Raw genomic sequence first — 57,058 nt, 5'->3', positions numbered from 1 at the left:
AAAGCGTCGCATCAGCCTGGCTTCGGCCACCGACGGCGCATTGTCGGCCTGCATCCAGTTGACGATCTCCGCGAACCGGCGCGCATCGCCAAGGTGCTCGCGCGGCTGCATGGAGACATCGAACGGGAACGCGGCAGGCGAACCGTCGATCCGGTTCAGCGCGATGGCGTCCTGCAAGGCGTGGACCGCCGGCAGGTCGGCTTCGCCATCGACGAGCAGCCGTCCGATCATCCACACGGCATTGGTCGCACATGCCACGGCATGCATGCCTTCCGGCACTACGCCATGCCAGTCCGGTCCATGCAGCAGGAACTTGCCTGCTTGCGTGCCTGTGGTGCGGCTGCCGATATAGCCGAACGGATTGGTGTAGGCGTCGAGCAGGCCGAGCACGTAGTAGCGGCCATTGAAGTCGGGGACGTCGATCACCACGGGCTCGCGCGAGAGGTCGAGCCACGCGTTGGTGTATAGCGTGTCGTTGTTTGGTGTGACCACTTGGCGATGCTGCGGGCCGAGCAGTTCACGCGTATGGATCAGGTGGTTCACCCAGCGCAGCGTGGAATCCGGACCATCGCCGGCAAAGTGCCCGGCGCGGTCACGGCGCGGGCAGGTGGCCGCGCGCATGCGCGCCATTTCGTACAGGGGCAGCGTGTGGATCACGGCATCGCGCGCCAGTTGCTGCAATTCGGTGTAGCTCTGCGGCATGAAGGTTGTCTCCGATCTGTTCTTGTATGGATAGGATGCCGCCGCTCAGGCGACCCGCTGCACGGCGGGAATCGCGTACTGCCCCGTCATGAATCCCGTAGTCGGGTGATACAGGCGCAGGATCAGGTAGAAACTGCCTGCCGGCGCCGGCAGCCAGTTCGCATCGTCGGCGGGACGCTTGTGCGAGATGTCGATGACCAGCGCGCCATCGGCTTCCCAGCGCAGGCCCGGCGTGCGGTCGCCCACGGCATAGCGGCCGGCTTCATTGGCGGTGAAGTAGCGATCCTCGCCATAGAGCGAGACTGACCAGAACGCCTCGGCGGGCGGCAGCCGGCCGGCATCGAAGCGCAGCGCGTAGCTGTGCGATCCATGCAGGCGCTCGCCGTTGGTATCGAAATCCGACATCGCGTAGACGGCCTCGTCGGCGCGCAACGCTCCCAGTCCCTTCATCGCCGTACAGGCGCGCAGCAGCCAGTCATCGCCATATATGCCGAGCTTCAGGCTGTAGCCCCACGCCTTCTGGCCCTGGCTGCGCGTATGGGCCTCGATCAACGCCATACCCTGCGCGTAAGCACTGCGCAGGCCCGCGACAACCGATGCGCGCATCGACGCAATCTCTGGCTCGTCCTCGATCCGGATGCCTACCTTGCGCAGCAGCGTGAAGACGCCCTGCTCTTCGGCAGTGGGCGGAAAATCTCGCTGCGCGCGGAACAGGTTCTGGAAAAAGTCCATGGCGGCATCGCCGGTGTCCTGCCACTGCGTGACGCTGAGCGGACGCGCCGGGCCGGCGCTTTGCACAACCTTAAAGCCTTGTTCGAAGGCGTAGGCGCGCGGCAGATCCTCGGCGCCCGTGACCAGCACGCGCCCCAGCACCCAGACCAACGAAGTAGGCGAAGCCACGGCATTGGCCGAACTGGCCTGCCAACCGGGACCGACGATCTCCACATCTGCGCCTTCGGCGGGCACGTTGCGCGCGCCGAGATTGGCGAAGTTGTTGGTATGCGCGTCGAGCAGTTCCACCACGTAGAAGCGGTCGGCATCGGGCAGAGCGGGCACGCGCAGCGTCACCGGGCCATCGGCCAGGTTGAGCCAGCCGCAGAAGTACAGCAGGTCGTTGGCCGGCGTGACGATATCGCGGTCTTCGTGCGTCCACTGCCGCGTGCTGGCCGAGAGCATGTTCATCGGCGCGCGGCCATAACCCGTGGGAGCATCCACCGACGTCTGCAACTGGCAGGTACGCAGCGTCTCGATCAGCGGATAGCCGTAGATCACCAGCGGCAATGCGGCGGCGGCCACGAACGCCTCTTGCGGGCTGGCGTAGACCGGTGCGGAAATCGCGCGGGAGGCAAGCGCCTCGGGCGATGCGGGATGGTTCATGTCTGTGTCTCCTGTTTTCTGTTCGATGCGTTATTCGAGTGCGGCGCCGCTGGATTTCACGAGCGTGGCCCAGGTGCGGGTGTCCTCGCGGATCTGCGTCGTGAACTGCGTGCGGCTGATCGGCGCGTAGCGCATGCCGAAGCTGGCGATCTGCGCCTGCAGCGCGGGGTCCTGCATGGAGTGCTGCATCGCCTGATCCAGCCTGTCGACGATGGGTGTCGGCGTGCGCGCCGGGGCGAACAGCGCGAACCAGCTATCGAGCTTGAACGGAATGCCCGATTCGGCGAACGTGGGCACATCGGGCAGCGCCTCCGACCGCTCGGCGCCCGAGACGGCCAGCGCGCGGATCTTGCCGGCGCGAATCTGCGGCAGCGCGGCGGTCAGGTCTGCCATGGCGATCTGCAGCGTGCCGCCCATCAGGTCGTTCAACATCGGCGCCACACCCTTGTACGGCACATGGCGAAGGTGGATGCCGGCCGCCACGTTCAGGCTCTCGCCAGCCAGATGGCCGCCCGAACCCGGTCCCCACGAGCCGTAGGTCACGTCAGCACCGGACTGCTTCGCCAGCGCGACCAGCGCCTTGATATCGCGCGCCGGGTAGGCTGGATTCGCGACGAGCACGTTGCCGCCGTACGCGATGCGGCCAATCGCCACGAAGTCGCGCAGCGGTTCGTACGGCAGCTTTGGATAGATCGACGGGGCGATGGCGTGCGTGCCCGAGATGCCGAGCAGCAGCGTATAGCCGTCCGGCGCCGCGCGTGCCACCTGTGCGCTGCCGATGGTGCCCGTAGCGCCGGCCACGTTTTCGACGATAACCGTGGCCTTGAGGTACGTCGACAGTCGTGCGGCCAGCAGTCGCCCCACCACATCCGTACCCCCGCCTGCCGGGAATGGCACCACGAGCCGGATCGGTTTGTCCGGATAGTTGTCGGCCGCCGTGGCGGGTCCTGACATGAAGCCCGTCGCCAGTGCCGCAATCGTCATGAAGGCCAGCCCGCGCAGCGTCCTGCGAATGGTGTGTCGCATGGGTGATGTCTCCTCTTGTAATGACGCTCAGCGCAGCGTGATGACTGCATCGGCAGCGACAAGGCCGTCGCGGCTGACGATGAACGGATTGATTTCGAGTGTGTCGAGCCGCTCGCCAATCGCATCCGCCACGCGCGATACGTTGACGAGCACATCGGCCACCGCATCCAGATCGAGCGATGGATGACCGCGATGCCCGGTACACAACGCTGCCGCGCGGCTCTGTTCGAGCATGGCCCGTGCACGTTGCCGCGACAGCGGTGCGAGGCCGAACGCCATCTGCCGAAAAATCTCCACGGCCGTGCCGCCAATACCCGCGAGCGCCACGAGTCCGAAGACCGGATCGCGCCGCACGCCCACCATGATCTCGCCCCAGCCGCGCACCATGCGCGCCACGATGGCACCTTCGAACGGCACCGGCTTGCCATCGGCGCCCTGTACGGTCCCTGCCGCATCCCGCACGCGCGCAAACGCCGCGCGTACCGCATCGGCATCCTGCAAGCCCAGTACCACGCCGCCGATATCGCTCTTGTGCAGCACATGGCGCGAGCAGAGCTTGACCGCCACCGGGAAGCCGATCGATTGCGCGACGCGCACCGCTTCGTCGGGATCGTGTGCCAGACCGTGCGGCGCCACGGGCACGCCAGCCTCGGCCAGCCATGTCATGGCCTCGGCTTCGGAGAGTGCGGCCACGCCATCGGGAACCGGCATGGACAGCTTCGATGTGGTGGACTGCGCCGTCCTGCCAGCGTCCGATGCCGTCGCTTCCATGGCAGCCGCGCGGGCCAGCGCCGCCACGGCTTCCATCGTGTGTGCGGGTTCGCGGAAGACCAGGCAACCGCGTGCCTCCAGCCATTCGCGTTTCTCGTCGTCCATCACGCCAGAGATCAGCAGCGGCGCGGCGCTGGGGTCGGCGGCCAGTCCGGTGATGGTGTCCTGCAGCGCCGTCCACAGGCGCGGCGCGTTGGCACCGCCGGCCAGGAATGCGGCCACGCTGCCGTATTCGCCGCAGCGCGCCACGTTGGCGAGCGCGTCGACGAACACTTGCGGCTGCGCCACCACCTGACCCGTGACGTCGATGGGGTTGGTGGTGCTTGCGAATGGAATTGCCTTGCGCAATGCCTGCGCAGCGGCGGCGGGCATGGCCGGCAGCGGCAGGCCCTGTGTTTCGGCACTGTCGGCCATCATGATGCCCACGCCGCCCGACACCGTGACAATGGCGACCGGCGCCACGGCATCGGCGGGCAGGCCCGAGCGGGAGGCCCACTGGCGAGGCCGGCTGCCGCGCGCGAGCGTGTACCCGAGCCGGAAAAACGCTTCGAGCGTATGCGCCCGATGCACGCCGTACTCGTCGAACACCGCCTGGTAGACGGCATCCTCGCCGGCCAGGCTAGCGGTATGCGATTGCGCGGCGCTGGCACCGGCCGCCGTGGTGCCGACCTTGGCGATGACCACAGGCTTGCCCGCGTCGCGTGCGGCAGCCAGTGCGCGACGCAGCCGCACGCCATCGCGCGCCCCTTCCATATAGGCCAAAATCACGCGTGTCTGCGGATCGTGCGCGAGCCATTCGATGACATCGGCCACTTGCAGGCCGGCCTCGTTGCCCGTGGTCACCCAGTGGCTCAAGCCAAGCTTGGCCTCGCGCGCCAGCGCAAACGCATACGCACCGAAGGCGCCGCTCTGGCTGACCAGTCCCACCTCACCCACGGGCGGCACGCCAGTCAGCGGAATGGGCGAGAACGTGCCGAACATGCGCTCGCGCAGATTCATCGCGCCGAGGCAGTTGGGGCCGAGCAGTTGCACGCCGTGGGCCTGTGCCTGCGAGGCCAGCGCGTGCTGGAGCGCATCGCCGCCCTCCACTTCGGCAAACCCGGAAGTGAAGACGATGGCGGCACGCGTACCGGCGCCACCCAGTTGCGCCATCACCTCGGGCGCTCCGGAGGCCGGCACGGCGACGATGGCCAAGTCCACGGGCTCGCCGATGGAGGCAATATCCGGATAGGCCCGCAGGCCCTGCACGGAGTCGGCACCGGGATTCACGGGGAAGACACGGCCCGCGTAGCCGAGTTCGGCGAGCAGTCGCACGGGGACACCGCCAACTTTATCGGGAGAGGTCGAAGCACCGACGATCGCGATCGACCGTGGGCACAGCAACGGCTGCAAATCCTGCATGTTGTCTCCATCCTCGATGCCTGCGGTACATGCCGCCAGCATTCGTTCGTGCGGGAATTCCGGTCCCGCGCCCGGCGGCTAGCGTCCCACGCCAGCCATGATCTCGATCGACCGCACCATCTCGCGCAGCAGTGGCGCCACGCGCTTCTCCATCGAACCTCGACGGACGCGCAGCCCCGGCATGGCGCAGTTGAACAGCAGCGGCCGGTTCAGATAGACGATGCGCGAATACACGCCCACGCCGTGGATACCCTCGCCGGCATCGCCCTCGTTCAGCGCGAAGCCGCGTTTTGGGTAGTGCGCCACGTTGTGGCACACGGTGTCGTAGCAGGCCGCGTATTCATCCGGCCGCTCCACGCGGGCGGCTTCCATCAGCGTTTCGAATTCACGTTTCGATTGCGTGCAGAGGAACGCGCGCCCCATCGCCGTGGTCATCACGCTGCGCACCGCGCCCACGGCCGGCCGGGCCGAGGTGCCTTCGTGATGCGTGCAGGATTCCAGATACGTCACGTCGAGCCGGTGTGCCACGCCCATCGACACGGCGCCCTCCACCTCGTTGGCCAGCGCCTGCATCAGGGGCCGGGCCAGATGCCGTACCTGCAGCCCGGCCAGGTAGGGATAGCCCAGCGCCAGCACTTGCGCGCCGACAAAATACTTGTCGAGCTTGGGGTCCCAGTCGAGATAGCCCAACTCGAACAATGTGCGGCAGATACGCGATACCGTGGCGCGGGGCAGTTGCAGCCGTTGCGACAGTTCGCCGTTGCCGAGCGGTCGTGGGTCGTCGATAAAGCAGCGCAGCAGCGCGAAGCCCTTGGCCAGCAGTCCGCCAAACGAGGGGTCCTCGAGGCGGCGCTCGGCAATGAATTGTTCGACGGGCTTGTTCATCGGCATGTCGTCTCCTGTTTCCCAGTGTGGTCGGCCCGATCATTGTGTGTCAAAAAGCGGAACGAATTTCCATATATTGGAAATACAGATCGTAAACCCCGACTTGACGGCCCTTGCGGCCATCCGTAACGTTCAAAACCGAATCCGAATTCGAATACGGAAAATTCTTATGCCTGCCCTGTCACCCAACATGGAATCGAGCCACGCCGCCTTCCCGCGCGTCGATACCACCTCCGTCCTCCAGCCGCCGCGCCAACGCCGTGCGCGCGAAACCGAGCAGGCGCTGCTGGCCGCCGGCCGTGAGTTGCTGGCCGAGCGCGATTTCACTGCGGTCTCGGTGGCCCAGATCGCGTCGGCCTGCCAGGTGTCGGTGGGCGCCTTCTACGGCCGCTTCCGGGACAAGATGGCATTCTTCGAGGCGCTGCGTGCGTCGGTGATGGAGGAGTCGGACAGTTCGGTGGCCCGCTACATGGCCGAGCATCGCTGGCAGGACGTGCCGCCGCGCCAGGTCATCGAGAAGACGCTGCACTTCATGGTCAATGGCTGCCGCAACAATCGCGGCGTGATTCGTGCGTCCCTCAAACACGCCACGGCGCGTCCCGAGGAATGGCTGCCGCATCAGCGCAATGGCCAGGAAATCATCGAACGGCTGGTGACAGTCGTGGTGCCGCGCCTGCCCGGCCCCCCCGAGGAAGCGGAACTGCGGCTGCGCTTTGCCATGCAGATGGCATTCGGCACGCTGGTCAACGCCATCCTGAACAATCCCGGCCCGTTCCCGCTCGACGACGACCGGCTGCCGCAGGAAATGTCGCGGATGGTCGCCAGCTACCTGCAGCTCGACGACGCCTGAACGACCGAAGCCCCCTGTTTTCCCTCGCTTCACCCACCAACCGCCCGCATCAGCCGCAACCATAGCGGCACGTCCCCGCTCGGACCGGGCCTATAACGAGGAGACACACCATGAAGCTTTCGAGCCTGGCCTGCGCGGCGCTTGCCGCCTTGCTGCCCCTGGCGGCATCCGCACAGGGCGACTATCCCAACAAGCCGGTGCGCCTGGTAGTGCCCTACCCGGCCGGCGGCCTGACCGACTCGCTGGCCCGCCAGGTGGCGGACGGGCTGTCGAAGCGGCTGGGGCAGCCCGTGGTCGTCGAAAACAAGAGCGGTGCCGGCGGCATCATCGGCACCGATTTCGTCGCCAAGTCGGCGGCGGACGGCTACACGTTGCTGATGACCATCCCCGGCCCGCTGACGGCCAACATCGCGCTCTACAAGAAGCTGCCCTACGATCCGCGCACCGAACTGCGGCCGATTTCCGACATCGCCAACGCGCGCACGGTGCTGACCGTCAACAGCACGGTGCCGGTGAAAACCGTCAACGAGCTGATTGCCTACGCCAAGAAGGAGCCGGGCAAGCTGCGCATGGGATCGTGGGGGCCGGGCACCCAGCCGCATACGTTCCAGGCGTACATGGACAAGACCTACAGCATCGACATCCTGCACGTACCGTATCGTGGCGAAGGCCCGATGGTGTCGGACCTGCTGGCCGGACAGGTGAACATGACGGTGGGTTCGGTGACCACGCTGCGCCAGCACATGGCCGCAGGCAAGTTGCGGCCGATTGCCGTGGCAGGCACCACGCGCGCCAAGGCGCTGCCCGACGTGCCGACCTTCACCGAGGCCGGTTACAGCGATGCCGCGTACAAGATCATCGGCCCCATCACGCTGGTGGCGCCGGCCAAGACGCCGGAAGCCATCATCGAACGGCTGGGGCGCGAAACCTCCGCGCTGGTGAAGACGCCGGAGATGCAGGCCAAGATCGACGAGATGGGCGCCGAGCCTATCGGCAACACGCCCGCCGAGGCCGAGCGCGCCTACAAGGCGTATCTGCCCGTGATCCTCAAGCTGACGGCCGATACCGGCGTCACGCTGGACTGAGGCTGGATGGATGTTGCTGCGGCCATGCGTTCATCCTCCGAATGCATGGCACCGATGGCCGGCATGAATTCCGGCGGGCCTCGCTAGGTCCGCCGGCGTCGCGCATCTAGAATCGCGACATCGCAATTTCCCGATTTCCTCCCCATGGCCACGCTATTTCTGGTCCGTCACGGACAAGCCTCTTTCGGTGCCGCCAACTATGACTGCCTGTCCGACGTGGGACGGCAGCAGGCGCGATGGCTAGGCGAATACTTCAAGGATCGCGGGGTGCAGTTTCGGCGTGTGGTGGCCGGCACACTGGTGCGTCAGCAGGACACGGCATACGAGATCCTGAGCGGCATGGGCGTGGAAGGGCTGGCCGTGGAGTCTCATGCAGGACTCAATGAATACGATGGGGAATCGCTCTATCGCAGCTTTACCGATGGTGCCGACCATCGGGCTCATCAGAATAGCGATTACCAGGACTACTGGCGCACGTTCCGGGCGGCCTTCGCAGCCTGGACGCAGGGCGAACTGAACGGCATGCCGGAAACCTGGATCGATTTTGGCGCGCGCATGCAGACTGCCCTGTCGAATGCCGTGGAAGGGGCCGCGCGCGAGGATTCACTACTCGTGGTCAGTTCGGGCGGTGCAATTGGCCGCGCCGTGGCCGACCTGCTCGGCGCACCTACGCAAACCGCCATCGAACTGAACCTGCAATTCCGCAATACCGGCTTCTGCGAACTGATCGTCGGCCGGGGCACGCAGCGTCTGCTGAGCTTCAACAACGTGCCGCACCTCGAACGCGCCGAACGGCGCAGCGCGATTACCTTCGCCTAGCGGGCATTTCCGGCATTCCCGGCCTTACATGAGGCGGGCGATGGCCTCGGCACGGATTGCCTCTGACTTGGCCTTCAGGCGCAGGGCGGCATCTGCGCCGCGCTCGTTGGCCACGCGTTCGATAAAGGCCGTGCGCGCCGGATCGGCCAGTGTCGCCACGTGCGAAGCCTCGCAGAAAATCTTCCAGGCCATGGGCTGGCCGTTGTACTCATCACGACGGCGCAGCATGGCAGTGTCGATGGCGCGGGCGATCACGGCGTCGTGTGCAAAGGTGGAATGGGTGCGGGTGGCGAAGGTCTGGAACATGGTGGTCTCCCGGTCGGCAAGTCTTATGGCTGGCGATCTTGTTCACCGGATACAGTCTGCAAGCGACATGCCAATATCGGCACCGATCAGGCCAACCCATACCGCTGTTTGAAGCGATGCGGCGCCAGGCCGCGCCAGGCGGTCGTTTCAGACTGTCCCACCCCACTTCAGTCGGGCGGAAGAATGCCGCTGCGGCACTCGCCAAACACGCTGCCGGAAACAAAAAAGGCGTTACGGGTTACGTAACGCCTTGCTTGTGCCGCGTGACATCGCTCTCATGCGCGGGCGCCATCCAGGTACGGGTCGAACGAGCGGCCCGGGGCAGCCGAGACGCCGATCCGGTCGAGGCCGGCGATGAAGCGGGCACCGTCGTTATAGGGGTCGGCGTTGCGGGCGCCGTCCAGATACGGATCAGCCGTACGGGCCGGGGCAGCCGAGACGCCCACCTTGTCGAGGCCGGCAACCGTGCGGGCGCCGTCCGTGAACGTATCCACCTTGCCGGCACGGGCGCCGTCGGTGAAGGCGTCGTGCGTGCGGAATTCATAACCATACTTGTCTGCGGAAACCGTCGTGCGGAACTGGTAACCATACTGGTCGGCCGGGACGGTGCCGGCTTGGGCGGTGCCCAGCGCAGCCAGCGACAGGACGAGGGCAGAAGCGATATTCAGGGCGTTGGTCTTGGTCATGATGCTCTCCGGTAAAAAAACGATCAAAAATTTATAGGTTGGTTTGTATGGTCCGGCGCGGTTCGGCCTGGCTACTTTCTTCGCTGCCCGCTTTGTTGCGCGCCGTCCATGAACAGAACTATAGGCTTCCGCCCTCATCGTAAAATCACCATGTTAAGGACGAGTTATTCAATTTTTTTGAATCGAAGTTGGACGACGCATGCGCCCGCCAGGCGACTTGCCTGCGCGATGCCGCGCCGCAATGCGCTACAGTGACGCGCATGCTGGCTCACCGACGGTGATCGACCACCGCTTGCGCCCTTCCATGCATCGTTTGCGCCCCCGCTCCCTGTTCTGCCTGCTGTCTCTCTGGACGGCTGCCCTGCTGCTCGTGCTGGCGGGTGGTAATCCGGCTATGGCCGCCGGATCGCCCATCCTCGCCGCCGTTCAGAAGGCCGAAGCCCCGCCAGCCTCGGCGCCTGCCGCCAGTGCCCCGCTGGCCCAATCGCTCGACGAGGTCATCCACACGTTGCAGAACGACAAGGACCGCCAGGCACTTGTCACGCAACTACAGACGCTGCGACGCGGGTTGGATGCGTCAGCGGCCGGTGCCTCTTCGGCTGCCGCATCCGCCAGCGACGCATCACCGGGCCTGATTGGCGCGGTGGCCCAGGCGCTGCAGGACATCGACCGCGCGCCGCACAAGGACCGCGGTCCGTGGCAGTACTGGCGCTGGCGTATCGACTTCGCGGGCGAGGAGTGGCATGAGGCGCTGACCGTTGGACGCACACGCAGCAGCCTGGAATCGTGGCGCGAGTTCGGCGTCGTGCTGTTGGGCTGGGCGGCCACGGGCTGGGTCTTCTTCGAACTGTCGCGACGCCTGCACCGCAGCCGGGTGCGCGGCCCGCGTCCCACACCGCTGCCCACGGTGCCCTCGTGGATCGACGTGGGCATCTATTTCCTGCGGCGCATCGGACCATGGATCATAGCGTTCGGGCTGACGCTGCTGCTGGCCTACCAGGTCTTCGGACGCACGCCAGCCAGCATGGGCGCGGTGCTCGTGGCCTATGCCATCGTGGCGGGCGCCATCATGTCGGCGGTCTGCCAGGTCATCTTTGCGCTGTTCCAGTCGGGCCACCGGCGGGCCGCGGTGCGCGACCTGCTCGGGCATTCACCGCTGCTGTTGTTCGTGACCGGGGCACTGGCCGCGCTGGGCGAAGCCAACACCGACCCGCGTGTGATTGCTTCGTTGGGCGTCAATCTGTCGGCGCTGATCAGCACGCTGGCCAATATCCTGGCGGCCATCCTGATTGGCGTCTTCGCGGTACGTTTCCGCCGCGCCATTGGCCAGCTCATCGCCTGCCGCCCGTTTGCGTTCCGCCAGGAACATCCCGCGCTGATGGACTTGCTGCGCATGACGGGCGAGGCGTGGTACCTGCCGATGCTCGCCGTGGTGGTGGCGTCGGTCATCGGCACGATCATGGCCACGGGTCATGCCGATGAATTCCTGCGACGCGCGGTGTTGACCGTGGCGCTGTTCGTCAGCGCCACGTTGCTGACGCTTGTCGTAGGCCGCTCGCCCAAGGCCACCAAGCGCGCACCCCGGCTGCGCGACCGCCGGCGTTCGGCGTATATCCAGCGGTTCGGGCGTTTTGGCGTGGCCATCGTGCGCGTGGCCATCTGGGTGGCCTTCCTCGAACTCAATGCGCGCATCTGGAACACCTCGTTGATGCGACTGGCCGAGGCCACCGTCCTGGGCCGTCATATCACCCAATCGATCCTGAGCGTGATCGGCGTGGTGCTGCTGGCCTGGCTGGTCTGGCTGCTGATCGACACCGCCATCACGCAGTCGCTCACCCCCGGTAACACCCGCGCGCCGCAGCCAAGCCTGCGCGCCCGGACGATCCTGCCGCTGGTGCGCAATGCCTCATTCGTGGCCCTGCTGGTGGTGGCGATGATTGCAGTGCTGGCCAACCTGGGCGTCAACGTCACGCCGCTGCTCGCGGGCGCGGGCGTGGTCGGGCTGGCCATCGGCTTCGGTGCGCAAAGCCTGGTGCAGGACCTGATCACTGGCCTGTTCATCGTGATCGAGGATTCCATTGCGATCGGAGATTCGATCGAACTGCCGGACCACTCGGGCGTGGTGGAAGGCATGACGATCCGCACGGTGCGGCTGCGCGACGGCAAGGGCGCGCTGCACACGCTGCCCTACAGCCAGATCAAGGCTGTCAAAAATCTGTCACGCGGCTACGCGTTCGCGGTCTTCAATATCTCGATTTCCTACCAGAGCGATTTCGACCGCGCGCTGGAAATCATTCGCGAGACCGGCGCCGAGGTGTCTTCGGACTATCGCTATAGCCGCAACCTGCTATCGGGACTCGACATCCTTGGCCTCGACCGGTTCGATCCGAACGGACAGGTGGTGCTGGCCCAGTTCAAGACCCGCCCCCTGATGCAGTCCGACATCTCGCGCGCCTTCAATATCCGGCTCAAACGCAACTTCGATGCGGAGGGCATCCGGATGGCAGCACCCTACGTGACCGTTCAGGTGGATGGCGGAAGTGCCGAAAATGCCATCGCTGCCGCGGCTGGCGCAGGCGCCGAAATCGTCACGTCCAAAGCGCCGTCTACGACATGATTTCGGCCGGGATGTGGAGGGCGGGTCTCGCCCGCTGCCGGCTGTCTCATTTACGCCAAGAAAAATCCGGACATTCTTGTCTATTAGTTTGAAATAGGTCCGTCGCCGCATTACTATCTCGCCAACTTCGACAGCGCCCGACGTAGACCGGTGCACTGTCCCCAATCAACCGGAAAGGCAGGCGCGGCGCAGGTCTTGAGCAAGCGCCCCCTCCCACGGCGGGATGTTCCCGCATCCGGTTTTTGCACGATGATCCGATACACGGCAAGACGCACCCATCGCTCGATGAGTGCCGGTTGCCCGCAGTGGAATCAACACAAAAGAAGGTCGCGCCAAGCTGCAGCGGCCTGAGGAAAGAAGGCGTTTGCCACCGGGGAAAAATGAAATGGGCGAACACTTGCCTGGCGACGACGTATTCCATCGCCTCGTCGACCGCATCTATGAATCGGCCATGGACGTGGCGGCCATGCCGGCCGCACTGGACCTGTTCTCCCGCTATACCTGCTCGGAAAGCCCGAGCTACCTGATATGGGACAAGCTCGCGGGACAGGCGCGCCTTGGGGTGACACCGCACGGTTGCTTCACCAATGCCAGCAGCATGCCCGAGAGCATGCGCGCCCTGCCCTCGCGCGCGAGCGTGGCACTGGCCACCGCCGGTGACATCGGCGATGTCGGACACGTTGACGCGCATATCGACTACAGCGGACTGTCTGGCGGCATCCGCCTGTTCGACACGCACGACGTGTGCGTCTGGATGAGTGCCACGCCGGGTTGCGATCGCTGCACCGAGCACGACTGCAATCGCCGTGTGGCCCATGTCATGCCTCACTGGGCACGCGCTGCGCGCATGCAGCACCGCAATTTCGAGTTGAGCGGCCTGGCCTCGCTGGGGCTGGCCAGCCTCGACACCCTCGACTTCGGCGTGATGATCCTGCAGGCCGACATGCGCGTGCGCTACGCCAATAGCTGGGCCGAAGCGCTTGTGCAGGCCGACACGCACCTGGCGCTGGATAACGGCGTGCTCTGCGCCCAGCCCGATTCGCTGCAATCGGTGCTGGCCAGGATGCTCGACAACGCCGCGCACGGTGGCCGCCATGGCGGCGCGGCGGCGGGCTCGTGGATGCACATCACCTCGGGCGGACAACCCGTGCCGATCATCGTGATGCCGCTGGTCTCGCGCCAGCCGGTGGAAGGGCCCTGGCAACTGCCGATGGCCATGATGCTGCTCGGCAATTCGGAATCGCGTTCGGTGCTGGACGCCGCGGTGCTGACGTCGCTGTTCGGCCTGTCGAAGAAGGAAAGCATCATCGCGATCCGACTGGCCGCCGGCGAGACATTGAACGAGATCGCGGAGCGCGAATTCCTGTCGCCCCACACGGTGCGGGTCCATATTCGCGACACGCTGCGCAAGACCGGCACGCACCGCCAGTCGGAACTGGTGCGGCTGCTGCACTTGCTGCCGGGCGTGGACCTGGAACGTGCCGGGGCGTGTTCGGCGGCCCGTCCGCGCACGGGGCACGCGCGCAAGGATTAACCGGGCATTGATCAAGAGGAAAGGCTCCCACAGCGGGAGCCTTTCTTTTTTTGAAGCGGACCGGCGGGCTACGCTAGGCCGCCTTCCTCTGCTGCTGGTGCCTGCGCTCCGGCTTGCATTCGTATTTCATTTCACGGCGGCCGTCCTCGTAGGCCACTTCCAGTCGCACGGTGAATCCCCACAGCCGCGTCACGTGGCGGATCACTTCGTCGAAATTCGTCGCCAGCGGCCGACGCTCGTTCTGCAGGTGCCGCAGCGTCAGCGAGCGATCACCGCCCACATCCACGTTGGTCACCTGGATGTTGGGCTCCATGTTCGAGAGGTCGTACTGGTTGGCCAGCAACTGGCGGATCTGGCGATAGCCTTCATCGTCGTGGATAGCCGTCACACGCAGCTTGCCCTCGCGGTCATCGTCCAGCACCGAGAACAGTTTCAGTTCGCGGATCACGCGCGGTGACAGGAACTGCAGCAAGAAGCTTTCGTCCTTGAAGTTGCGCATGGCGAAGTCCAGCGTCTGGCGCCAGTCGCTGCCCGCGATCTCGGGCGCCCAGCGCCGATCCTCGTCGTCCGGGTTCTCGCACATGCGGCGCAAGTCCTGGAAGATCAGGAAGCCCAGCGTGTACGGATTCAGGCCGCTGTAATACGGGCTGTGGTACGGCGGCTGGTAGATCACGTTGGTATGTGCCTGCAGCAATTCAAGCATGAAGGCGTCGTTGACGAGTTTTTCCTCGTAGAGCTGGTGCAGGATCGTGTAGTGCCAGAACGTGGCCCAGCCTTCGTTCATGACCTTGGTCTGCCGCTGCGGATAGAAGTACTGCGCGATCTTGCGCACGATCCGCACGATCTCGCGTTGCCACGGCTGCAGCTTGGGCGCGTTCTTCTCGATGAAATAGAGCAGGTTCTCCTGCGGCTCGGGCGGGAACGTGGCTTCGTACTCCGCTGCTTCCTCCTCCTCGCGCAGTGCATGCGGACGATGGCGCGGCAAGGTGCGCCAGAGATCGTTGACCTGCATCTGCAGGTAGTTCTCGCGCTCCTGCTGACGCGCCTGTTCTTCGACGATGGACAGTTTCTTGGGCCGCTTGTAGCGGTCCACGCCGTAGTTCTGCAGCGCGTGGCAGGAGTCGAGCAGCAGCTCCACCTCCTGCTCGCCGTAGCGTTGCTCGCACTCGGCCACGTAGTTCTTGGCGAACAACAGGTAGTCGATGATGGCGTCCGCGTTGGTCCAGGTGCGGAACAGGTAGTTGCCCTTGAAGAACGAGTTATGGCCGTAGCAGGCATGCGCAATGGTCAGCGCCTGCATCGGCATCGTGTTCTCCTCCATCAGGTATGCGATGCAGGGATTCGAGTTGATCACGATCTCGTAGGCCAGCCCCATGTAGCCGCGCTGGTAGCTGCGCTCCGAGGACAGGAAGTGCTTGCCGTAGGACCAGTGGTTGTATCCCACCGGCAGGCCGGCCGACGCGTAGGCGTCGAGCATCTGCTCGGCGGTGATGATCTCGATCTGGTTGGAATAGGTGTCCAGACCAAAATCGCCGGCGATGCGGGCGATTTCGCGGTCATAGCGCTGGATCAGCTCGAAGGTCCACTCCGAGCCCGTCGATAGATAGGCCATAGACATCCCCAGTGACGTGCCGGTACACGCCGGGTGCAGCGTACCGGCCTGCTGCCCTTGCTACCTGCCGGGCCACGCGGCCCGCTTCTGGAAGAGATCGTGCAACACGGGGTAGATCTCGTCGGCACCGATGATGCGCTGCATCGCAAAGTGCTCGAACTGGCTCTTCACCGTGAGGTATTCCTCCCAGAGATTCTGCGGCTCTTCCGAAGCCACTTCCACATACGCGTAGTACTGCACCAGTGGCAGGATCGATTCACGCAGCAGCCTGCCGCACAACTCCGAATCCCCCGCCCAGTTGTCGCCGTCCGATGCCTGGGCGCAGTAGATATTCCACTGGCTCGGCGGATAGCGGTCGTGAATCACTTCCACCATCAGCTTGAGCGCGCTCGACACCACCGTACCACCGGACTCCCGCGAATGGAAGAAGTCTTCCTCCTCCACCTCTTTCGCCACCGTGTGATGGCGGATGAACACCACGTCGATGCGCTCGTAATTCCGCTTCAGGAACAGGTACAGCAGCATGAAGAACCGCTTGGCCAGGTCCTTCCGGCTTTCGTCCATCGAGCCGGAAACGTCCATCAGGCAGAACATCACCGCCTGCGCCTGGGGCCGCTTCTTCATGACGCGGTTGTTGTACCGCAGGTCGAGCTTCTCGATGAATGGAACACGGTCCACCTGCGCGCGCAGGTGGCGCATCTTTTCCATCAGCGCTTCTGCCTGCTCGGAATAGGGGCCTTCCCCTTCCTTCTCCAGCACCTCGTTGTACTCCGCCTCGAGGGCGTGCAGGCGTTTCAAATAGGGGCTCGACAACGCGATGCGTCGCCCAAGCGAGCTGCGCATGGTGCGCAGGATCGAGAGGTTCGATGGCGTGCCGTCGATGGAGAAGCCGGCGCGCACCTTGCGCACTTCGGCAATCTTGGCGAGGTGGCGCTTGGCAAGATCCGGCAGCGCCATGTCTTCGAAGAAGAAATTCAGGAAGTCTTCTCTCGATAGCGTGAAGACGAAATCATCCTCGCCCTCGCCGCTGTCACTGGCGCGCGACCCCGTGCCGCCGCTGCCCTGCTGCTGACGGTCAAAGCTGTCACCTCTGACAAACTTCTTGTTGCCGGGATGAATCCACTCCCGCTTGCCCCCCTGCCCGTGATGAAAAATCGGTTCCGAGATGTCCTTGACCGGAATGGACACCTGACCGCTTTGCTCGATGTCCATGATCTTCCGGCCGGACACCGCTTTCGCCACCGCCTGCCGGATCTGCTGCCGGTAGCGTTTGATGAAGCGCTGTTGATTGACGGCGCTCTTGTTGCCGCCGTTCTCGCGCCGATCGATGACCGTGCCCATAAGCCGTTCGCCCGCCTTGTTGGGGCGCTCCCATGAAAACAGCCATGAGAGCGCCGTGGATGAAGGACACCGCGTCCGTATGACTTACGACGACTTCCTGACGCGCAGATACCACTCCACCAAAAGCCGAACCTGCTTGGGCGTGTACCCCTTCTCGACCATGCGGTTGACAAAGTTTTCGTGCTTGTCCTGATCCTCGCGCGACGATTTGGCGTTGAACGAGATGACCGGGAGCAAGTCCTCCGTGGTGGAGAACATGCGCTTCTCGATCACCATCCGCAGCTTCTCGTAGCTGGTCCAGACCGGGTTCTTGCCACCATTGTTGGCCCGTGCCCGCAGCACGAAGTTGACGATCTCGTTGCGGAAGTCCTTCGGGTTCGAGATACCCGCCGGCTTCTCCACCTTCTCCAGTTCATCGTTCAGCGCGTTGCGGTCCAGGATTTCGCCAGTGTTCGGATCGCGATACTCCTGGTCCTGGATCCACAGGTCGGCAAACACCACGTAGCGGTCGAAGATGTTTTGCCCGTACTCGGAATACGACTCCAGGTAAGCCGTCTGGATTTCCTTGCCGATGAACTCCACATACGGCGTGGTCAGGTACTCCTTGATATACGACATCAGCTTGGCTTCCTGCTCCGGCGGGAACTGCTCGCGCTCGATCTGCTGTTCGAGCACATAGAGCAGGTGCACCGGATTGGCGGCCACCTCGGTATTGTCGAAGTTGAAGACCTTCGACAATACCTTGAACGCGAAGCGCGTGGACAAGCCATTCATGCCTTCGTCGATACCGGCGTAGTCGCGATACTCCTGATACGACTTCGCTTTCGGGTCCACGTCCTTGAGGCTTTCGCCGTCGTAGACGCGCATCTTCGAAAAGACATTCGAGTTCTCGGGTTCCTTGATCCGCGTGAGCACCGCGAACTGCGCCATCATCTTCAGCGTGTTCGGGGAGTTCGGCGCCGCCGACAGCGAACTGCTGCGCAGCAGCTTGTCGTAGATCTTGACCTCGTCAGATACGCGCAGGCAGTACGGCACCTTCACGATATAGATCCGGTCGAGGAATGCCTCGTTGTTCTTGTCGGACTTGAAGGTCTGCCATTCGGCCTCGTTCGAGTGCGCGAGGATCACGCCATCGAACGGAATTGCGCCGAAGCCTTCCGTGCCCTTGTAGTTGCCTTCCTGCGTGGCGGTCAGCAGCGGGTGCAGGACCTTGATCGGCGCCTTGAACATTTCCACGAACTCCAGCAGGCCGCGGTTGGCCAGGCAGAGTCCACCGGAGTACGAGTAGGCATCCGGATCGTCCTGCGGGAAATCTTCAAGCTTGCGGATATCCACCTTGCCTACCAGCGAGGAAATATCCTGGTTGTTCTCGTCGCCCGGCTCCGTCTTGGAGATGGCGATCTGCGCGAGCACCGAGGGGCGCAGCTTCACCACGCGGAACTTGGTGATGTCGCCGTTGAACTCGTGCAGCCGCTTGACGGCCCATGGTGAAGGAATGGTATTCAGGTAGCGCACCGGAATGCCGTAGTCCTCCTCCAGGATCTTGCCATCCTCCTCGGCGGAGAACAGGCCCAGCGGCGATTCGTGAATGGGCGATCCCTTCAGTGCGTAGATGGGAATCTCTTCCATCAGCACCTTGAGCTTCTCCGCCAGCGACGACTTGCCGCCGCCCGGAGGCCCGAGCAGATACAGGATCTGCTTGCGCTCTTCCAGGCCCTGCGCCGCGTGCTTGAAGAACGAGACGATCTGTTCGATCGTGTCCTCCATCCCGTAGAAGTCACGGAACGCGGGATAGACCCGGATGACCTTGTTGAAGAACAGTCGAGACAGGCGAGGATCGTGGTGGGTATCCACCAGTTCAGGCTGTCCGATTGCGGCGAGCATGCGTTCGGCGGCAGTCGCGTAGGCAGTAGGATCCTTCTTGCAGATCTCCAGATACTCCTGGATGCTGTATTCCTCTTCCTTGCGTGCTTCGAAGCGCGTGGCGTAGTGGCCAAAAATGTCCATACCTCACTCCCGTCAGAGTCCCACGTCCGAGGCGAAGGTAGTTCTACTCCCCTAAGACTTCGCGGCAATCTTGCGTTCCGCCACCCCGGCTTGGTGGAGTTGCCAAGTTGCGAAGTCTTTACTTCATCATAGTCAAATAACGGCGGATGTGAGTCTTGAGTTGACGCTTGTTGCGAGTGTTTCACTACGTTCGCAACGTCGTGACTGCGTACATCCCAATCGGGTTGCCTGCCATTTGCAACGCGCGCTTGTGACGTGCATCGCAGTGGAAAGAACACCCGCTATCTCGCACCACCGTGACGGGCCATTGACCATGCCTTGTGACACACATTACACCTTTCACGCGCTTCATGCACAGCGTGTTGTGTAACGATCGGGCAATTCCCGATACATCTGACAACCCTTGTCCGGCACGGTCCTACAGGCACTCCGTCTGCCATTCATCGTGCGCGAAGGATGCTGCGGCCGGTATCGTGCAAACGCATGAGCCGCAGCGGCATTCTCATATCGAATGACTGATTCTGTAGGGACATTTCGATAAGGAATGGATCAGCGTGATTCCATCGCCAATGCCATCATCGATGCGCAGTAGAACGGGCGTCCGAAACGGCATGCACCGCTTTTGCGATTCCTTGCGTTTTTCCTGCTGCGACGGCGCACCCTCCCGGTGCGCCGCGTGCGTGCAGGTGCGATCTCTGCGCAATGAGCAGAATGCGTGCCACGCGAAGATTGCTGCAATGCAGCGCGCGGCGTCCCACGCGCTGCCAGTCACCCGTTCAGATCGGGTCCCAGTTGATGACGTCGGGCGAACGGTCCAGCGCAAAGAAGCTGCTGCGCATGGCCGGCATGGCGATCTCCGCCACGGTCTCCGGCGTCCAGCCTTCGCTTGTATGCACGGAGCGCACGGGGCGCGGCTGGCTCATCAGCATGATCTCGTTGGCACGCACGGCAAAGATCTGGCCGTTGACTTCGCTGGCCGCGTCGCTGGCCAGGAACACGGCAACCGGGGCAATCTTGCCGGCTTCCATCTTCTGCAGACGCTGCACACGGGCTTTTTCCTCGGGCGTTTCGGCCGGGATCGAACTCGTCATGCGGCTCCATGCGAACGGGGCGATGCAGTTGGAGCGCACATTGAAGCGCGCCATGTCGAGTGCAATGGATTTGGACAACGCCGCGATGCCGAGCTTGGCCGCCGAGTAATTGGCCTGCCCCAGGTTGCCGATCAGCCCCGACGTGGACGTCATATGCACGTAAGCGCCGCTTTCCTGATCCTTGAAATAGTTCGCTGCCGCGCGGCTGACAAAGAACGTGCCGTGCAAGTGAACGTCGATCACCGAGCGCCATTCTTCCTCGTTCATCTTGAAGAACATGCGGTCGCGCAGGTTGCCGGCGTTGTTGACCACCGCATCGATGCGCCCGAAGCTGTCCAGCGCGCACTGCACGATGGCGTTGGCGCCTGCCCACGTGGACACGCTGTCCGTGCTGGCCACCGCCTCGCCACCCGCTGCGCGGATCTCGTCGACCACGCGCTGGGCCGGACCCGCATCGCCGCCCTCGCCGGTCATCGAGACACCCAGGTCATTGGCCACCACGCGCGCGCCGGCGGCTGCCATGCCCAGCGCAATGCCACGGCCGATGCCGCCGCCAGCGCCCGTCACGACCACTACCTTGCCTTCCATCATTCCACTCATCGCTGCCTCCTTGGCTGCCAGTTTTTCCGGGTGCGGGAGCGTACCCGTGTTATTGCCTAACGGGATACGATAAATTGGCGGCGACGTTTCCGGAATTCACAAATGACAAAAGCGGGCTTCGTGCCCGCTGAACCCATGCACTACGACCTGACCGATTTGCGCCTCTTCCTCAATGTGGGGGAGACCGAGAACCTGACCCGCGCTGCAGAACGCAGCTTCCTGTCGCTGCCCGCTGCCAGTTCGCGCATCAAGCAACTGGAAGAGGCGTTCCAGACCCAGCTGCTGATCCGCCAGGTCAAGGGTGTGCGGCTGACACCGGCTGGAGACGAACTGCTGCGCCATGCACGCGAGGTGTTCCGCCAGCTGGAATGCCTGCACTCCGACCTGCGCCCCTACGCCAAGGGTGTGAAGGGCCGCGTGCGGCTGCTGGCCAATACCACGGCAACGAACTCCTTCCTGGCCAACGCGCTGTCGCGTTTTCTCTCCGAGAACCCGGATGTCGATGTCGAACTGGAAGAGCACCTGTCCGCCGATATCGTCTCGGCCATCGGCGCCGGTGCGGCAGACCTGGGGATCGTGGCCGGAGAAGTGGCCACGGCAGACCTCGACACCATGCAGCTTTGCAGCGACGAGTTGATCGTCATCGCCCCGGTCAACCACCCGTTGCCCGCGTTCAAGGCGCTGCACTTTGCCGATCTGCTCGATACCTGCCGCTTTGTCGGGCTGAACCAGTCATCGGCGATCCAGTCGTTCCTGGACCGCATTGCCAGTGGTATGGGCAAGCGCATCAGCCTGCGCATCCAGGTAGGCAGCTTCGATGCGGTGTGCCGCATGGTGGAAGCTGGCGCAGGCATCGCCATCGTGCCGAATAGCTGCGCGCGCCGTTACGCAAGCCGCAAGGTGCTGCGCTTCATCAAGCTGGAAGACGACTGGGCGCGGCGCGAAATACGGCTTGTGCGCCGCCCCGGTCGAGAACTGCCACAATTTGCAGAGGCACTGATCAAGTACCTCGCCGCTGCTGCAACCGAACCTGTGTAACCTCGGACTTAGTCCGCCTTGACGCCGGCCTCCTTGATGATCGGCGACCACTTGTCGATCTCCGAAGCCAGCCACGTGCGCAACCCTTCCGGCGTCTGCTTGTCTTCCGGCACGATGACCGCACCGAGGTCCTTCATCCGCGCGGTCACGTTGGGGTCCTTTAGCGCGGCACGCAGTGCGCCGTTCAGCTTCTCGATCACGGCGGGCGGCGTGCCCTTGGGCGCGTAAATGCCGTGCCACACTTTCACCTCGAAGCCTTTCAGGCCGCCTTCGCGCAGCGTGGGCGTGTTGGGCAGCGCCGGAATCCGCTCGGCGGTGGTCACGCCATAGAGCTTCACTTTCTCGCTCTTGATATGCGGCAGCGTCTGCGTGGTCTGGTCGCACAGCACGTCCACCTGTCCGCCGAGCAGCGCGGTCATCGCAGGCGCGGTGCCTTGATACGGAATCGTCTGCAGTTCCACGCCGATGGCTTTCTGGAACAACATGCCGCACAGTTGCGACACCGCACCAAGGCCCGCATTCGCCAGGTTCACCTTGTTCTGGTTCTTCTGGATGTAGCTGACGAGCTCCGGCAGCGTGTTGGCTGGCAGATCGTGGCGACCCAGCAGGGTCATCGGCACATCGGCCACCTGTCCCACGAACGTGAAGTCGGTCAGCGGCTTGTAGGACAGCTTCGAGTACAGCGCCGGTGCCGTGGCCATGCCGTTGTGGTGAATCAGGATGGTGTAGCCATCCGGTGCGGCCTTGGCGACGAACGCCGCCGAGATGGTGCCGCCCGCGCCCAGCCGGTTCTCCACCACCACGCTCTGCCCGAGCGATTTCGACATCGCCGCCGCCACCGAACGCGCGACGACATCGGTGGGACCGCCTGCGGCAAAGGGCACCACCATCGCGATCGGGCGCGACGGGTATGGGTCCGCAGCCAGCGCTTGGGCGGACGCGAATGCAGTCACGGCGAACAGGGCAAGCAAGCGCGCCTGCTGCGGCAATGGGTTCATCGGTAGTCTCCTGTCGAATCTGTTTGTGTTGTGTGGTCTCGATGCGGGCATCGGTCGATGTGCAGCCTGCGGCCATTCGTCCCGCCCCACAATTCGGATTTGCAGAAGGCTGGACACGGCGGCAGAAAAGCCACGGGATAACCCTAGCCCGCAGAGGTGCCGCTACCCGCCAACCTAAGCCCCGACAAAAGCCGTGCTTCGGCAAATGCGAATGTTTCGGCGCGATGGCCTCGGGAATAATGGCCCTCATCGATCAGCCCCGACACGGACATTGCCATGCATGCTGCACAGGACCAAGACCAGATTTACCCGGAAATCCGCGAAGCCGTTCGCGATCTCTGCCAGGGATTCGACTCCGCCTACTGGCAGCGCATCGAGGAAAAGAGCGACTTCCCCGAAGAATTCGTGCAGGCGCTGACGCACGCCGGCTGGCTCTCCGCGCTGATTCCCGAGGAATTCGGAGGTTCCGGGCTGCCGCTGACCGCGGCCTCGGTGATCATGGAAGAGATCAACCGTAACGGCGGCAACTCCGGCGCCTGCCACGGCCAGATGTACGTCATGGGCTGCCTGCTGCGCCATGGCTCCGACGTGCAGAAACAACGCTGGCTGCCCGGCATCGCTTCCGGCGAACTGCGCATGCAGTCGATGGCCGTGACCGAGCCGACCACCGGCACCGACACCACCAAGCTCAAGACCACCGCCGTGCGCAAAGGCGACAAGTACGTGATCAACGGCCAGAAGGTGTGGATCTCGCGCGTGCAGCACTCGGACCTGATGTTGTTGCTGGCGCGCACCACGCCGCTTGACCAGGTGAAGAAGAAATCGGAAGGGCTATCGGTGTTCGTGGTGGATCTGCGCGAAGCCATCGGCAACGGCCTCACGGTCCAGCCGATCCGCAACATGGTCAACCACGAGACCAACGAACTGTTCTTCGACAACCTCGAAATTCCCGCCGCGAACCTGATCGGCGAGGAAGGCAAGGGACTCAAGTACATCCTCGACGGCCTGAACGCCGAGCGCATCCTGATTGCCGCCGAATGCATTGGCGACGGCTACTGGTTCGTGGAACGTGCCAGCGGCTATGCGCGCGAACGCATCGTGTTCGATCGCCCCATCGGCCAGAACCAGGGTGTGCAGTTCCCGATCGCACGTTCGTTCGTCAACGTGGAAGCCGCCAGCCTGATGCGCTACAAGGCTGCGCAACTGTTCGACGCCGGCAAAGCCTGCGGCAAGGAAGCCAATATGGCCAAGCTGCTGGCCGCCGATGCCTCGTGGGAAGCCGCGAACGTCTGCCTGCAGACGCATGGCGGCTTTGGCTTCGCCTCCGAATACGACATCGAGCGCAAGTTCCGCGAGACACGCCTGTACCAGGTGGCGCCGATCTCGACCAACCTGATCCTGTCCTATGTGGCCGAGCACGTGCTCGAACTGCCGCGTTCGTTCTGACCCGAGACATCGCACCTACGCACACTCGCCCATGCCCAACGACAACACGTATCCCACCCGGCAACTCTGCGCGTTCCTCGCGGACCTGAAACTCGCCGATGTGCCCGCGCCGATAGTGGAACGCACCAAGGACCTGTTCCTCGACTGGATGGCATCGGCCATCGCTGGCAAGGACGCACCCGCCGTGCGCCGCATTCAGGAATTCGCCGCAGCCATGGGCCCCGGCACCGGTGACGCCGAAGTGCTGGTGGACCGCCGCCGCACCTCGCCCTACTTCGCCGCGTTGATCAACGGGGCATCGTCGCACGTGGTGGAACAGGACGACGTGCACAACGGCTCGGTGCTGCATCCCGCCGCCGTGGTATTCCCGGCGGTGATGGCCGCCGCGCAAGCCGAAGGCAAGACTGGTGCGGACGTTCTGCTCGCATCCATCGCCGGCTACGAGGCAGGCATCCGCATCGGCGAGTTCATGGGACGCTCGCACTATCGCATCTTCCACACCACCGGCACGGTCGGCACGCTGGCCGCCGCCGCCGCCGTGGCCAAGCTGTTCGGACTCGACGCCGAAGGCATCAACCAGGCGCTCGGTTCGGCCGGCACGCAGGCTTCCGGCCTGTGGGAATTCCTGCGCGATGCCGCCGACTCCAAGCAACTGCACACGGCCAAGGCCGCTGCCGATGGCCTGCAGTCGGCCTGGCTCGCACGTGCTGGTTTCACAGGTGCGAAGCAGATTCTCGAAGGTCCGCAGGGCATGGCCGCTGGCATGTCGAGCGATGCCAACCCTGCTGCACTGACCGATGGACTCGGTACGCGCTGGGCCACCGCAGAAACCTCGTTCAAGTTCTTCGCATCGTGCCGCCACACGCACCCCGCTGCCGATGCGCTCAAGGCACTGATGCTGCGCGAGAACCTGCGCGCCGAACAGATCGAAGCGGTGACCACGCACGTTCACCAGGGCGCCATCGACGTGCTGGGCCCCGTGGTCAACCCATCGACCATCCATCAGGCCAAGTTCTCGATGGGTACGGTGCTTGGCCTCGTGGCCGTTCACGCGCACGCAGGGCTCGGAGAATTCGAGGACCATGCGCTGCACGATGCACGCATCGCCGCCTTCCGCGAGAAAGTGACGATGGAACTCGACGACGAAATCAACGCTGCATATCCGCGCCAGTGGATTGGGCGCGTCACGGTGCGCACCACCGATGGCCGCACGCTGGGCGCACGCGTCGATGTGCCGAAGGGAGACCCCGACAACACGCTGTCGCGCCCGGAACTCGAAGCCAAGGCCATCCAGCTTGGCGCATTCCGCCACGGCGCCACCGAGGCCGAGATGCGCACGATCATCGCGCGCGTCTGGGATCTGGACCGCGCGCCGAACGTCAACAACTGGCTGCCTGCCGCACGCTGAGGACTTGCCCGTGACCACGCTCGAACACTTGCGCGAATGGATCGGCCGTTCGGAATCGCGCACCGAAACACTGGCGCTGGAGCCCGTGCTGGCGCTGGCCGCCACGTTCGATCTCGATGGCGATGCCATCGCCAGCCAGCCGCTGCCGCCGCTCTGGCACTGGCTCTATTTCCTGCCGCGCGCCCCGCAGCACACGCTGGGCGGCGACGGACATCCCACGCTGGGCGGTTTCATGCCGCCCGTGCCGCTGCCGCGCCGCATGTGGGCCGGTGGCGAACTGTCGTTCCATCGCGGCCTGCGCGTGGGCGACACGGTGACCAAGACCTCGACGATCACCGATGTCCAGCACAAGTCCGGGCGCACGGGCGAGTTGTGGTTCGTCACCGTGGATCATGTACTGAGCGTGGATGGCGACGTGGCATTGAAGGAGCGCCATGACATCGTCTATCGTGCGATGCCCGAGGTCGGCCAGCCGCAACCGCCGCGTCCGCGTCTGGCGCAGGATGCGCAATTTGGCCGCGCACTGCAGGCCGATCCGGTGATGCTGTTCCGCTTCTCGGCGCTGACATTCAACGGCCATCGCATCCACTACGATCTCGACTATGTGCGCGACGTGGAAGGCTATCCGGGCCTGATCGTGCATGGCCCGTTGCAGGCCATGCTGACGCTTGAACTGCTGCGTGCGGAGCGTCCCGAGGCACAGGTGAAGCGTTTCGGCTTCCGTGGCCTGGCGCCATTGTTCCATCAGGACACCGTGACAGTCGCCGGCCGGGATGATCCCGAAACCGCCGGTCGTGTACAGCTATGGACTGGCGACGATGCCGGCGGGCAGGCCATGACCGCCTGGGCCGAAGTCGAACGCTAGGCGCGAACCATCTTTTCAGTAGGGCAGCTTGTTGACGGCATTGATGAACAGCACGCCACCGTTGCCGCCCTCCTTGCTGCTGAACTTGATCTGCTGCTGGCCAGCGGGGCCGCGAATGCAGAACGCGATGTGTTCCGCGCCCTGCGAAAGCGCCTCGTTGACCAGCTTGCTCACGTCGAACGCACGGTATGCCTGTGTATTGTTCAGGTTGCTGGTGACACTGGTGCCGCTGCAGGTTGGCGCGTTGGCGCCATTGATCGTGGTCTCGCTCCAGTCCGTTGCCACGCGATACACCGTGAACGTCTGCGTGGTGGTATCGGTCGTGTTGCCGCCGTACATCATCAGCATGTAGGCCGGTTTGAAATCAGGCGGCAGCGTTTGCGCGCCTTTCGGAATACCGACCTTGAGATAGCTGCGCGATTCCGGCGTGCTTCCCGACATCTGCTGCGCGTACAGGGCCGCATTGGTCCCATAGTTGGTCGTATCGGCGGCGCGCACGGTGGCATCCTCGGCAATCTTGAGATACGAGTACGCCATCAGATGGTTGCAACTGATGCCCTTGTTCAGGCAGAACTCCGCCATGAAACTCGCCGCATCCGGACGCCATCCCATGAAGAAATCTCCGTGCGCGGTGTAGAGCGATCCCCACAACTGCTTCACGACATTGCCCGCCGAATCGAGTTGAGGATCAAGCGACAACTGCACATTGGTCAGGTCCGTGATCTGCCCGAGGTTGTAGGCGATGTTCATGTTCGCATCGGGCAGACGCACCGGATATCCAGCCGGACAATTCCCCGCACTGTCGGGTGCCACCGCATTGTCGTAGGTGCCCATCGTGGGTGACAGGGTCTTGCCATCCCAGCATGTCGGGAAGTGCATGCCGATATTGAGTTGCGTACCGTTGGTGGGGTCGGGCTTGCAGTTGGTGGGAATCGAGTTCGTGTAGTTGCCCCCGGTGCAGAGGAACGAGATGCGCGAATTCGGCGTGGTGCCATGATGGTCGCCCACCATCAGCTTGATGCCTTGCGGATACGGTTGCACCGGGAAATGATTCGGCGATGGCACAGCCTGATTGGTGTAGTAGGTCTTCTGGTAGACCGGCGGAACCACCGTGCCATCGGGCAAGCGCAGCGAAGGCGCCCAGTAGGCCGTGCCATCGGCCGCGTTCTCGCACGTGGTGCCCGGCACTTTTTGCAGGACCTCCGCCGTGGTGTAGGCGTTCGTCGTCGTGTTGCCGAAGAAGTCATGCTGCATGGCGACGCCGGGACGGGCCGGCATGACGATAGGGTCGTCCGGCAACCGGTGCGAGTACAGGCATACGATGGCGTAGCTGCCTGCGGCCTGGGTAACTCCTGGTGGCTTCGGCTTCGTCTGGGTACAACCCGGCAGGCTCAGCGAAGCGCCCAGGATACACATCCACATCTTGATCATGATGGTCCCTCTCTTGGCGTGACTATCACGCGGGACCATGCTGTGGCGGGGCCGGGCGCGGCACAATGGAACATCGTGTTCCATCGCGCCGCCCGCCGTGGATCACGGCATCAGATCACCAGTTCGATCAGGAACGGACCCTTGCGCTGGTTGGCGGAAGCGAACAGGTCGTTGAATGCATCCATGGTATCGGCGCGCGCCGCTTCCACGCCCATGCCGTTGGCCATTTTCACCCAATCGAGATCCGGATTGCCGATGTCGAGCATATCGAGCGCGGTCTTGCCGGGATTGGCACCCACGCCAGCCAGTTCGCCCAAGAGGATCGCGTACTTGCGGTTAGCCAGCAACACGATGGTCACGTCGAGCTTCTCGCGCGCCATGGTCCACAGCGACTGCAGCGTGTACATGCCCGAACCATCGGCCTGCAACGCCACCACGCGACGATCCGGTGCCGCGATGGCTGCGCCCGTCGCCAGCGGCAGGCCCGCGCCAATCGCCCCGCCCGTCAGTTGCAGCCAGTCATGTGGTGCGGCGTGTACGGTGCCCGGATAGAACGCGCGGCCGAAGCTCACGCTCTCTTCCACGACTACGGCTTGTTCGGGCAGCAGCGCGGTCAGCGATTGCGCGACGGCTTCCGAGGTGATGGCGCCACGTGCCGCTTCCACGCGAGCCGCAGGCGCGGCCGATGGCAGCGTTGCGTTGCGTGCGCCCAGTTCATCGGCCAGCCGCGCCACGGCCTCGCCGAGATCCTCCTCGGGACGCGCCAGCACATGGATGTTTGCATCTTCCGGGAACGGACGCGGCGACTTGCCCGGATAGGCGAAGAACGTCACCGGCGTGGTGGCGCCCACCAGGATCACGTTGCGGATACCGGCCAGCTTCTGGCGCGCCGCATCGCCCGAGTACGGAATGCGATCGATCGCCAGACGACCCTGCCCGCGCGTGACGCGCGAGTTCGACATCGGCGTGATGAGACGTGCATCGGTGGCAGCGGCAATGCGATGCGCATCGGCCAGCACGCCTTCGCGCAATGCACTGCCAGCCAGCACGATCAGCGTGGGCTGACCGCTGCGCAAAATGCGCGCGGCGTTCTGCACGGCATCGGGCGATACCTTCGGCACCGGCAGCGCGGGCAGCGGCGCGGCCACCTTTCCACCTTCATCCCAGCACACATCCGATGGCAGGATCAGGCTGGCTACGCCACCGGGCGCACCCTTTGCGGCCTGCACGGCCACGGCGGCATCGGCGCCCACCGACGCGGCGTGCGTGGCAGTGCGCGTCCAGACCGAGACCGGACGGGCCCAGCCTTCGGTATCGGCAGTGAGCGGCGCATCGAACGGACGGTGATACGTAGCCTGGTCGCCAATGATGTTGACGATGGGCGTCTGTGCACGACGCGCGTTATGCAGGTTGGCCAGACCGTTGGCCAGGCCGGGTCCGCAGTGCAGCAGCGTGGCTGCGGGCTTCTCGGCCATGCGCGCATAACCATCGGCCGCACCGGTCACCACACCTTCGAACAGGCCGAGCACGCAGCGCATGCCGGGAATGCGGTCGAGTGCCGCCACGAAGTGCATTTCGCTGGTGCCGGGGTTGGCGAAGCAGGTATCCACGCCGCTGGCGAGCAGCGTCTTGACCAGGCTTTCCGCGCCATTCATCGATTCTTGTGTCTCCATCTCGGGTTCCGTTCAGGTTGCGGTTGTCAGGAATGGGGGGCGAGCAAGTCGAAATCCAGACAGACATACTCGGTAGGAAATTCGATGCGTGCGTAGTAGACGATCACATCGTCCACGCACGCAAAGCGGCGCAACTCGGCCACGGGCGCACCCACGGCCAGCTCCAGCGCGGCGGCCGACGCTGCACCGGCCGGCACGATCGACATGCGCTGCCGGGCCGCGTTGACCTGGAGTTCGGGAAAGCGATCGAGCACCGGCACCGAGGCACCCTGCCGGAACGCTTCCGGCTCGCGCGCAAAGACGTCAGCCGCGATGTAGACCTCGCCCACGGCAAACGGGCGGCCATCGAGCCGATGTGCGCGCTTCAGGAAGTGATAGGCATCGGCGCGCCGGCCATCGCAGGGCATGCCGAGATCGTCGGGCAGCGCCACATCGGCAGTGGATTCGACCATGGCCTCGGTAGATAGCTGGTCGCCCACGGCCACGGCCTGGTCCCAACTGACGGGCAGTGCCATCTGGCGGCGCGCGCGCCCGGCAGTTTTCACGAACGTGCCCCGGCCACGCGAGCGCGCCACGAGCCCTTCGGCATCGAGCTGCGAAATCGCGTGGTGCATGGTCATGCGCGCCACGCCGTACTGGCGGCACAGCGCTTCGAGCGACGGAATCTGCTCGCCGGGGCGCCAGGCCCCGCTTTCGATCTGGCGTCGGAAGATGGTCGCGAGCTGCAAGTAGACAGGCTCGCGGCTGCGTGAGAGAAGGTCGGCGGTGTCCGGCATCGGGAAAGGAAAAGCCGTGCGTGTGACATCACGCACGGCAGGTCGATACCGGACTGTATTAAAAGTCTAGGTGACTAGACTACTAGGGTTTACGTACTGTTCTGGCTTCAGGCCATGGCCAGTGCCGATGGGAAGGCGGGACTCTCCGACGCCGGCACTGCAGGCGCAGCCGTCGGCTCGCAACACAAACCCGCCGCCACGGCGCCGCGCACCGATTCCGCAACGGCCTGCTTGCGACGCCAGGCCGAGCGCTTCTTCGAGGCAATCTCCGCGATATCGCGCACGGGCTGGCTGACGGGCAGTTCAAGATTGCCGTCATGGGTCGGTACGCTGTGGTATTCGCTCCAGAATGCTTCATAGTCGCACTGGATCTCGCGTGGCGTGTTGCGCTGGCGGCCAACATGGTTGGCCCGCGAGACCGCCACGATGCGCCGCGCGCCGATATGGCCGGCCAGCGCCAGCAGGCCCTCCATCACCACATCCTTGGGACGCAAACCCTCGCAAGCCTTGGTGGAAGCACGAATCCACTCACGGCTGGCTTCGCTCTTCGGTCCCTGCAGTCCGCCGACGAAGACGTCGGGGCCCATCGCCCCGAAGCGCAGGAAGAAGCTCAGTTGCGTGAGGCTGGCGCCGGTCTCGTTGTCGATCCAGTAGAAGGCCAGCTCGCCTTCCTTCGGATTCGGGCCGGCATCGGCAAGCCGCAGCGTGTAGCGGCCATCCGCAAACGGCCACTCCACACCGCCCCGCAGACAAATGCGCTCGCAAGTCTCCACGGGCAATGCGGCATGCATGACAGCGTAGTGCTCCTGCACCAGCCGCGCGCGCTCCCCGAAACCCAACCCCAGCGCGCCCAGTGGACGGTAGGGTTTTTCGAGCAGCAACGGGCGAGCCGCCACCACACGCTGCAGCAGCGCGCACGAAGCCACGGCACGCAGCCACGGCTGCGCGGCACTCGAGCGCATGGCCGACATCGCCAGCCACTTCAGCCGGCGCGACATCCACTTCCGGCTGCCTGCCGGATAACACGCGGCCGATACGGCCAACATGGTGCCGAGATACCGCAAATACCGGCCCGGCGACGCAAACAGGTGATTCTCCGCCTGGGCCTTGAACAGCCCCTGCACACGCGAAACAGGTCCTTCCACGACAACGCTCCCCTTCTGGCGCGCCGGTCCGTACGTTGCGGTGCCGTGCGCGCAGCTTCAACCCTGATAACCCATTCGCGCCGCTGCGGGCATGCGCAGGGCGGGCGGCCAGCCTGTCGGTTTTTGAGTTCGTGGGGTGCAGGTCCGGCTCGTAATATTCCGTAACGTACTGAAATATTCCTGCGTTGACGTAGAAATCAGGTTTCCCCAAAAAGACTTGGGCAAGATGTCCGGCGTGAATGCGGGCAGACAAAAAAGCGGCAAAGCCGAAGCCTTGCCGCTTTTTTTTTGCGCGGGGTTCACACGCCAGTCACGCTGGCGTGATCGGGTTTACCACCGGTGCAGGTTACCAGCGCGTATCGCGCTCCCACGCCTTCATTTCATCCTCGACCTGCTCCTTGGTGTATCCGTAACGCTCCTGGATACGCCCAGCCAGTTGGTCACGCTTGCCGTTGATGACGGTGATGTCGTCGTCGGTCAGCTTGCCCCACTTTTCCTTGACCTTGCCCTTGGCCTGGTCCCACTTGCCCTCGATCTGATCCCAGTTCATATGCGGCTCCTTGTTTGAGTAGCGCGGCCGCTCCGGGCGGCCGCAGGTTGCTCGGGAGTCGACGTATGTCGACCGATGAAGCGGATTCGGATTACTTGGCGTACTTGGCCTTCACGTTGGCCTGGCACTTGTCCTTGGCATCGCCGGACATGGCATCGCACTTTTCCTTGTCGGCCTTGTAGGCGGCGTCAACGGTGTCCTTGCGGGCATCGGCGCGCGTTTCCGCTACGTCAGTGCTCGTACCCGTCGCGGCGGCCTTCTCGACTTTGGCCGCGCCCAGGGCGCGTTCGTGCGAAGCCTTGGCTTCCTTCACGCAAACGTCCTTGTCGTTGCCCTTCTTGTCGTCGCACATTTCCTTGGACACGTCGTAGTCACGATCGGCCTTGGTCTTCATGGCCTTGGCGTGGGCCTTGTCCGTGCCGTCTCGCTTGGCCTCGGCATTGGCCTTGGCTACGTCGCGGTCGCGCTTGGCTTCGGCCTTGCAGATGTCCTTGGCATTGCCGGACTGGGCATCGCAGCGCGAACCCGCAGCCTTGTAGTCGGCGTCGGCCTGCTTGACCGCTGCGTCGTAATCAGCCTTCGACCCGGCCTGGGCGTAGGCAAAGCCGGCCGGTGCGGCCACCATCATCGAACACACCGCGGCGGTCAGCCACTTCTTGGCAAACGTCTTTGCAATCATGTCGTGCTCCTTTTTCAGAGTGGATGTTCTGGGCCACGCATCGCTTTCCTGGAGGGGTCATGCTGCGTGGCCGTGCTGTAACTGCAATGTATGTTTTGCCGCCCGCCCGAAGCAGAAGACCGCTGCTGAAACATCCGTAAGACAATTCCCACAACAGCATTTGGACGCACATGGCCTCTCGCAACCCTGCCCGGAAACGACGATGCGGCGCCCCCTCCGCTTGACGAAAGCCTCTCGCCATGGATATTCTTTTTATGAACTTATCGTTCATTTTTGAACATACATAAATCGAGTCGGAAAGAGGAGCGCCCCATGTTTTCAGGAAAGATTGGTATCAACGGTGCCGGCATCGGCGGGTTGGCTGCGGCCATCGCCATGCGCCGCCTCGGCATGGATGTAGTGGTGTTCGAGCAGGCGGCGCGCTTTGCGCGTGTGGGCGCCGACATCAACCTGACACCCAACGCCGTGCGCGCCCTCGATGGGCTTGGCATTGGCGAGGCGCTCCGCGACACCGCTGCAAGGCCCACGCACCGCATCAGCCGCACCTGGGATTCCGGCGAGGAAACCTCGCGCCTGCGGATGTCCGACGAAGCCGAGCGCCGCTACGGCGCGCCGCAACTGACCATGCACCGGGGCGACCTGATGTCTGCGCTGGAAGCTGCCGTGCCAGCGGCCAACGTGAAGCTCGGCCACAAGGCCACCGCGATCACGGCACGAGATCAAGGCGCCACGCTCACGTTTGCCGATGGCAGCCAGCAGGACGTTGACGTGCTGATCGGGGCCGATGGCATCCACTCGGTGGTGCGCCGCGCGCTGCTCGGCGACGAGCATCCCATCTTCACTGGCGTAGTGGCCTACCGCGCCGTGGTGCCCGCCGAGAAGTTGGCCGGCGTGCCGAACATCGGCGCGTTCACGAAGTGGTGGGGTCCGGAATCCACCAGCCAGATCGTGACCTTTCCGCTGAACCGTGGCCGCGAGATCTTCGTCTTCGCCACCGTGGCACAAGATAGCTGGCGCAACGAGTCGTGGACCACGCCGGGCCGCGTCGAAGACCTGCGCGCCGCCTATGCCGGATTTCATCCCGATGCACGCGCCTTGCTCGATGCCTGCGACGACGTGCTGATCTCCGCGTTGTACGTGCGCGATCCGCTGCCGTCGTGGTCGTCCGGCCATATCGCGCTGATGGGCGACGCCTGCCACCCGATGATGCCGTTCATGGCACAGGGCGCGGGCATGGCCATCGAGGATGGCGTGGTGTTGGCGCGCTGCCTGGCCGAGGCCACCTCGGACGCCGTGCCCGCCGCACTGGCCCGCTATCAGGCCGCGCGCCACGAACGCACCAGCCGCATCCAGATCGGCTCGCGCGGCAACGAGTGGCTCAAGGCCGGCGGCAATGCCGACTGGGTGTACGATTACAACGCCTGGACCGCGCCGCTTCAGTAAGCGTCCAGGTCCCTCCTGAGTGAACTCCCCTGACTGCCCGTTTGCGAATGCCGAAGCCCAAGCCGCTGCCCGAACCTGACGTTGCCGATCCGGACGCCGACGATGGCGCAAACCCGCAGTTGGTATCCCCCGTCATCCGGGGCATGCGCCTGCTGCGCTTTATCGCCGAGGGCGGCTCCACGGCCAACCTCAGCGAAGTGGGCCGGCGCATCGACGTGAACCGCGTCACGGTGATGCGGCTGCTCGCCACGCTCGAACACGAGGGCATGGTCGAGCGGCTGCCGCAGGGCGGGCATACCGTGGGTTTTTCTTTCCTGAAGCTCGCGTCACGCGCGCTGGCGGCCAACGACCTCACGTCGTTTGCACGGCGCATCCTCGCGCGGCTCAGCGAATCGCTGCAGCTATCGGCCTACCTCGCCGTACCCGACGGCGGTCACGTTCTTTATCTACTGCGCGAGATGCCCAACACCGGGCTCGTCAGCAATATCCAGGTAGGCAGCCGCGTGCCAGCCCATCTGACCACGCCGGGGCGCATGCTGATCGCCCATCTGTCGCCGGAAGAACTGCGCGAGCGCCTTGGTCCCGATCCCCTGCCCACCGTCACGGGGCAGAGCGCGGGCACCCATCGGCGCCTTGCCGAAATCCTGGCCGCCGACCACGAACGCGGCTGCGCGTGGAGTTTCTCGGCCTTCGAGCCGGGCATCGACTCCTGCGCGGCGCCAGTGCGTGACGCACAAGGCAACATCATCGCCGCGATCAGCGTGGCGGGGCCGCAGCAACGGTTCGAAGCCGATGGCGCGCTGCGCGAGCGGGCCGAGAAAGAGGTAAAGGCTGCGGCGAAGGATTTGTCGGCGTTGATGGGGTAGTGCGGCAGGGCGCGGACAGCTTGTCGCAAAAATGTAATGGTGTGGCGCGGAAGGCTCGCTATAATGCAACCCTGTTGCAATAAGCCCGCCCTATTTCCGCTCGCCCCCATTCATGTCCGGACGCCGTTTCACGCCTGCTTTCCTGTTTGCCGCCACCGCTTTTGCCAACGCCGCCGACGACCAGACCCTCCCTGAAGTTTCCGTGCGCGGCCATGCGCCAGCCCCCTATGCCACGGGCGCCACGCGCACCGAGACGCCATTGCGCGAAGTGCCGCTCTCGGTACAGGTCGTACCGCGCGCACTGATCGACGACATCGCGGCCACGCGACTCGATGACACCTTTGACTACGTGAGCGGCGTGGCGCGTCAAGGTAACTACGGCGGACTCTGGGACAACTTCTCGATCCGTGGTTTCACCGGCAACGAGAACACCGGCGCGGGATATCTGGTCAACGGCTTCGCCGCCAACCGCGGTTTTACCGCGCCGCGCGACACCGCCACCATCGAGCGCGTGGAAGTGCTCAAAGGGCCAGCCTCGTCGGTCTACGGCAGCGGCGACCCCGGTGGCGTGATCAATGTCGTCACCAAGCAACCGCAATTCAAGCCGTCACAAACGTATGGCTTCGAGGTTGGCACGCGCGACAAGTACCGGGTCTCGGCAGATGTCACGGGCGCCCTCTCCGACAACGTGGCGGGCCGCCTGGTTGCCGTGGCCGACCACGAAGGCAGCACGCGCGATTTCGTGAACAGTCGCCGCTTCCTGCTGGCGCCCTCGTTCACCTGGGCGCTCGGCGCCAATACGGTGATCCAGTATGCGGGCGAGATCCAGCGCTATACCGTGCCGCTGGACCGGGGCGTGGTGGCCGTGAACGGCCGGCTCGGCGCCGTGCCGCGCTCGCGCTTCCTGGGCGAGCCGAACGATGGCGACATCCGCCTCGACAGCCAGTCGCACCAACTCTCCGTCGAGCATGATTTCTCCGATACGTGGAAGGGGCGCGTCGCCGTGGCCTATCGCGGCGGTTCGCTCGAAGGCTACTCCACTGAAGCGACCGCGCTGCAGGCCGATGGCCGCACGCTGACCCGCCAGCGGCGCTATCGCGACTTCCAGTCCGACGATGTCTCCCTGCAGGCCGATATCGCGGGCAAGTTCAACACGGGCGCCATCGGCCACGAGGTGCTGCTGGGCGTGGATACCTACCGCTTCGGCGTGTCGCAAGTCATGCTGCGCCGCAACCCCACCGCCGCTGCGCCGTACGCCATCGACATCTACGATCCGGTCTACGGACAGACCCCGCCCACGCTGCTGCCCAACACCAATACCTACGAGCGCCAGACCAACGTCGGCCTCTATGCGCAAGACCAGTTGCGGCTGGGCGAGCGCTGGCGCGTGCTGGCCGGCGCGCGCTTCGACATCTACAACCAGTCGCTCGACAATCGACTCTCCGGCGCCAGCACCAGCCAGCACCAGACTGCCGTCTCGCCACGGCTGGGTGTGACCTACCTCGCCACGCCGACGGTTTCGCTGTTCGCCAACGCAGGCAAGTCGTTCCGTCCGAACCCGGGCAGCGATGCCAATGCCAATGCGTTCTCGCCCGAGCATGGCCGCGCCGTGGAAGCAGGCGCAAAGTACGAAAGCCCGGACCATCGCACCACTGCCACGCTGGCCGTGTTCGAGATCCGCAAGCGCAATGTGCTGACCACCGATCCGTCGAACCCCTCGTTCCTGCGCGCAGCCGGCGAAGCGCGCAGCCGGGGCGTGGAACTCGACGTGGCTGGCCGCATCGGCACCCACTGGCGCGTGACCGGGAACTTCGCGTACACCGATGCCGAAGTCACACAGGACACCCGGCTGGCCGCCGGCACGCCGCTGGCCAACGTACCGCGCACCAGCGGCAGCCTGATGGCGATCTTCGAGGACCAGGCGCCCATCGGCCAGCGCTATGGCCTGGGCGCCGGGGTGCGCTACGTGGGCACGCGCGGCGGCGACGCGCAGGACAGCTTCTCGCTGCCCGCCTACACGCTGGCGGACGCCTTTGCCTACTGGCAATACAGCAAGACCGTGCGCGTGGCGCTCAACGTCGACAACCTGTTCGACCGCACCTACTACGCCAGCGCCGCCAGCAATGTCTGGATCATGCCGGGCGCCGGACGCACGGTGCGGCTCGGCCTGCAACTGAGCTATTGACCGTGGCAAAGGTTCTCTCTTCACAACGGCGCCGGTTGCTGCTGGCTGCCGGGGCAGCCGCTGCAGCGCCTGCGCTGCCGCTGATGGCACACACTTCCGCACCCGCATCGACGGAAGCCGGCGAGCGCGCCGTGCGCGTGATCGGCCCATGGGAATTGTCCTCGCTCGATCCGTTGCGCAACGGTTACCTGTTCTCGCGCATGCAGGTTACGGAGACACTTGTCGATTTCGATGCGGATGGACTGCCGACGCCCGCCCTCGCCGCGCGATGGCAGCTATCGGCCGATCAACTGACATGGCGCTTCACGCTGCAGCCCGGCGCGCGCTTTCACGATGGCACACCGGTGCGTCCCGCGCATGTGGTGGCGGCACTCGAACGCGCTCGCCATGCGGCGGGGATGCTGCGCGTGGCGCCGATCGCAGACATCGGTGCGGAGCCCGACGGCATCCGCATCGTACTGACGCGCCCCTTCACACCGCTGCTCGCCCTGCTCTCGCACAGCAGCGCGCAGGTGCTGGCGCCCGCCTCGTTCGCTCCCGATGGCAATGTACGCGCGATCATCGGCTCCGGTCCCTATCGCATCGTCGATCTCGAGCCGCCGCAGCGTTTTTCGATTGCCGCGTTCGATGGCTGGCGCGGCATGGCCCCGGCAATACGGCGCGCCTCGTACCTGTCCGTGGGCCGCGCCGAGATGCGCGCGCTGATGGCCGAGGGCGGACAGGCGGAACTTGCCTACGGGCTTGATCCCGGCAGCATCGCGCGGCTGGCGACGAGTCCCAACGTGCGCCTGCACGCAGTGACCATTCCGCGCACGACGGCGCTCAAGGTCAACGCCGGCCATCCGTTTCTCGCCGATGTCGCAGTGCGCCGCGCGTTGTCGCTCGCCATCGACCGGCGCGGCATCGCCACGGCCATCCTCCGTGATCCGGCGCTGGCGGCCACGCAACTGTTTCCGCCGTCGCTGACTGGCTGGCATGACGATGCACTGCCGCCGCTGCACTTCGACCGCGCCACCGCGCGCGCCCTGCTCGCCCAGTCGGGCTGGCAACCGGGCGCCGATGGCATCCTGCGTCGCGGCGATGCACGCTTCGCGATCACGCTGCGCACCTTCCCGGATCGCCCTGAGCTGCCCGTCATCGCCACGGCACTTCAGGAGCAGTTCCGGCAGGTGGGTATCGCGATGCGCGTGGCCGTGGGCAACTCGGGCGATATCCCGTTCGCGCATCGCGACGGCTCGCTCGACATCGGCCTGATGTCACGCAACTACGGCGTGGTGCCCGATGCATTCGGCACCGTCTCGCAGGACTTTCCGCCGAACGGGAACAAGGGAGGTGACTGGGGCGCGATGGGCTGGGCCGATCCGGCTGTGACCCGCGCGCTGGCCGCACTGCCATCCACTCCCGCTGACGCGGACGGTGGCCAACTGCGCGGCCGGCTGCGTCGCCAGATCGCCGCCACGCTGCAGCGCGACCTGCCGCTGATCCCCGTGGTCTGGTATCGCCAAACCCTGGCGGCCTCGCCCAGGCTCGGTGGCGTCTCGATCGATCCGTTCGAACGCAGCTACCGGCTGACACAAATGCACTGGCATTCATGAGCGAATCCATGAACGAACCATCCTTGCCGCTGGCGGCATCTCCCGTCCAGCACACGCCGCTGCGCTGGCGCACGACCAGCCTCGTGGGCCGCATCCTGCTGCAACGCGGCCTGCAGGCGCTGGTCGTGGCGGCGCTGGTTGGCACGCTGAGCTTCCTGATGATGCGGATGCTGCCCGGCGATACCGCGTTTCGCGTGGCCGCCGCGCGCTATGGCTTCGACATGGTCAGCGCCGCTGCCGCGGAAGCCGTTCGCGCCGAACTCGGCCTTGCCCTGCCGTGGACCGATGCATTGCTACGTTGGTGGCACCACCTGCTGCAGTTCGACCTCGGCCTGTCGTCCGTCACGGGTGCGCCCGTCATCGACGAGATCGTCCATCAACTCGGCCACACGCTGCGGCTCGCCGTGGCGGCGCTTGCCGTGTCATGCGCGATTGCCGTGCCGCTGGGTTTCGCCGCAGGGCTGCGGGCCGGCGGTGCACTCGATCGCGGCACGCTGGTGGCGTCGGTCCTGCTACGCGCCATGCCGCCGTTCGTGCTCGGCATCGTGCTGGTGACGGTGCTCGCCATCGAATGGAACCTGATGCCGGCCGGCGGCCACCATGTACACGGCGCGCTGCTGATGCCAGCGCTGACGCTGGGCCTTGGGTTGGCCGCCACGTCGATGCGCGTGGCACGCAACGCCATGGCGTCGGTGGCGGAAGCGCCCTACTTTGCGTTTGCGCGGGTCAAGGGTCTGACAGATGGACAAGCGCTGCTGCGGCACGGCGTGCGCAACGCGGCCATTCCGCTGGTGGCGTATCTCGGCGTCCAGCTCGTCTATCTCGTCGAAGGTGTAGTCGTGATTGAAACGCTATTCGCGTGGCCCGGCATCGGCCACGCACTGGTACACGCGATCTTCGGACGCGACGTACCGATGATCCAGGGCACCGCACTGGTCATGGGATTGATGTTCGTGGCACTGAACACGCTGGTGGACCTCGCCTGCGCGTGGATCGATCCGCGCGTGCGGCTGGCAAGGGGACGTCGATGAATCGTCGATTTTTTCAGTTCGATCGCCAGGGTCTGGGACTCGCGCTGCTCCTGCTGATCGCGCTGTTTGCACTCGCGGGCCCGTGGATGGCCGGGCGCGCCCCGTTCGAACAGGATCTGTACGGCGTGCTGCAGGCGCCGGGGCTGCACGAACCCCTCGGCACCGATCACCTGGGCCGCAGCATGCTGGCGCGGCTGGCCGATGCCACGCGGTTGTCGCTCGGCCTTGCCTTGATCAGCGTACTGACCGCCGCGATTCCGGGCACGCTGCTCGGCCTGCTCGCCGCATGGCGCGGCGGCTGGACCGCACGGCTGATCGGCACGGTGGCCGATTCGGTGCTCGCGCTGCCCGGCCTGCTGCTGGTGCTGTTGCTCAGCGCCTTTGCGCCCGGCGCATTCTGGCCGCTCTATGTTGGCCTGTCGCTGGTGCTGTGGGTCGAGTATTTCCGCGTCACGCAGGCCACGGCCAGCGTCGTGTTCGCGAGCGGTCATGTGGAGGCGGCGCGATTGCTTGGCTTCGGCCCCGGCTATGTGCTCTGGCGACACGTATTGCCCGAATTGCTTCCGCTGCTGGCCACGCTGATGAGCTTCGGCGCCAGCGCGGCAGTGCTCGCCCTGGCGGCGATGGGTTTCGTTGGGCTCGGCGCACAGCCGCCCGCTGCCGAACTGGGATTGATGATGACCGAACTGCTGCCCTATGCCGCCGAAGCCCCGTGGATCATCGCCAGCCCGATCGTCGTCCTGACCCTCGCGACGCTGGCACTGGTGCTATTGAGCGATGCCATGCAAAGGCGCCACGCATGATGCCCGACACCCAGCCCCTTCTCCGTGTCGACCAGCTCGACATCTCCAGCGTCGACGGTCGCCTGGTCGGCCCCGTCTCGTTCTCGCTGTTGCCCGGCCGCGCACTGACCCTGCTCGGCGAGAGCGGCGCGGGAAAGAGCCTGCTTGCACAAGCCATCCTCGGCACGCTGCCACGCGGACTGCGTGCCGCCGGACGCATCGTGGTGGGGCGCGAATCCTCCGATGCTGGCGATGTCCGCGCGCGCCGGCAACACTGGGGCCGCGCGCTGGCCCTGCTGCCGCAGGAGCCCTCGCTGGCGCTCGATCCCACGATGCGTGTCGGCCATCAACTGTCCGAGACGCATGCGCTCGTCGGCGGCAAGCCACGCACCGAGGCTTGGCAACACACCCTGAAGGATCTTGGCGCGCTGGGCCTCTCCCACGCCGCCAACGCGTGGCCATCGACGCTCTCTGGCGGCATGGCGCAGCGCGTGGCACTGGCCATCACGCGCGCAGGCAGCGCGCCGGTGCTGATCGTGGATGAACCGACCAAGGGACTCGACCCGCACTGGCGCGACGCCATCGTCGCGCAGCTCCAGGACGCCATGCGCCAGGGCTGCGCCGTGCTCACCATCACGCACGATATCGCCGTGGCTCGCGCGCTGGGCGGCGAGGTGGCCGTCATGCGGGACGGCACCATCGTGGAGCAGGCCAGCGCCGATACATTGCTGGCGCAGCCCCAGCACGACTACACGCGCACGCTGATCGCCGCAGATCCCCTGAACTGGCCGCGCAAGCCTGCGGCAGCCACTGGCGACGAGGTGATTCGCGCCACGGGGCTGGCCAAGCGGTTCGGCGCGCAGAAGCTGTTTCGCCAGTTGGATCTCTCGCTGCACGCTGGCGAGCGTGTGGCCGTGACCGGCCCAAGCGGCAGCGGCAAGTCCACGCTCGGGAACATCCTGCTGGGACTCATCCAGGCCGATGCGGGCCACGTGAACCAACCCGGGAACGTGGCGCGCGTGCGCTATCAGAAGCTGTACCAGGACCCCACCGCCGCCTTCGCCCCACGCCGCACACTGGGACACGCGCTCGACGACCTGTGCCGGCGCCACCGCGTGGACCCGGCCCGCATCGCACCGCTGATGCAGCGCCTGCGGCTGCGGCCCGTCTTGCTGACGCGGCTGCCGGGCGCGGTGTCGGGTGGAGAGTTGCAGCGCTTCGCACTGCTACGCGCCCTGCTGCTCGACCCCGTCTTCCTGTTCGCGGACGAACCCACCTCGCGCCTCGATCCGGTCACGCAGAAAGAGGTCATCGACCTGATTGTGGATGTCACCACCGAGCGCGGCTGCGCGTTGATGCTGGTGACGCATGATCGTGCCTTGGGCAATGCCGTGGCGGAGCGCCAGCTCGTGTTTGGATTGGGGTAATCAAGGAACCGGTGGCCCGCCCAAGTGGCCACCGGCTCAGACTTCGACGTAAGCGTCGAACTGCGAGGCCACCAGAAGCGGGGTCCGTTCGCAGCCGCAAACGCACCAGTCCTCACTCAGCGCCGCTTCCCGGCCATCGGGTCCTTTCGCCGGAATGCGTGGTCCGGTGCAGACGATTCGTCCCATCGACTTGCAACGAGGACACCAGACCGGATCGTGCTCGAATGCCTGCAACCTGCCACCGAGCTCTGCGCCAGCGGTGCCCCCTTCGACCACGCCACCCGCAGTGGTACGGTCGCCTCTTCGAATTCCATAACGCCTGACAATCTGCTTCCCTCCGTTCTTGCTTGCAACCATCTCCGGCTCCCATGCATCACGTGGCTAACAGCGCGGCCACGCCCATTGCGTGGCGGCGAACTCTCATTGCGCGTGGCACGGTACTACCTTTGTCGCAGGTTTCAAATACGTCACGCCACATTTAAAAGAACGGCTATTTCCACCCCCTGCGCGGCATGAAATTGCGCGCGCATGACCCCCTCTCCCAACAGGGACATTGCGTTTTGTAGCGATCGATCTATAATTCCGCCCATGGTTTCATACCGATCGATACAAAACGAGGATCGTCATGGCTCGCCCCCGGCAGTTTGATGCCCACACCGCTTTGGCCGCGGCCCAGGAGACGTTCTGGGCCAAGGGTTATCAGGCCACGTCCACGCGCGAGTTGACGCAGGCCATGGGCCTGACGCAGCCAAGCCTCTACAACGCGTTTGGCGACAAGCGCCAGTTGTTCATGCAGGCGCTGGACGATTACCTGAACCGTTCCCTGCGCGAGCGCATTGCGCGGATCGAATCCGGCTATGCCCCGGCGCAGGCGCTGGAGCAGTTCTTTGCGGAAAGCATCGAGCGTGGTGCGAACGAGTTGCCGCATCGGGGCTGCATGCTGATCAATACGGCGCTGGAAGCTTCGCCTGAAGACCCCGAGATGCAAGCCGCCGTGACGCTGGAGCTGACGTTGCTGCGTGACTTCTTCAGCCGGCTGGTGCGGGCGGCGCAAGCGGACGGCAGCATTGCTGCGCACCATGATGCGGATGACATCGCCGCGATGCTGTTATCGATTCAGGTGGGCATGCGCGTGCTGGCCCGTGTGATGCCCGAGCGCGCATTGTTCGAAGCCTCGGTGCGGCCCGCGCTCGGCCTGCTCGGTTTGCGCGCCACACTGCACGGGCCACACTGACCGATAGCGGCCACGCCGCCGTCGATACCCCCGAATTCCCGATATCCGACACGCGCCACTCGCAGCGCGGCGGTATCGCTCGTCCTGCCAAAGCAGGACATCGACAACAAGGAACGCCCCCATGTCACAAGATGCCGCTGCCGCGCCACCCAGCGTACGGAAGGTTGCCGCTGACGATGCCCTCGACCGCAGTGCGCTGCATGCCGCGCTGGCCGGTCTCTGCGCCAGTCTGGTTGCCATTGGCCTGGCCCGCTTTGCGTACACGCCGCTGATTCCGGCGCTGATCCAGGCGCATTGGTTCAGCGCCTCCGATGCAGTCACGCTCGGCGCGGCCAACTTTGCGGGATACCTGGCCGGCGCCCTGCTGGGTCGGCCGCTGGCTGCGCGGATGTCGAACCGGCACGCGTTGCGCTGGCTCATGGTGGCTGCCACGGCCGCCTTCTTTGCCTGCGCGATGCCGCTCTCGGTGAGCTGGTTCTTCTTCTGGCGCTTCCTGTCCGGACTGGCGGGTGGCGCGATCATGGTGCTGGTGGCCACGGCGATCCTGCCGCATATCGCGCCGCCACGCCGCGCCTTTGTGAGCGGCCTGATCTTCCTTGGTCTGGGACTCGGCATCGCCGCGTCGGGCACGCTGGTGCCGGAGTTGCTCAGGCTCGGACTGCGCGCGACGTGGATCGGCCTCGGTGCCGTGTCGCTGGTGCTGACCGCTATCAGCTGGCTCGGCTGGCCCGCCAGCGACACGCCTCCAGGCATGCCGGCGGCAACGGCCGCAGGGCATCACGCCGCCGATCAGGCGCTGGCGTCGCACAAGCAGGCGCTGCGTGTGATCTACGTCCAGTACGCCGCCAATGCGCTCGGACTGGTGCCCGCGATGGTGCTGCTGGTGGACTACGTGGCGCGTGGCCTCGGGCAAGGTGCTTCCGTGGGATCGGGCTATTGGGTGCTGTATGGCGTGGCCGCCATCGCCGGGCCGCTGGTCAGCAGTTGGCTGGGGGGCCGGGTGGGTTACCGCAATGGCTATCGCATCGCCATGGTGCTGCAGGGTTTTGCCGTGGGGCTGCTGGCGGTGTCACATCACACCGTAGCGCTGTGGATCGCAACGATCCTGCTCGGCGCGTTCACACCGGGCATCGTGCCGATGGTGTTGGGAAAGCTGCAGGACATGATGCCGCACGATCCCGTCGCGCAGCGTGCCGCATGGAGCCGGGCCACGGCATCGTTCGCGCTCTTTCAGGCCATCGGCGGTTACGGATATGCGTATCTGTTTTCGCATACCCACGAAAACTACGCGTTAATCTTTACCTGCGGGGCAGTGGCGATGGCGGTGGCGTTTGCGGCGGACTTCGTGGCGCGCAAACCAGTCAGCCAGCCGCGCCGTCCGTAAACTTCTGAAGCAGCCGCAGGAATTCGCGGAACTCCTCGGGCGAGAAATGCCGCAGGCGGTGATTCAGCACCTGCGGCGCGATCTCGGGAATGGTGCCCGCAACGGACCGGCCCTTGTCGGTCAGCAGCAGATGCACCACGCGCCGGTCTTCTTCGCTGCGCTGACGCTGGAGCAGGCCCTTGTTCTCCAGCTTGTCGAGCATCCGCGTCATCAGGCCGGTGTCGATGCCCAGTGCGCGGCTGATCTCCAGTGGCGTACTGGCGGCGCCACGCATCAGCGCCAGCAGGATGCCCATCTGTTGCCCGGTGATGTCCAGCGGACGCAGCGCCGCATCCATTTCCATCAACAGGGTGTTACGGGCCCGGTTCAGATGGAACCCCACACTGTGCGTCGGTTGGAAGTTTTCGCGTGTGTAGTGTTTCACGGCATTTCCAGCAGATCGGAAGATCGGATCGCGTCAATGTATCTGATCCATCCGAAACTGCATAGGCCATGGACCCCGCCACAGTGCGTCGCGCTTAGCTGCGGGCGCTGACGGCGCCCTGGCCGTCGATCACAGCCATGACCTGCCTGGCCACGGCGTCGCCGACACGGCGGGCTTCGCCGCCGACGCTGTCGCGGCTGCCGGTTGCGCCATGCACGCCGACATCCGCGCCTGCGGAGATAGCAGCGTGACCGGCCAGAGCGCCCACGCCAGCCGTTTCCGCCATGCCGGGCATATGGCCGCTATCGGCATGGGTTTCGAACAGGGCGAGCGGCACTGGCTGGCCGTGGGCGGGTTGATACGACACTTGCACCGATGCGGTCACGTCGCTCTTGCCGGCACCCAGGCCGATCAGCAGGCGGCGGCGCTGCGTGCCTTCGTCGATCTTCTCGAAGCGGCCTTCCACCACGAGCGCATTGGCGTCGGTCGGCACCGGGCCGTCGATGCGCACCGCGTGCAGGCCCTTAGCCTGCAACTGCTTCACGATTTCGTCAGCCGTGGCGTTGCGGGCTGCAGTGGTGTCCTTGTCTTCGCTATTGACCGCGCTGCTGCCTTCGGCCATGGCGGTGATGCGCTTGACCACACCGGTGGTGTCCGTCTTCACGTTGGCAGCGGTGGTGTCGAAGTTGCGCACATAGACGATGTCGGGGTGGATGGCGCTGGCCGAGACCGGTGCGAGCGGCTCGGAAATCATCGTCGTGGCAGAGGCGCAGCCGCTCATCATCATCGACGACGCAGCGAGTGCGGCGATGACGGTCAGCTTGGCTTGGCGGGCAATGGTCTTGAGGGTGGCTTGCATGATGGGTCCTTGGTGAGTTTCGTTGGCACCGGATATCGGTGCCGGGCAGGACCCAGTATTGGATACGGGCGTGCAACACGCCAGGCATCAACTATGTCGGGAAATGTCACGGCCCTTCATGTGCTTGTTTCACGCGCTCACGCAGGCAGCGAGACCACGACTTCGAGGCCACCGCCCTCCCTGGCGCGGAACGTGAGCTGCCCGCCGTGCAGCCTTGCAATGCGCTCGACGATGGCGAGACCCAACCCTGTGCCGCTCGATCCACGCGTGTTGCTGCCCCGGCTGAACGGCGCGCGCAGTTGCTCCAGTTCGGCCAGGCTGATGCCGCTGCCACGGTCGCAGATCGCCACGTGCGCGTTGGCCGCATCCTGCCACGTGCGCACCAGCAATCCCGTCTTGCCGTAGTGGATGGCGTTCTGCATCAGGTTCATCAACATGCGCAACATGCTGGTCGGGCGATACGGCACGGGCCGCAGCGGCTGCAGGTCAAGTTCGAAGCCATGGCCAAGCCCCGCGAAATCCGCCGCCAGTTGTTCGACCAACGCGTTGAGGTCTCCCGGCTCCGGCGTCTCCCGCTCGCCACTGCCCGCGTAGTCCATGAACTGCTGGAGGATGGTGTCGATGTGATCGAGATAGCCTTCGACGGACGCCACGAACGCGTCGTCCGCGCCACGCGGCAAGGCCATCGCCATCGCGAGCCGCAACTTGGTGAGCGGCGTGCGGATGTCGTGCGAGACGCCCGCGAGCATCAGCGCGCGTGTTTTCTCGGCCTGCTGGAGTGCTTCGGTCATCTCGTTGAACGCCACGCTGACCGCTGCGATTTCGGTGGGCCCATCCACGGGCAATGGCTCCGGGATATCGCCGGCGTGGATGTCACGCGTGGCGCGCTCCAGTTCGCGCAAGGGGCGATTGATGTGGCGCTGCAGCAGGTAACCCGCCAGCGCGGCAAGCAAACCCAGTCCCGCCGATAACGCGATGGCGGCTGTCACACCGCTGGCCTGCGAGTCCGCAGTCATCGGCAAGGCAATCCATGCCGGCGCACCGGCTACGTGTACGCCGATCCAGAGCTTTTCCTGATCGGCACTGCCCTGCCATCGCACATCGGTATCGCGCGAGAGGTCGCGCCGCAGCGCCTGCATGAAGGTATCGCGTTGCCAGGTGCGGAACGGATGCGCCACATCGGCACCTGTCGGTTCGTCAGGCGGTGGCGTGAATTGTCCGCCGATGCGGGCCAATGCAGCGCGCCCCTCTTCCGGTGGCAGCCCGGTCAATGCGCTATCCATCAACGTGACGTAATGCGAGAACACGCTCGCTGCCCGTTCCACGCGCGGACGCTGCACGAAATGCAGCAGCACGAACAGCGAGCACGCCTGCGTGACGAACACGAGGATCACGAGCAGCGCGATATTGCGCGCCAGCAGCGAGCGCGGCAGCAAGGCTCGGATCATCCCTCCACACCCGCCACGAGCATGTAGCCCACGCCCCACACCGTCTTGATGAAGCGGGGCTTCGACGGGTCTTCCTCGACGATCTGGCGCAAGCGCAGGATCTGCACGTCGATGCTGCGGTCGAGCGCATCGTGATCACGGCCCCGTGCGCGTGCCAGCAGGTTCTCGCGGCTCACCGCGCGGTTCGGCGACGATCCCAGCGCATGGAGCAGCAGCATCTGGGCGGAGTGCACCTCGATGGTCTCGCCATCGCGCGTGAGCGTCTGTTTGCCCACATCGAAGCGGAATGCCCCGAAACTCAGGGTCTGCGAGGAAACGGTGGGATCGCCTGCGGCGATTTTCTGGCGCCGCAGCAAGGCGCGGATGCGTGCCACGAGTTCATCGGGCAGGAAAGGCTTGGCCAGGTAGTCATCGGCCCCGGTATCGAGGCCGACCACGCGATCGGCTGGATCGCCCTTGGCGGTCAGCATCAGGATGGGGATGGTCTGGCCTTCTGCGCGCAGCTTTCGGCAAATGGTCAGGCCATCCTCGGCTTCCATCATCAGGTCCAGCACAAGCAGGTCGTACGGCTCGCGATGCATGTAGCGGGCAAGCTGCTTGCCGTCGGCCACGGCGCGTACCTGGAAGCCATGGCCGGTCAGGAAGCGCTGCAGCATATTGCGCAGTTCCGCTTCGTCGTCGAGCACGATAATCCGGTTCGCCTGCTCCATCCGTTCCTCCACGGTTGCGGGCTTGACGCATCAACGCTGCTTCATGTGCTGGGCCATGAAGACTTCGATCTGCGGCAGCGTGATGTAGCCAACGCGTTGTGCATCGATCTCGTCGAAATGACGCGCCACCATCGGCATGCCGGCCTGTGCCTGCGCCCGGGTCAGCTTGCCATCGCGCGTGGTGTTGGCGACGGCAAAGCGTTCCTGCAATTGCGTCAGCACCTGCTCGGCGCGCACCGACTTGTCGCCCCCGCCTGCCATCGGCATCCCCTGGGCGCTGGCGCCTGCAGAAACAATACACAAGATAAGTACAGCCATCATCTTCTTCATGATGAAACTCCGTGGGTTGGCCGACGTTGGGCCGGCCGGTTGATAAAAAGGAAAAAAGGGAAACAGGAAAGGATCGGTCAGGCGTAGTGCGTCGGCACCCAGACGCGACCCACCCAGTGGCCGGGCACGACGTAGGCGGGACGCGGCGCGACATACACCGGGCGCGGTGCCGTGACCACCACCATCGGCAGCGGCGCCACGCGGACGGGCGGCGGCGGCGCGATCACCACGGGCGCCACCGGCACCGGCGCGGGCACAACTACAACCGGCGGCGGGGGCGGCGGCATGACGGCAGGCACCGGGGCTACCACGGCAATCGGTGCCGGAGGCGGTACGTAGACCGGCGGCACGCCCACCACGACCGTCGAGCCGGTGCTCACCGTCGCGCCATGCACGACCGTTGTACCGCCACCGGTGGTCACCACACCGCTCGACACACGGGTAGCACTGCCCGAATGCGTGACGGTGCCGCCATAGCTGCCGTTGACGGTGCCGGAGCGGTCACATGTGTTGCCGGCGCAGGATGTCGAAGCCGAATGGTTGTAGCTGTTGCCGTTGGCCGCCGTGACCGTGCCCGACGAGTTGTACTGCCCGGCGCCGTTCCGAGTGACGCTGCCATCGGTCGTGGCCGAGTGGCCATTCGATCCGGTCATGTCGCCAGTGTGGTTGCAAGTGCCGCCTGCGCAGCTGGTGCTGCCATCGTGCTGCACCGAGCGGCCGTTCGGGCCCACGGCGGTGCCGCTATTCGAAAACTGTCCCGGTGCATTGCGGGTGACGGTGCCGGTGTTGGTCGCCAGTCCGCCGTAGGGGCCGACCACGCCGCCAGCATGGCCGCAGCTACCGCCGCCGCACGACATGGCGTGGCCGCCACTGTAGGTGCCTCGCGGGGTATAGGCATTGAAGTGGCCACCGCTCCAGGCAAACGCGGAAGCGTTGACCAGCAGGAGCAGGGAGCCGGCGGCGGCGATCAGGATTCGGTTTGCCATGATGATGTCCTTCGAGTTCGGTTTGCTTCGGGACGCTGCGTATCGCGTCGACGGGCTGAACTCTAGGACGTGGATCGGCGGCTGTCGCCCCGCAAATCATGTCGGGATATGTCACGAAAAATCGGTGACATGGAACGACATAATTGATGACTGGATGCCCGACGGTCGCCCCACTACATTTGCCTCACCGACGCAGCAACACCGCGTCACCCCAGACAGAAGCAGACACACCGTGAGGAAAATCATGTTGACTACCGGAACCATCGCCACCGCCGTGACAGCGTTCATCGTCACCGTATCGCTCGTCGAAGCCGCCATCCTCTGGCGCCGCCGCCAGGGCACCGAGAACCCGTACTCGTGGAAGGAAGTCTGGCTGTCGCTGGCCGACCTCGCAGGCCGCAAGCTCTCCGTGCTGCTGCCGCTGTCGCTGGCCACGCCGGTCTTTCATCTGGCCTGGGAACACCGCCTGTTCACGGTGACGCTGAACAGCGCGCTGATGGTGTTCCTGCTCTTCATCGGACAAGAGTTCTGCTACTACTGGTATCACCGCGCCTCGCACCGCATCCGTTTCTTCTGGGCCACGCATGCCGTGCACCATTCGCCGAACCAGATGAGCCTGGCCTCTGCCTATCGTTTGGGCTGGACCGGCAAGATCACCGGCAGCGCCGTCTTCTTCGCACCGCTGGTGCTGCTGGGTGTGCGTCCCGAAGTTGTACTGGCTACGCTGTCCGCCAACCTGCTCTATCAGTTCTGGCTCCATAACGACTGGATTCCGAAGCTTGGCTGGTTCGAATACGTGTTCAACACCCCGTCGGCCCACCGTGTGCACCATGCCTCGAACCTGGATTACCTCGACGCCAACTACGGCGGTGTGCTGATCATCTTCGACCGCCTGTTCGGCACCTATGTGGAAGAACGCGCTGAAGAACCGGTTCGCTACGGCCTGGTTCACCCGACCACTACCGCCAACCCGATCGTCAACCAGTTCGAACACTGGGTCAGCCTGTTCCGCGACATGGCCAACTCCCGCAAGCCGTGGCACGCAATGGGCTACCTGACGATGCCCCCGGGCTGGGCGCCGGATGGCCAGGGCACAACGACCGAGGAACTGCGCGCCGCCGCAAAGCAGCAACGCAGCGGAGCTGTGGAGGAGACGAAGGGAGCGACCGAAGACACGATGCAAGGAGACCTGCAGCAGGCATGAAGACGATGAGGCCAGCCCCCTCGCTATGACATGACAGGCCACGGTGTGCGATCATCGTGGCCTGTTCGCATTTCCGCCTTCCCCAAGGCGCCCCCCATGCCCGAACGCATCAGCGAAGACATCACCTTCCGCAAGCTGGAGGCACTGCTCGCCTTCATGGAAACCGGCAACCTGGCCAAGGCCGCCGAGGCGCTCGAGGTCAGCACGGTCAGCATCCACCGGGCCCTGCATTCGCTGGAGGAAGGATTGCGCTGCACGCTGTTCCGCCACGAGGGACGCAACCTGCTGCCCACCGAAGCGGCCCATGTGCTGGCCGATGTGGCGCGCGACGTGCTCAAGACCATGGCCGACGGCGTGCGCATCACGCGCGAGGCCGCCGGCTACTCGGCAGACCAGCTCAAGATCGGCTCGCTCTATTCGCTGACGGTACGCACCGTGCCGCAGGTGGTGATCGGCATCAAGATGCGCCGGCCCGAACTGCAGACGGAACTGGTGCTCGGCTCCAACGCGGACCTGCTCGACAAGCTGCGTCAGGGCACCATCGACGCCACGCTGATGGGCATGCCCGATCCAAGCCCGGAGATCGAATCGATTCCGATGTTCGAGGACGACATCTTCTTTGCCGCCCCCGCCAATTCGGATTACGCGCGCATGGATGCCGTGGATCTGCGCCAGTGCCGTGACGAGCCGTTTGTGTCGCTGGGGGATGGATTCGTGACGTCGAGCGGATTTGCCGAGGCGTTCCGCATTGCCGACTTCACACCGAACGTGGTGATGAAGGTGGGCGACATCTTCTCGTTGATGAACCTCGTGGGCGGCGGCATCGGCTACACGCTGTTGCCGGGCCGCGTGCGCGACGTGGTGGCCCGCAACGTGGCCTTTGTGCCGCTGACCGCCGATTACGGCATGAAGCAGACCATCGGCCTGAGCTTCCTGCGCCGCCGCGAGCGCGACCCCAATCTGCTGGCCCTGGCGGCGGTCTGCCGCATGATGACGCGCGAGCCGCGCTAGATTCAGTCCGCCGCTGCCGGCGCCGGCACGGCACTGCCCCGCAGCGTGGTTTCGCGCAGGCGTGCCACGAAGAACGGCGCGATCAGCGAGACCCCTGCACTCATCAGGAACAGCAGGCGGAATGCGCGTTCCGCCGCCACACGCACCGCTGCCGCATCGGCCTGGTCGCCTCCGCCCATCACGCGGCGGAACATGCTCATCAGTACATCCTCGCCGCCCTTCAGGTCAGACACCGCCACGCCGCTATGGCGCAGCAGCGCGATCAGCACCGTGGTCAGCACAGCCACGCCCACCGCGCCGCCCAGCAGACGGGCGAAGGCCGTGAGTGCCGTGGCGATCCCCATCTGGTGATGCGGAACCGAGTTCTGCGTGGCCACCAGGCCCGCAGGGAGTTGCAGCCCGATCGACAGCCCAAGCACGATCATCACAAGGGCGGCCAGCAGCACCGCATCGGGTGGCGTGAAGGCCAATGCCACGATGGCCACGGGCGCCACCAGCGAACCGGCCATCTGCATGGGCTTGTAGCGCCCGCTCCACGTCATGAGCCGGCCGGAGATATACGCGCCGAACGGAATGGCCAGCGTCAGCGGCACGAGTCGCAGCGCCGCAGTATCGGCATGGGCGCCGCCCACCACCTGAAAGCGCAGCGGCAGCAGCACCGACATCGCAATCAACTGGAAGAAACAGAGGAACAGCGTCAGGCAGCAGATGGCCACCGTGGGCACGGCCAGCAGGTTCAGCGGAATCACGGGGTCCACCGCGCGGCGCTCCTGCCAGACGAACAGCGCCATGCCGACGAGCCCCGCCGCCAGCAGGCCGATGGTCTGCGGCTCCAGCGGCGCATGGCCCTGCCCCAGCCGCGTCAGGAACACCAGCACGCCCGACAGCCCGCCGCCGAACAGCAACGCGCCGAGATAGTCGATCCGGTGCTTGCGCCCGCTCACCGGCAGATGGCGCAGTGCGCGGCGCACCACCACCAGCGCCAGCAGCGCCAACGGAATGTTGATCCAGAAGATCCAGCGCCACGACAGGAAGTGCGCCAGATAGCCACCCAGCACCGGGCCGGCCATGCTGGCCACGGCCCACACGCCACTAACGTAGCCTTGGTAGCGTCCGCGCTCGCGCAGCGGCACCACGTCGCCAATCGTCGCCTGCGAAACCGAAATCAGCCCGCCGCCGCCCAGCCCCTGCAGGATGCGCGCGGCAATCAGCATCGGCATGGTCGTGGCCATGGCGCAGGCAACGGACGCCAGCAGGAACAGCACGATGGCGAACGTGAGCACTGCACGGCGGCCCAGCACGTCGGAGAGCTTGCCGTAGATCGGCGTCACCACGGTGGACGCCACCAGATAGGCGGAGATCACCCACGCCATGTCCTCGAACCCGTTCAGTTGCAGCGCGATATCGGGCAGCACCACCGCCACGATCGACTGCTCCAGCGCGCCGAGAAGAATGGCGAGCATCAGGCCGAAGATGACCTGCATGACGGGGACGTTGGCCGGCGCATGGTTCGACGACGTGTCGGGGGCGAGCTTGGGTGCAGCGGACATTGGATTGGCCTGACTGGCAGATGACCCCGGGAGCGGGATCGCTGCTCTTGTGTCGGATGGAGAGAGCCGACATTTTATGCGACCGCTGAAAACCGCGCCTGACTGTTTGCTTTCAGTGGGCTTTCAGTGACAGACCGTGCGCTTCAAGTGAAACATCGAGCGTCAACTGCCAACCTCAGCAGATGTACGACCCGCGATCAATATGGCGCCACACGCCGTCTTCATCCCATGCAGCGCCACCGGCGTTTCGTCGACGGTGTACTGCTGGTTCCCTTCGACAATCGGAAAAACACCCCTGCATTTCGGGCACGACACCATATGCCCTCGCCCGGCGATCTTGCGCCCATCCAGGTCGGTGTTGGAGAAGCCTTCGAGGACAACACCTCCGTGGTCGGTTGAGTCGCCCTGGCAGATGATATTTTCAGTCATTGTGATGGTAGTTGGATTGGAGGGTTGAATCGTTCATAGCTGACAAGCAGGAACTCTTCGACCAATTGAAGTGCGGCCCTGAAGAACCGCGGCAGATTCTGGATTCGGCCTTGCGTGCGGCGTCGGAGATCACCGCTTGCGCCACCCCCCACGCCTTGTATTGCACACTCCACCCGATCTCGCCGGTTGCGTCAGTTGATTACTTTCCCTCTCGAATCTTGGAAAGATCCTTCTCTAATATTTTCATATTTGGAGGATCTTTATCTGCTTTTTTATCCTAGCCATGCGCTTACTTTCCGTTTTAGTCGTTCAATTCATTCCTCTGTAAAATCATCAAAACTATTTCGGACTACGACAGGTCAGGCCCAAGAGCCCAACTTACTTGGACGCACCAGCAATGCAGACATCCTCTCCATCAAACTTCCTTCAGCAAAATCGCCGGAAGTTGCCCTTCACTGTGTAGCTTGCGAATGGTCGACCTATTGTGATTCTGGCTCAGGAACGCGAGCAGACTGCTGAATGTTTCAAAAAGAGCAAGTTCAAGTTCATTCATTTGTTCTCCCTCAATACTGCGATTTATGCGCTCGACAATATCCGATGGCATTCCGGGAGATCGCTCAATCCTCCATCTAGCATGAGGCTCAATACTGCTTTTCATTTTTAAAACCATTCCAATATTCCCCACGCTTAATGGATACTCTAGCAGCTCTTTGAATAAAATCCCAACATTTACATAAAATTGCTTTCCATAAGCTGATTTTTGACGGTTTATTATTACCCAGTAGCTTGAATATTCGATAAAGCGAGTATTTCCCGCGCCATTGAATCCCGCTTTTTTTGCGGCATTTCCAAATGCCCCACTCGTCGAAAATGGCTTTTTTGAATCCATCATTCCGCCCCTGGCTTGGGTATTACTACATTTCGAGAGATTTTCCCGGTGCTCGGATAGACATTCAATCCGCCAGCGAAGCCAATCGGCTCCTTGCTAATGAACCGCCCCGCCGTAGGATCGTAATACCGATCACCTCTTGCGCCGCTCCCCAATCCACAGAGTATTATTCTTTTTCCCCCAACCACTCAAAAGCTAATACCAACAATTCCCTCAGATTTTTAGGACCGCCATATCCTTCAAATTTAGATTTTGTTGCCATCACACGAATCCAATCACCTTCATCACGATCAATGTTTATTTGAAGCTCCCCTTTGGAAAGAGCTTTGTTTATGGTAACGGCCCAACCGGGGTTATCTAGGGTAGATATATTTATTCCATAAGAATGTTCCCAGCTCCCATTGCACTCCGAGCTATACCATTCTTGCAGCATCTCAATCAGATCTTTCATCTGCATAGTCCTTTTCGCTTTGCCAGCTCCCTCGCGATACGGATGTCACGCTTAGAAGCGTGTCTTGTTACTTCCGTTTTCTTTGATGTGGTTATTTGACCATTAGGCCCGACATTAGTGTCCCTGGTTTGAACATGCGGGGTCGGGATTACCGTATTTGTGGCTTTGTCGTAATGTGAACTTCCCTGTAAATCGATATGCCCCTGTGTTTTTGGCGTGGAAAATGAAACAGAGTTCTGATTTATCTGCTTGGAAAGTTCTTGAGCCATTTCTTCGGCAGTTTTTGGCACCTGCGAGGCAACATCATTGCAGCGTGGTACGCAGCCCTTACATTTCTTCGTCAACCCCAGCGGGTCCACCCACCCCACCGGATTCGGCCCATACAGGAAGACATTCAATCCGCCAGCGAAGCCGATAGGATCCTTCGAGATGAACCGCCCGCTCGCCGGATCGTAATACCGATACCGGTTGTAATGCAGCCCCGTCTCGTGGTCAAAGTACTGCCCCTGGAATCGCAACGGATTCTGGATCCCCGCCTTGCGGGCGGCGTCCGAGATTACCGCCTGCGCCGCGCCCTACGCCTTGTACTGCACGCTCCACGCGATTCCGCCTGTCTCGTCGGTCAGTTCCTGCGGCGTGCCCAGGTGGTCGCACTGGTACCACGCCATCGCGTCGAACGGTTGCGGCGGGAGCGTGTACGTCCACAGCGGGTCTTCGTCGATGTTGTAGCCGCCCTCGTAGACGGGTTGCCGGTGGAGCCGGATCGAGCCGTGGTGCACTGCCTGGGCCAGGGGCACGAAGCAGCCGGGTCCGTAGAGACCTCCAGAGTGCTACGCTCTTTTGCAATTGCGCTAGCTTGACTATTTTTTTTCCCGCATTTTGGCCAGCTCCTTTTTTAGAATTTTTAGATCCGGGGGGGACTTAGTTACTCCTTTGGAGCCAAGCCATCTATGCACAGCGTTTCTTGGGCCGTTGCTGAGCTGATCCCCCTCGTCTGTTAGTTCGCTTGCCATGATATGTCGCTTGACAATACGGCCACGGTCGTCGGTGACACGACAAAGAAGCAATCCTTCATTTTCCATGAACGTGAATAGTGCCTCCAGTGCCACTGTCAATGCACCAGCGAGATCAGGGGTGCCGGCATATGCATCCGATAATGAATCTATATTCCAAACAGTATAATCATTATCCGTCATTCAATTCTCTCCACTTTTGATAAACCAATGACCGGGATTAATTTTCTAGTTTTCCGATCAGAAATATATTTACCTCCACTTTCGATAATTCTATTCTCCTTCGCCAATTGATCAAATTTATTAGCCGTTGGACTTGTCACCTCAAATGTCAGTGCTTTTCCATTTTCAATAACTGCTGTGTCGATACGTCTGCGTTCTCCTGTGCGTGGGTCTTTCACTGATTTTCCTTGTGCGTCTCGCAAATAGCACTGACACTGGATGGTTGCGTTCGGATGCTTCATTCGCATCGACGCGTTAAAGACGTCTTCCCTTCGTGCTCCCTCGATTGCATTCTTGAGGCGCTCCAGCCCCAGCGGGTCAATCCAATCAGTCGGATTCGGCCCATACAGGAAGACATTCAATCCGCCAGCGAAGCCGATAGGATCCTTCGAGATGAACCGCCCGCTCGCCGGATCGTAATACCGATACCGGTTGTAATGCAGCCCGGTCTCATGATCGAAGTACTGCCCCTGGAATCGCAACGGATTCTGGATCCCCGCCTTGCGGGCGGCGTCCGAGATTACCGCCTGCGCCGCGCCCCACGCCTTGTACTGCACGCTCCATGCGATTCCGCCTGTCTCGTCGGTCAGTTCCTGCGGCGTGCCGAGGTGGTCGCACTGATACCAGGCCATCGCATCAAACGGCTGCGGCGGGATGGTGTACGTCCACAGCGGGTCTTCGTCGATGTCGTAGCCGCCCTCGTAGACCGGTTGCCGGTGCAGCCGGATCGAGCCTTGACGCACCGCCTGGGCCAGCGGCACGAAGCTGCCCGGTTCGTAGAGGTAGTGGGTGGTGCGGGCCGCGCCGGAGATGGGGCGGAAGTGCGTGTCGGCCCCCGATTCGGGTTCCTGGCGGCATTCCCAGGC

Annotated in this window: 54 protein-coding genes (1 of these 54 cut by a window edge); 20 read left to right on the top strand and 34 right to left on the bottom strand. The window is 64.1% G+C overall.

Going from position 1 to position 57,058, the window contains the following annotated elements:
* From FFS21_RS19110 to FFS21_RS19090, 5 genes are all read right to left on the bottom strand, one after another.
* Positions 1–702: the 5' portion of a DUF1254 domain-containing protein gene (locus FFS21_RS19110; RefSeq protein WP_137926345.1), read on the bottom strand. The gene continues 615 nt to the left of window position 1, outside the view; only the first 702 of its 1,317 coding nucleotides appear in the window; it begins with the start codon at positions 700–702; its stop codon lies off the left edge, out of view.
* 45 nt (positions 703–747) lie between these two features.
* The gene (locus FFS21_RS19105; protein WP_137926344.1) at positions 748–2,079 is read right to left on the bottom strand and encodes a DUF1254 domain-containing protein; all 1,332 of its coding nucleotides are present in this window, start codon (positions 2,077–2,079) and stop codon (positions 748–750) included.
* A 30-nt stretch (positions 2,080–2,109) separates the two neighbouring features.
* Positions 2,110–3,105 (bottom strand): Bug family tripartite tricarboxylate transporter substrate binding protein, encoded by a 996-nt coding sequence (locus FFS21_RS19100; RefSeq protein WP_137926343.1) that lies wholly within the window; start codon positions 3,103–3,105, stop codon positions 2,110–2,112.
* A gap of 27 nt (positions 3,106–3,132) precedes the next feature.
* A complete protein-coding gene (locus tag FFS21_RS19095) occupies positions 3,133–5,277 on the bottom strand; it encodes an acetate--CoA ligase family protein (RefSeq protein ID WP_137926342.1) in 2,145 nt (714 codons plus the stop codon).
* Between the two features lie 78 nt (positions 5,278–5,355).
* Positions 5,356–6,162 carry an IclR family transcriptional regulator gene (locus FFS21_RS19090; RefSeq protein ID WP_137926358.1) on the bottom strand — a complete coding sequence of 269 codons (807 nt, stop codon included), beginning with the start codon at positions 6,160–6,162 and terminating at the stop codon, positions 5,356–5,358.
* A gap of 169 nt (positions 6,163–6,331) precedes the next feature.
* On the opposite strand from FFS21_RS19090, the gene FFS21_RS19085 reads away from it, so the two are divergent.
* The 3 genes from FFS21_RS19085 to FFS21_RS19075 all read left to right on the top strand — a co-directional run bounded on the left by FFS21_RS19085 (position 6,332) and on the right by FFS21_RS19075 (position 8,916).
* Positions 6,332–7,012, top strand: a complete 681-nt coding sequence (locus tag FFS21_RS19085; protein WP_137926341.1) for a TetR/AcrR family transcriptional regulator — start codon at positions 6,332–6,334, stop codon at positions 7,010–7,012.
* A 110-nt stretch (positions 7,013–7,122) separates the two neighbouring features.
* Positions 7,123–8,097: a Bug family tripartite tricarboxylate transporter substrate binding protein gene (locus tag FFS21_RS19080; RefSeq protein ID WP_137926340.1), complete on the top strand. Its 975-nt coding sequence runs from the start codon at positions 7,123–7,125 to the stop codon at positions 8,095–8,097.
* A gap of 144 nt (positions 8,098–8,241) precedes the next feature.
* Positions 8,242–8,916, top strand: coding sequence for a histidine phosphatase family protein (locus FFS21_RS19075; RefSeq protein ID WP_137926339.1), 675 nt, complete (start codon positions 8,242–8,244; stop codon positions 8,914–8,916).
* Between the two features lie 24 nt (positions 8,917–8,940).
* Here FFS21_RS19075 and FFS21_RS19070 read toward each other — a convergent pair whose 3' ends face one another.
* Both FFS21_RS19070 and FFS21_RS19065 read right to left on the bottom strand, forming a co-directional pair.
* Positions 8,941–9,222, bottom strand: a complete 282-nt coding sequence (locus FFS21_RS19070; RefSeq protein WP_137926338.1) for a DUF7696 family protein — start codon at positions 9,220–9,222, stop codon at positions 8,941–8,943.
* Between the two features lie 275 nt (positions 9,223–9,497).
* Positions 9,498–9,908 (bottom strand): hypothetical protein, encoded by a 411-nt coding sequence (locus FFS21_RS19065; RefSeq protein ID WP_137926337.1) that lies wholly within the window; start codon positions 9,906–9,908, stop codon positions 9,498–9,500.
* Between the two features lie 304 nt (positions 9,909–10,212).
* Here FFS21_RS19065 and FFS21_RS19060 point away from each other — a divergent pair, with 304 nt between their 5' ends.
* Together FFS21_RS19060 and FFS21_RS19055 are read left to right on the top strand one after the other, a co-directional pair.
* Positions 10,213–12,525 (top strand): mechanosensitive ion channel family protein, encoded by a 2,313-nt coding sequence (locus FFS21_RS19060; RefSeq protein WP_137926336.1) that lies wholly within the window; start codon positions 10,213–10,215, stop codon positions 12,523–12,525.
* Between the two features lie 385 nt (positions 12,526–12,910).
* On the top strand, positions 12,911–14,059 hold the full coding sequence (locus FFS21_RS19055) for a helix-turn-helix transcriptional regulator (protein WP_137926335.1): 1,149 nt from the start codon (positions 12,911–12,913) through the stop codon (positions 14,057–14,059).
* A 73-nt stretch (positions 14,060–14,132) separates the two neighbouring features.
* Here FFS21_RS19055 and FFS21_RS19050 read toward each other — a convergent pair whose 3' ends face one another.
* The 4 genes from FFS21_RS19050 to FFS21_RS19035 form a co-directional block, all read right to left on the bottom strand.
* On the bottom strand, positions 14,133–15,671 hold the full coding sequence (locus tag FFS21_RS19050; protein WP_137926334.1) for a SpoVR family protein: 1,539 nt from the start codon (positions 15,669–15,671) through the stop codon (positions 14,133–14,135).
* A 60-nt stretch (positions 15,672–15,731) separates the two neighbouring features.
* Positions 15,732–17,012, bottom strand: a complete 1,281-nt coding sequence (locus FFS21_RS19045; RefSeq protein ID WP_137926333.1) for a YeaH/YhbH family protein — start codon at positions 17,010–17,012, stop codon at positions 15,732–15,734.
* Between the two features lie 84 nt (positions 17,013–17,096).
* On the bottom strand, positions 17,097–19,019 hold the full coding sequence (locus FFS21_RS19040; RefSeq protein ID WP_137926332.1) for a PrkA family serine protein kinase: 1,923 nt from the start codon (positions 19,017–19,019) through the stop codon (positions 17,097–17,099).
* Positions 19,020–19,795: 776 nt separating this feature from the next.
* Positions 19,796–20,710, bottom strand: a complete 915-nt coding sequence (locus FFS21_RS19035; RefSeq protein WP_137926331.1) for an SDR family NAD(P)-dependent oxidoreductase — start codon at positions 20,708–20,710, stop codon at positions 19,796–19,798.
* Positions 20,711–20,845: 135 nt separating this feature from the next.
* On the opposite strand from FFS21_RS19035, the gene FFS21_RS19030 reads away from it, so the two are divergent.
* Positions 20,846–21,748, top strand: a complete 903-nt coding sequence (locus FFS21_RS19030; RefSeq protein ID WP_137926357.1) for a LysR family transcriptional regulator — start codon at positions 20,846–20,848, stop codon at positions 21,746–21,748.
* Positions 21,749–21,756: 8 nt separating this feature from the next.
* On the opposite strand, the gene FFS21_RS19025 is transcribed toward FFS21_RS19030, so the two are convergent.
* On the bottom strand, positions 21,757–22,746 hold the full coding sequence (locus FFS21_RS19025; protein ID WP_249359494.1) for a tripartite tricarboxylate transporter substrate-binding protein: 990 nt from the start codon (positions 22,744–22,746) through the stop codon (positions 21,757–21,759).
* Between the two features lie 276 nt (positions 22,747–23,022).
* On the opposite strand from FFS21_RS19025, the gene FFS21_RS19020 reads away from it, so the two are divergent.
* Genes FFS21_RS19020 through FFS21_RS19010 form a run of 3 tightly spaced genes read left to right on the top strand, consistent with a single transcriptional unit; the run spans position 23,023 to position 26,465 of the window.
* Positions 23,023–24,192, top strand: coding sequence for an acyl-CoA dehydrogenase family protein (locus FFS21_RS19020; protein WP_137926330.1), 1,170 nt, complete (start codon positions 23,023–23,025; stop codon positions 24,190–24,192).
* Between the two features lie 31 nt (positions 24,193–24,223).
* Entirely contained in the window at positions 24,224–25,600 is a 1,377-nt protein-coding gene (locus FFS21_RS19015; RefSeq protein WP_137926329.1) for an MmgE/PrpD family protein, read from the top strand.
* Between the two features lie 4 nt (positions 25,601–25,604).
* Complete coding sequence (locus FFS21_RS19010; RefSeq protein WP_137926328.1) at positions 25,605–26,465, top strand: HTD2 family dehydratase; 861 nt, start codon at positions 25,605–25,607, stop codon at positions 26,463–26,465.
* A 15-nt stretch (positions 26,466–26,480) separates the two neighbouring features.
* Here FFS21_RS19010 and FFS21_RS19005 read toward each other — a convergent pair whose 3' ends face one another.
* The 6 genes from FFS21_RS19005 to FFS21_RS18980 form a co-directional block, all read right to left on the bottom strand.
* Positions 26,481–27,896 (bottom strand): DUF1996 domain-containing protein, encoded by a 1,416-nt coding sequence (locus FFS21_RS19005; protein ID WP_171020446.1) that lies wholly within the window; start codon positions 27,894–27,896, stop codon positions 26,481–26,483.
* Between the two features lie 110 nt (positions 27,897–28,006).
* Entirely contained in the window at positions 28,007–29,551 is a 1,545-nt protein-coding gene (locus FFS21_RS19000; RefSeq protein ID WP_137926355.1) for an acetolactate synthase large subunit, read from the bottom strand.
* A 44-nt stretch (positions 29,552–29,595) separates the two neighbouring features.
* Entirely contained in the window at positions 29,596–30,345 is a 750-nt protein-coding gene (locus FFS21_RS18995; protein WP_137926354.1) for a GntR family transcriptional regulator, read from the bottom strand.
* 107 nt (positions 30,346–30,452) lie between these two features.
* Positions 30,453–31,490 carry a VirK/YbjX family protein gene (locus tag FFS21_RS18990; RefSeq protein ID WP_137926326.1) on the bottom strand — a complete coding sequence of 346 codons (1,038 nt, stop codon included), beginning with the start codon at positions 31,488–31,490 and terminating at the stop codon, positions 30,453–30,455.
* A 346-nt stretch (positions 31,491–31,836) separates the two neighbouring features.
* Positions 31,837–32,040, bottom strand: a complete 204-nt coding sequence (locus tag FFS21_RS18985) for a CsbD family protein (RefSeq protein ID WP_137926325.1) — start codon at positions 32,038–32,040, stop codon at positions 31,837–31,839.
* Between the two features lie 91 nt (positions 32,041–32,131).
* Entirely contained in the window at positions 32,132–32,719 is a 588-nt protein-coding gene (locus FFS21_RS18980) for a hypothetical protein (protein ID WP_137926324.1), read from the bottom strand.
* A gap of 312 nt (positions 32,720–33,031) precedes the next feature.
* Between FFS21_RS18980 and FFS21_RS18975 the strand changes: the two genes are divergently transcribed.
* The 7 genes from FFS21_RS18975 to FFS21_RS18945 all read left to right on the top strand — a co-directional run bounded on the left by FFS21_RS18975 (position 33,032) and on the right by FFS21_RS18945 (position 42,048).
* A complete protein-coding gene (locus FFS21_RS18975) occupies positions 33,032–34,162 on the top strand; it encodes an FAD-dependent monooxygenase (protein ID WP_137926323.1) in 1,131 nt (376 codons plus the stop codon).
* Between the two features lie 47 nt (positions 34,163–34,209).
* The gene (locus tag FFS21_RS18970; RefSeq protein WP_137926322.1) at positions 34,210–35,028 is read left to right on the top strand and encodes an IclR family transcriptional regulator; all 819 of its coding nucleotides are present in this window, start codon (positions 34,210–34,212) and stop codon (positions 35,026–35,028) included.
* A gap of 112 nt (positions 35,029–35,140) precedes the next feature.
* On the top strand, positions 35,141–37,213 hold the full coding sequence (locus tag FFS21_RS18965) for a TonB-dependent siderophore receptor (RefSeq protein WP_137926321.1): 2,073 nt from the start codon (positions 35,141–35,143) through the stop codon (positions 37,211–37,213).
* A gap of 2 nt (positions 37,214–37,215) precedes the next feature.
* Positions 37,216–38,808: an ABC transporter substrate-binding protein gene (locus tag FFS21_RS18960; protein WP_249359492.1), complete on the top strand. Its 1,593-nt coding sequence runs from the start codon at positions 37,216–37,218 to the stop codon at positions 38,806–38,808.
* A gap of 8 nt (positions 38,809–38,816) precedes the next feature.
* Positions 38,817–39,839: an ABC transporter permease gene (locus FFS21_RS18955; RefSeq protein WP_171020445.1), complete on the top strand. Its 1,023-nt coding sequence runs from the start codon at positions 38,817–38,819 to the stop codon at positions 39,837–39,839.
* A complete protein-coding gene (locus tag FFS21_RS18950) occupies positions 39,836–40,642 on the top strand; it encodes an ABC transporter permease (RefSeq protein ID WP_137926320.1) in 807 nt (268 codons plus the stop codon). Before FFS21_RS18955 ends, FFS21_RS18950 begins: the two co-directional genes overlap by 4 nt.
* Positions 40,639–42,048 (top strand): ABC transporter ATP-binding protein, encoded by a 1,410-nt coding sequence (locus FFS21_RS18945; protein ID WP_249359491.1) that lies wholly within the window; start codon positions 40,639–40,641, stop codon positions 42,046–42,048. Before FFS21_RS18950 ends, FFS21_RS18945 begins: the two co-directional genes overlap by 4 nt.
* A 36-nt stretch (positions 42,049–42,084) precedes the next feature.
* On the opposite strand, the gene FFS21_RS18940 is transcribed toward FFS21_RS18945, so the two are convergent.
* Entirely contained in the window at positions 42,085–42,405 is a 321-nt protein-coding gene (locus FFS21_RS18940) for a PAAR domain-containing protein (protein ID WP_137926319.1), read from the bottom strand.
* Between the two features lie 268 nt (positions 42,406–42,673).
* Between FFS21_RS18940 and FFS21_RS18935 the strand changes: the two genes are divergently transcribed.
* Positions 42,674–43,282, top strand: a complete 609-nt coding sequence (locus tag FFS21_RS18935; RefSeq protein ID WP_137926318.1) for a TetR/AcrR family transcriptional regulator — start codon at positions 42,674–42,676, stop codon at positions 43,280–43,282.
* A gap of 121 nt (positions 43,283–43,403) precedes the next feature.
* A complete protein-coding gene (locus FFS21_RS18930; protein ID WP_137926317.1) occupies positions 43,404–44,666 on the top strand; it encodes a YbfB/YjiJ family MFS transporter in 1,263 nt (420 codons plus the stop codon).
* Here FFS21_RS18930 and FFS21_RS18925 read toward each other — a convergent pair.
* From FFS21_RS18925 to FFS21_RS18900, 6 genes are all read right to left on the bottom strand, one after another.
* Positions 44,644–45,090: a MarR family winged helix-turn-helix transcriptional regulator gene (locus FFS21_RS18925; protein ID WP_137926316.1), complete on the bottom strand. Its 447-nt coding sequence runs from the start codon at positions 45,088–45,090 to the stop codon at positions 44,644–44,646. The two genes, FFS21_RS18930 and FFS21_RS18925, sit on opposite strands and share 23 nt — an antisense overlap.
* A gap of 94 nt (positions 45,091–45,184) precedes the next feature.
* Positions 45,185–45,949, bottom strand: a complete 765-nt coding sequence (locus FFS21_RS18920; protein ID WP_137926315.1) for a DUF4410 domain-containing protein — start codon at positions 45,947–45,949, stop codon at positions 45,185–45,187.
* Positions 45,950–46,086: 137 nt separating this feature from the next.
* Positions 46,087–47,394 (bottom strand): ATP-binding protein, encoded by a 1,308-nt coding sequence (locus FFS21_RS18915; protein ID WP_137926350.1) that lies wholly within the window; start codon positions 47,392–47,394, stop codon positions 46,087–46,089.
* Positions 47,394–48,107 (bottom strand): response regulator, encoded by a 714-nt coding sequence (locus FFS21_RS18910; protein ID WP_137926314.1) that lies wholly within the window; start codon positions 48,105–48,107, stop codon positions 47,394–47,396. Before FFS21_RS18910 ends, FFS21_RS18915 begins: the two co-directional genes overlap by 1 nt.
* Positions 48,108–48,137: 30 nt before the next feature.
* On the bottom strand, positions 48,138–48,437 hold the full coding sequence (locus FFS21_RS18905) for an EF-hand domain-containing protein (protein WP_137926313.1): 300 nt from the start codon (positions 48,435–48,437) through the stop codon (positions 48,138–48,140).
* Positions 48,438–48,514: 77 nt separating this feature from the next.
* The gene (locus FFS21_RS18900) at positions 48,515–49,423 is read right to left on the bottom strand and encodes a PXPV repeat protein (RefSeq protein ID WP_137926312.1); all 909 of its coding nucleotides are present in this window, start codon (positions 49,421–49,423) and stop codon (positions 48,515–48,517) included.
* A 244-nt stretch (positions 49,424–49,667) separates the two neighbouring features.
* Between FFS21_RS18900 and FFS21_RS18895 the strand changes: the two genes are divergently transcribed.
* Both FFS21_RS18895 and FFS21_RS18890 read left to right on the top strand, forming a co-directional pair.
* Positions 49,668–50,627, top strand: a complete 960-nt coding sequence (locus FFS21_RS18895; RefSeq protein WP_137926311.1) for a sterol desaturase family protein — start codon at positions 49,668–49,670, stop codon at positions 50,625–50,627.
* A gap of 96 nt (positions 50,628–50,723) precedes the next feature.
* Positions 50,724–51,638, top strand: a complete 915-nt coding sequence (locus FFS21_RS18890; protein WP_137926310.1) for a LysR family transcriptional regulator — start codon at positions 50,724–50,726, stop codon at positions 51,636–51,638.
* A 2-nt stretch (positions 51,639–51,640) separates the two neighbouring features.
* On the opposite strand, the gene FFS21_RS18885 is transcribed toward FFS21_RS18890, so the two are convergent.
* The 9 genes from FFS21_RS18885 to FFS21_RS18850 form a co-directional block, all read right to left on the bottom strand.
* The gene (locus FFS21_RS18885) at positions 51,641–53,188 is read right to left on the bottom strand and encodes an MDR family MFS transporter (protein WP_249359490.1); all 1,548 of its coding nucleotides are present in this window, start codon (positions 53,186–53,188) and stop codon (positions 51,641–51,643) included.
* Between the two features lie 162 nt (positions 53,189–53,350).
* A complete protein-coding gene (locus tag FFS21_RS18880) occupies positions 53,351–53,617 on the bottom strand; it encodes a PAAR domain-containing protein (protein ID WP_137926309.1) in 267 nt (88 codons plus the stop codon).
* A 415-nt stretch (positions 53,618–54,032) separates the two neighbouring features.
* A complete protein-coding gene (locus FFS21_RS18875) occupies positions 54,033–54,509 on the bottom strand; it encodes a DUF4304 domain-containing protein (RefSeq protein ID WP_137926308.1) in 477 nt (158 codons plus the stop codon).
* The gene (locus FFS21_RS32945) at positions 54,506–54,694 is read right to left on the bottom strand and encodes an RHS repeat-associated core domain-containing protein (protein WP_137926307.1); all 189 of its coding nucleotides are present in this window, start codon (positions 54,692–54,694) and stop codon (positions 54,506–54,508) included. Before FFS21_RS32945 ends, FFS21_RS18875 begins: the two co-directional genes overlap by 4 nt.
* Positions 54,673–54,957, bottom strand: a complete 285-nt coding sequence (locus FFS21_RS18865) for an immunity 53 family protein (RefSeq protein ID WP_137926306.1) — start codon at positions 54,955–54,957, stop codon at positions 54,673–54,675. Before FFS21_RS18865 ends, FFS21_RS32945 begins: the two co-directional genes overlap by 22 nt.
* Positions 54,954–55,475, bottom strand: a complete 522-nt coding sequence (locus FFS21_RS32940; protein WP_370459342.1) for an RHS repeat-associated core domain-containing protein — start codon at positions 55,473–55,475, stop codon at positions 54,954–54,956. Before FFS21_RS32940 ends, FFS21_RS18865 begins: the two co-directional genes overlap by 4 nt.
* 57 nt (positions 55,476–55,532) lie before the next feature.
* Positions 55,533–55,754 carry an RHS domain-containing protein gene (locus tag FFS21_RS32935; RefSeq protein ID WP_370459343.1) on the bottom strand — a complete coding sequence of 74 codons (222 nt, stop codon included), beginning with the start codon at positions 55,752–55,754 and terminating at the stop codon, positions 55,533–55,535.
* Positions 55,755–55,817: 63 nt separating this feature from the next.
* A complete protein-coding gene (locus FFS21_RS18855; RefSeq protein WP_137926305.1) occupies positions 55,818–56,153 on the bottom strand; it encodes a hypothetical protein in 336 nt (111 codons plus the stop codon).
* The coding region (locus tag FFS21_RS18850; RefSeq protein WP_212745251.1) for an RHS repeat domain-containing protein at positions 56,150–57,058 on the bottom strand (909 nt) is incomplete at its 5' end. The genes FFS21_RS18855 and FFS21_RS18850, both read right to left, overlap by 4 nt.

Source organism: Cupriavidus sp. 2SB (genome assembly GCF_005503625.1).
In the GTDB taxonomy this organism is placed as follows: domain Bacteria; phylum Pseudomonadota; class Gammaproteobacteria; order Burkholderiales; family Burkholderiaceae; genus Cupriavidus.
The sequence above is the reverse complement of the archived record's forward strand: the minus strand, read 5'-3'. Positions and strand labels throughout refer to the sequence as shown.

Bases quoted from the DNA above. Each gene is read 5' to 3' on its own strand.
- FFS21_RS19105 (WP_137926344.1), bottom strand. From the start codon at position 2,079: ATGAACCATCCCGCATCGCCCGAGGCGCTTGCCTCCCGCGCGATTTCC.
- FFS21_RS19100 (WP_137926343.1), bottom strand. From the start codon at position 3,105: ATGCGACACACCATTCGCAGGACGCTGCGCGGGCTGGCCTTCATGACG.
- FFS21_RS19095 (WP_137926342.1), bottom strand. From the start codon at position 5,277: ATGCAGGATTTGCAGCCGTTGCTGTGCCCACGGTCGATCGCGATCGTC.
- FFS21_RS19090 (WP_137926358.1), bottom strand. From the start codon at position 6,162: ATGAACAAGCCCGTCGAACAATTCATTGCCGAGCGCCGCCTCGAGGAC.
- FFS21_RS19085 (WP_137926341.1), top strand. From the start codon at position 6,332: ATGCCTGCCCTGTCACCCAACATGGAATCGAGCCACGCCGCCTTCCCG.
- FFS21_RS19080 (WP_137926340.1), top strand. From the start codon at position 7,123: ATGAAGCTTTCGAGCCTGGCCTGCGCGGCGCTTGCCGCCTTGCTGCCC.
- FFS21_RS19075 (WP_137926339.1), top strand. From the start codon at position 8,242: ATGGCCACGCTATTTCTGGTCCGTCACGGACAAGCCTCTTTCGGTGCC.
- FFS21_RS19070 (WP_137926338.1), bottom strand. From the start codon at position 9,222: ATGTTCCAGACCTTCGCCACCCGCACCCATTCCACCTTTGCACACGAC.
- FFS21_RS19065 (WP_137926337.1), bottom strand. From the start codon at position 9,908: ATGACCAAGACCAACGCCCTGAATATCGCTTCTGCCCTCGTCCTGTCG.
- FFS21_RS19060 (WP_137926336.1), top strand. From the start codon at position 10,213: ATGCATCGTTTGCGCCCCCGCTCCCTGTTCTGCCTGCTGTCTCTCTGG.
- FFS21_RS19055 (WP_137926335.1), top strand. From the start codon at position 12,911: ATGGGCGAACACTTGCCTGGCGACGACGTATTCCATCGCCTCGTCGAC.
- FFS21_RS19050 (WP_137926334.1), bottom strand. From the start codon at position 15,671: ATGGCCTATCTATCGACGGGCTCGGAGTGGACCTTCGAGCTGATCCAG.
- FFS21_RS19045 (WP_137926333.1), bottom strand. From the start codon at position 17,012: ATGGGCACGGTCATCGATCGGCGCGAGAACGGCGGCAACAAGAGCGCC.
- FFS21_RS19040 (WP_137926332.1), bottom strand. From the start codon at position 19,019: ATGGACATTTTTGGCCACTACGCCACGCGCTTCGAAGCACGCAAGGAA.
- FFS21_RS19035 (WP_137926331.1), bottom strand. From the start codon at position 20,710: ATGAGTGGAATGATGGAAGGCAAGGTAGTGGTCGTGACGGGCGCTGGC.
- FFS21_RS19030 (WP_137926357.1), top strand. From the start codon at position 20,846: ATGCACTACGACCTGACCGATTTGCGCCTCTTCCTCAATGTGGGGGAG.
- FFS21_RS19025 (WP_249359494.1), bottom strand. From the start codon at position 22,746: ATGAACCCATTGCCGCAGCAGGCGCGCTTGCTTGCCCTGTTCGCCGTG.
- FFS21_RS19020 (WP_137926330.1), top strand. From the start codon at position 23,023: ATGCATGCTGCACAGGACCAAGACCAGATTTACCCGGAAATCCGCGAA.
- FFS21_RS19015 (WP_137926329.1), top strand. From the start codon at position 24,224: ATGCCCAACGACAACACGTATCCCACCCGGCAACTCTGCGCGTTCCTC.
- FFS21_RS19005 (WP_171020446.1), bottom strand. From the start codon at position 27,896: ATGATCAAGATGTGGATGTGTATCCTGGGCGCTTCGCTGAGCCTGCCG.
- FFS21_RS19000 (WP_137926355.1), bottom strand. From the start codon at position 29,551: ATGAATGGCGCGGAAAGCCTGGTCAAGACGCTGCTCGCCAGCGGCGTG.
- FFS21_RS18995 (WP_137926354.1), bottom strand. From the start codon at position 30,345: ATGCCGGACACCGCCGACCTTCTCTCACGCAGCCGCGAGCCTGTCTAC.
- FFS21_RS18985 (WP_137926325.1), bottom strand. From the start codon at position 32,040: ATGAACTGGGATCAGATCGAGGGCAAGTGGGACCAGGCCAAGGGCAAG.
- FFS21_RS18980 (WP_137926324.1), bottom strand. From the start codon at position 32,719: ATGATTGCAAAGACGTTTGCCAAGAAGTGGCTGACCGCCGCGGTGTGT.
- FFS21_RS18975 (WP_137926323.1), top strand. From the start codon at position 33,032: ATGTTTTCAGGAAAGATTGGTATCAACGGTGCCGGCATCGGCGGGTTG.
- FFS21_RS18970 (WP_137926322.1), top strand. From the start codon at position 34,210: ATGCCGAAGCCCAAGCCGCTGCCCGAACCTGACGTTGCCGATCCGGAC.
- FFS21_RS18965 (WP_137926321.1), top strand. From the start codon at position 35,141: ATGTCCGGACGCCGTTTCACGCCTGCTTTCCTGTTTGCCGCCACCGCT.
- FFS21_RS18955 (WP_171020445.1), top strand. From the start codon at position 38,817: ATGAACGAACCATCCTTGCCGCTGGCGGCATCTCCCGTCCAGCACACG.
- FFS21_RS18950 (WP_137926320.1), top strand. From the start codon at position 39,836: ATGAATCGTCGATTTTTTCAGTTCGATCGCCAGGGTCTGGGACTCGCG.
- FFS21_RS18945 (WP_249359491.1), top strand. From the start codon at position 40,639: ATGATGCCCGACACCCAGCCCCTTCTCCGTGTCGACCAGCTCGACATC.
- FFS21_RS18940 (WP_137926319.1), bottom strand. From the start codon at position 42,405: ATGGTTGCAAGCAAGAACGGAGGGAAGCAGATTGTCAGGCGTTATGGA.
- FFS21_RS18935 (WP_137926318.1), top strand. From the start codon at position 42,674: ATGGCTCGCCCCCGGCAGTTTGATGCCCACACCGCTTTGGCCGCGGCC.
- FFS21_RS18930 (WP_137926317.1), top strand. From the start codon at position 43,404: ATGTCACAAGATGCCGCTGCCGCGCCACCCAGCGTACGGAAGGTTGCC.
- FFS21_RS18920 (WP_137926315.1), bottom strand. From the start codon at position 45,949: ATGCAAGCCACCCTCAAGACCATTGCCCGCCAAGCCAAGCTGACCGTC.
- FFS21_RS18910 (WP_137926314.1), bottom strand. From the start codon at position 48,107: ATGGAGCAGGCGAACCGGATTATCGTGCTCGACGACGAAGCGGAACTG.
- FFS21_RS18905 (WP_137926313.1), bottom strand. From the start codon at position 48,437: ATGAAGAAGATGATGGCTGTACTTATCTTGTGTATTGTTTCTGCAGGC.
- FFS21_RS18900 (WP_137926312.1), bottom strand. From the start codon at position 49,423: ATGGCAAACCGAATCCTGATCGCCGCCGCCGGCTCCCTGCTCCTGCTG.
- FFS21_RS18895 (WP_137926311.1), top strand. From the start codon at position 49,668: ATGTTGACTACCGGAACCATCGCCACCGCCGTGACAGCGTTCATCGTC.
- FFS21_RS18890 (WP_137926310.1), top strand. From the start codon at position 50,724: ATGCCCGAACGCATCAGCGAAGACATCACCTTCCGCAAGCTGGAGGCA.
- FFS21_RS18885 (WP_249359490.1), bottom strand. From the start codon at position 53,188: ATGTCCGCTGCACCCAAGCTCGCCCCCGACACGTCGTCGAACCATGCG.
- FFS21_RS18880 (WP_137926309.1), bottom strand. From the start codon at position 53,617: ATGACTGAAAATATCATCTGCCAGGGCGACTCAACCGACCACGGAGGT.
- FFS21_RS18875 (WP_137926308.1), bottom strand. From the start codon at position 54,509: ATGATGGATTCAAAAAAGCCATTTTCGACGAGTGGGGCATTTGGAAAT.
- FFS21_RS18865 (WP_137926306.1), bottom strand. From the start codon at position 54,957: ATGAAAGATCTGATTGAGATGCTGCAAGAATGGTATAGCTCGGAGTGC.
- FFS21_RS18855 (WP_137926305.1), bottom strand. From the start codon at position 56,153: ATGACGGATAATGATTATACTGTTTGGAATATAGATTCATTATCGGAT.